The organism is Dickeya dadantii NCPPB 898 (genome assembly GCF_000406145.1).
Classification (GTDB): Bacteria; Pseudomonadota; Gammaproteobacteria; order Enterobacterales; family Enterobacteriaceae; genus Dickeya; species Dickeya dadantii.
In genome coordinates this window covers 1,652,551-1,710,221 of sequence record NZ_CM001976.1, presented here as the reverse complement: position 1 = coordinate 1,710,221, position 57,671 = coordinate 1,652,551, and the positions used below count along the sequence as shown (strand labels likewise).

46 protein-coding genes and 1 pseudogene (1 of these 47 running past the window's edge) are annotated in these 57,671 nt (G+C 60.2%); 16 read left to right on the top strand and 31 right to left on the bottom strand.

The window, feature by feature from the left end:
• The 6 genes from DDA898_RS08015 to DDA898_RS07990 form a co-directional block, all read right to left on the bottom strand.
• Positions 1–751: the 5' portion of an ABC transporter permease gene (locus DDA898_RS08015; RefSeq protein ID WP_038910841.1), read on the bottom strand. Its footprint begins 170 nt before the window's first position; the window shows 751 of its 921 coding nt (coding positions 1–751); the start codon lies at positions 749–751; the stop codon falls past the left edge of the window.
• Positions 748–1,722 carry an ABC transporter permease gene (locus DDA898_RS08010; RefSeq protein ID WP_038900871.1) on the bottom strand — a complete coding sequence of 325 codons (975 nt, stop codon included), beginning with the start codon at positions 1,720–1,722 and terminating at the stop codon, positions 748–750. Before DDA898_RS08010 ends, DDA898_RS08015 begins: the two co-directional genes overlap by 4 nt.
• A 113-nt stretch (positions 1,723–1,835) precedes the next feature.
• On the bottom strand, positions 1,836–2,804 hold the full coding sequence (locus tag DDA898_RS08005; protein ID WP_038910840.1) for a nucleoside hydrolase: 969 nt from the start codon (positions 2,802–2,804) through the stop codon (positions 1,836–1,838).
• Entirely contained in the window at positions 2,801–3,754 is a 954-nt protein-coding gene (locus DDA898_RS08000) for a nucleoside hydrolase (RefSeq protein ID WP_013317360.1), read from the bottom strand. Before DDA898_RS08000 ends, DDA898_RS08005 begins: the two co-directional genes overlap by 4 nt.
• The gene (locus tag DDA898_RS07995) at positions 3,751–4,635 is read right to left on the bottom strand and encodes a dihydrodipicolinate synthase family protein (RefSeq protein WP_038910839.1); all 885 of its coding nucleotides are present in this window, start codon (positions 4,633–4,635) and stop codon (positions 3,751–3,753) included. Before DDA898_RS07995 ends, DDA898_RS08000 begins: the two co-directional genes overlap by 4 nt.
• Positions 4,636–4,856: 221 nt before the next feature.
• Positions 4,857–6,395 carry an ABC transporter substrate-binding protein gene (locus tag DDA898_RS07990; protein WP_038900867.1) on the bottom strand — a complete coding sequence of 513 codons (1,539 nt, stop codon included), beginning with the start codon at positions 6,393–6,395 and terminating at the stop codon, positions 4,857–4,859.
• 166 nt (positions 6,396–6,561) lie between these two features.
• Here DDA898_RS07990 and DDA898_RS07985 point away from each other — a divergent pair, with 166 nt between their 5' ends.
• The 3 genes from DDA898_RS07985 (at position 6,562) to DDA898_RS07975 (ending at position 9,739) form a co-directional block, all read left to right on the top strand.
• Positions 6,562–7,461, top strand: a complete 900-nt coding sequence (locus DDA898_RS07985) for a LysR substrate-binding domain-containing protein (protein WP_013317357.1) — start codon at positions 6,562–6,564, stop codon at positions 7,459–7,461.
• A 186-nt stretch (positions 7,462–7,647) separates the two neighbouring features.
• On the top strand, positions 7,648–8,415 hold the full coding sequence (locus DDA898_RS07980; protein ID WP_038910837.1) for a CDP-diacylglycerol diphosphatase: 768 nt from the start codon (positions 7,648–7,650) through the stop codon (positions 8,413–8,415).
• Positions 8,416–8,812: 397 nt separating this feature from the next.
• Positions 8,813–9,739 carry a LysR family transcriptional regulator gene (locus tag DDA898_RS07975; RefSeq protein ID WP_038910836.1) on the top strand — a complete coding sequence of 309 codons (927 nt, stop codon included), beginning with the start codon at positions 8,813–8,815 and terminating at the stop codon, positions 9,737–9,739.
• Positions 9,740–9,799: 60 nt separating this feature from the next.
• Here the strand turns inward: DDA898_RS07975 and DDA898_RS07970 are convergent, their stop codons facing one another.
• Positions 9,800–10,897, bottom strand: a complete 1,098-nt coding sequence (locus tag DDA898_RS07970; protein ID WP_038910835.1) for an ABC transporter substrate-binding protein — start codon at positions 10,895–10,897, stop codon at positions 9,800–9,802.
• 276 nt (positions 10,898–11,173) lie between these two features.
• Between DDA898_RS07970 and DDA898_RS07965 the strand changes: the two genes are divergently transcribed.
• The 4 genes from DDA898_RS07965 (at position 11,174) to DDA898_RS07950 (ending at position 16,665) form a co-directional block, all read left to right on the top strand.
• On the top strand, positions 11,174–12,742 hold the full coding sequence (locus DDA898_RS07965; protein ID WP_498371145.1) for an ABC transporter permease: 1,569 nt from the start codon (positions 11,174–11,176) through the stop codon (positions 12,740–12,742).
• Entirely contained in the window at positions 12,739–13,542 is an 804-nt protein-coding gene (locus DDA898_RS07960) for an ABC transporter ATP-binding protein (protein WP_038910832.1), read from the top strand. The genes DDA898_RS07965 and DDA898_RS07960 overlap by 4 nt, the downstream gene beginning before the upstream one ends.
• A gap of 31 nt (positions 13,543–13,573) precedes the next feature.
• A complete protein-coding gene (locus tag DDA898_RS07955) occupies positions 13,574–15,367 on the top strand; it encodes an aryl-sulfate sulfotransferase (RefSeq protein ID WP_038910830.1) in 1,794 nt (597 codons plus the stop codon).
• A gap of 212 nt (positions 15,368–15,579) precedes the next feature.
• Positions 15,580–16,665, top strand: a complete 1,086-nt coding sequence (locus tag DDA898_RS07950) for a hypothetical protein (RefSeq protein WP_038910829.1) — start codon at positions 15,580–15,582, stop codon at positions 16,663–16,665.
• Positions 16,666–16,867: 202 nt separating this feature from the next.
• Here DDA898_RS07950 and DDA898_RS07945 read toward each other — a convergent pair whose 3' ends face one another.
• From DDA898_RS07945 to DDA898_RS07915, 8 genes and pseudogenes are all read right to left on the bottom strand, one after another.
• Positions 16,868–17,296 (bottom strand): hypothetical protein, encoded by a 429-nt coding sequence (locus DDA898_RS07945; RefSeq protein WP_038910828.1) that lies wholly within the window; start codon positions 17,294–17,296, stop codon positions 16,868–16,870.
• A 324-nt stretch (positions 17,297–17,620) separates the two neighbouring features.
• Positions 17,621–17,758, bottom strand: a pseudogene (locus DDA898_RS23110) (metal ABC transporter permease); the annotation flags it as partial.
• 19 nt (positions 17,759–17,777) lie between these two features.
• Positions 17,778–18,497, bottom strand: coding sequence for a substrate-binding domain-containing protein (locus tag DDA898_RS07940; RefSeq protein WP_038910826.1), 720 nt, complete (start codon positions 18,495–18,497; stop codon positions 17,778–17,780).
• Positions 18,497–19,528, bottom strand: a complete 1,032-nt coding sequence (locus DDA898_RS07935) for an ABC transporter substrate-binding protein (protein ID WP_107768451.1) — start codon at positions 19,526–19,528, stop codon at positions 18,497–18,499. The genes DDA898_RS07940 and DDA898_RS07935 overlap by 1 nt, the downstream gene beginning before the upstream one ends.
• A gap of 289 nt (positions 19,529–19,817) precedes the next feature.
• Positions 19,818–20,477 carry a methionine ABC transporter permease gene (locus DDA898_RS07930; protein ID WP_161624735.1) on the bottom strand — a complete coding sequence of 220 codons (660 nt, stop codon included), beginning with the start codon at positions 20,475–20,477 and terminating at the stop codon, positions 19,818–19,820.
• Positions 20,474–21,265, bottom strand: a complete 792-nt coding sequence (locus DDA898_RS07925) for a methionine ABC transporter ATP-binding protein (RefSeq protein WP_081639231.1) — start codon at positions 21,263–21,265, stop codon at positions 20,474–20,476. Before DDA898_RS07925 ends, DDA898_RS07930 begins: the two co-directional genes overlap by 4 nt.
• Before the next feature lie 3 nt (positions 21,266–21,268).
• A complete protein-coding gene (locus DDA898_RS07920; RefSeq protein ID WP_038910822.1) occupies positions 21,269–22,075 on the bottom strand; it encodes a MetQ/NlpA family ABC transporter substrate-binding protein in 807 nt (268 codons plus the stop codon).
• A 43-nt stretch (positions 22,076–22,118) separates the two neighbouring features.
• On the bottom strand, positions 22,119–23,153 hold the full coding sequence (locus DDA898_RS07915) for an isopenicillin N synthase family dioxygenase (RefSeq protein ID WP_236616718.1): 1,035 nt from the start codon (positions 23,151–23,153) through the stop codon (positions 22,119–22,121).
• 485 nt (positions 23,154–23,638) lie between these two features.
• Here DDA898_RS07915 and DDA898_RS07910 point away from each other — a divergent pair, with 485 nt between their 5' ends.
• The gene (locus DDA898_RS07910; RefSeq protein ID WP_038910820.1) at positions 23,639–24,406 is read left to right on the top strand and encodes a DUF2076 domain-containing protein; all 768 of its coding nucleotides are present in this window, start codon (positions 23,639–23,641) and stop codon (positions 24,404–24,406) included.
• Positions 24,407–24,578: 172 nt separating this feature from the next.
• Positions 24,579–25,520 (top strand): LysR family transcriptional regulator, encoded by a 942-nt coding sequence (locus DDA898_RS07905; RefSeq protein ID WP_038910818.1) that lies wholly within the window; start codon positions 24,579–24,581, stop codon positions 25,518–25,520.
• Here the strand turns inward: DDA898_RS07905 and DDA898_RS07900 are convergent.
• From DDA898_RS07900 to DDA898_RS07885, 4 genes are all read right to left on the bottom strand, one after another.
• Complete coding sequence (locus DDA898_RS07900) at positions 25,507–26,223, bottom strand: DUF6250 domain-containing protein (protein WP_038910817.1); 717 nt, start codon at positions 26,221–26,223, stop codon at positions 25,507–25,509. The two genes, DDA898_RS07905 and DDA898_RS07900, sit on opposite strands and share 14 nt — an antisense overlap.
• 159 nt (positions 26,224–26,382) lie before the next feature.
• Positions 26,383–29,151, bottom strand: coding sequence for an exo-rhamnogalacturonan lyase family protein (locus tag DDA898_RS07895; protein WP_038910816.1), 2,769 nt, complete (start codon positions 29,149–29,151; stop codon positions 26,383–26,385).
• Between the two features lie 10 nt (positions 29,152–29,161).
• Entirely contained in the window at positions 29,162–31,468 is a 2,307-nt protein-coding gene (locus tag DDA898_RS07890) for a TonB-dependent receptor (RefSeq protein ID WP_038910815.1), read from the bottom strand.
• A gap of 91 nt (positions 31,469–31,559) precedes the next feature.
• Positions 31,560–32,573: an ABC transporter substrate-binding protein gene (locus DDA898_RS07885; protein WP_038910813.1), complete on the bottom strand. Its 1,014-nt coding sequence runs from the start codon at positions 32,571–32,573 to the stop codon at positions 31,560–31,562.
• 508 nt (positions 32,574–33,081) lie between these two features.
• On the opposite strand from DDA898_RS07885, the gene DDA898_RS07880 reads away from it, so the two are divergent.
• From DDA898_RS07880 to DDA898_RS07855, 6 genes are all read left to right on the top strand, one after another.
• Positions 33,082–33,954 (top strand): energy transducer TonB, encoded by an 873-nt coding sequence (locus tag DDA898_RS07880; protein WP_038910812.1) that lies wholly within the window; start codon positions 33,082–33,084, stop codon positions 33,952–33,954.
• Between the two features lie 13 nt (positions 33,955–33,967).
• Positions 33,968–34,666: a MotA/TolQ/ExbB proton channel family protein gene (locus DDA898_RS07875; protein ID WP_038910811.1), complete on the top strand. Its 699-nt coding sequence runs from the start codon at positions 33,968–33,970 to the stop codon at positions 34,664–34,666.
• 2 nt (positions 34,667–34,668) lie between these two features.
• Entirely contained in the window at positions 34,669–35,070 is a 402-nt protein-coding gene (locus DDA898_RS07870) for an ExbD/TolR family protein (RefSeq protein WP_038910809.1), read from the top strand.
• A 12-nt stretch (positions 35,071–35,082) separates the two neighbouring features.
• Entirely contained in the window at positions 35,083–36,669 is a 1,587-nt protein-coding gene (locus DDA898_RS07865) for an ABC transporter permease (protein WP_038910807.1), read from the top strand.
• A gap of 739 nt (positions 36,670–37,408) precedes the next feature.
• Complete coding sequence (locus DDA898_RS07860; RefSeq protein WP_038910806.1) at positions 37,409–38,821, top strand: GGDEF domain-containing protein; 1,413 nt, start codon at positions 37,409–37,411, stop codon at positions 38,819–38,821.
• Positions 38,822–38,945: 124 nt separating this feature from the next.
• A complete protein-coding gene (locus DDA898_RS07855) occupies positions 38,946–39,467 on the top strand; it encodes an EVE domain-containing protein (RefSeq protein ID WP_050570228.1) in 522 nt (173 codons plus the stop codon).
• 292 nt (positions 39,468–39,759) lie between these two features.
• On the opposite strand, the gene DDA898_RS07850 is transcribed toward DDA898_RS07855, so the two are convergent.
• The 4 genes from DDA898_RS07850 to DDA898_RS23350 all read right to left on the bottom strand — a co-directional run bounded on the left by DDA898_RS07850 (position 39,760) and on the right by DDA898_RS23350 (position 43,287).
• Entirely contained in the window at positions 39,760–40,686 is a 927-nt protein-coding gene (locus DDA898_RS07850) for a 2-hydroxyacid dehydrogenase (protein WP_038910805.1), read from the bottom strand.
• Complete coding sequence (locus DDA898_RS07845; RefSeq protein WP_038910804.1) at positions 40,686–41,534, bottom strand: GNAT family N-acetyltransferase; 849 nt, start codon at positions 41,532–41,534, stop codon at positions 40,686–40,688. The genes DDA898_RS07850 and DDA898_RS07845 overlap by 1 nt, the downstream gene beginning before the upstream one ends.
• Before the next feature lie 9 nt (positions 41,535–41,543).
• On the bottom strand, positions 41,544–42,875 hold the full coding sequence (locus DDA898_RS07840; protein ID WP_038910802.1) for an NAD(P)/FAD-dependent oxidoreductase: 1,332 nt from the start codon (positions 42,873–42,875) through the stop codon (positions 41,544–41,546).
• 274 nt (positions 42,876–43,149) lie between these two features.
• Positions 43,150–43,287: a hypothetical protein gene (locus DDA898_RS23350; RefSeq protein WP_158305119.1), complete on the bottom strand. Its 138-nt coding sequence runs from the start codon at positions 43,285–43,287 to the stop codon at positions 43,150–43,152.
• A gap of 95 nt (positions 43,288–43,382) precedes the next feature.
• Here DDA898_RS23350 and DDA898_RS07835 point away from each other — a divergent pair, with 95 nt between their 5' ends.
• A complete protein-coding gene (locus tag DDA898_RS07835) occupies positions 43,383–44,189 on the top strand; it encodes a C1 family peptidase (protein ID WP_081639230.1) in 807 nt (268 codons plus the stop codon).
• A gap of 152 nt (positions 44,190–44,341) precedes the next feature.
• On the opposite strand, the gene DDA898_RS07830 is transcribed toward DDA898_RS07835, so the two are convergent.
• The 8 genes from DDA898_RS07830 to DDA898_RS23625 all read right to left on the bottom strand — a co-directional run.
• Positions 44,342–45,622, bottom strand: coding sequence for an MFS transporter (locus DDA898_RS07830; RefSeq protein WP_038910801.1), 1,281 nt, complete (start codon positions 45,620–45,622; stop codon positions 44,342–44,344).
• A 53-nt stretch (positions 45,623–45,675) separates the two neighbouring features.
• A complete protein-coding gene (locus DDA898_RS07825) occupies positions 45,676–47,805 on the bottom strand; it encodes an alpha-galactosidase (protein ID WP_038910800.1) in 2,130 nt (709 codons plus the stop codon).
• A gap of 119 nt (positions 47,806–47,924) precedes the next feature.
• Entirely contained in the window at positions 47,925–48,971 is a 1,047-nt protein-coding gene (locus DDA898_RS07820) for a LacI family DNA-binding transcriptional regulator (protein ID WP_013317325.1), read from the bottom strand.
• A 115-nt stretch (positions 48,972–49,086) separates the two neighbouring features.
• On the bottom strand, positions 49,087–49,728 hold the full coding sequence (fdnI, locus tag DDA898_RS07815) for a formate dehydrogenase-N subunit gamma (protein WP_013317322.1): 642 nt from the start codon (positions 49,726–49,728) through the stop codon (positions 49,087–49,089).
• Complete coding sequence (gene fdxH / locus DDA898_RS07810; protein ID WP_013317321.1) at positions 49,721–50,629, bottom strand: formate dehydrogenase subunit beta; 909 nt, start codon at positions 50,627–50,629, stop codon at positions 49,721–49,723. The genes fdnI and fdxH overlap by 8 nt, the downstream gene beginning before the upstream one ends.
• Before the next feature lie 12 nt (positions 50,630–50,641).
• Complete coding sequence (gene fdnG, locus DDA898_RS07805) at positions 50,642–53,689, bottom strand: formate dehydrogenase-N subunit alpha (protein ID WP_071604515.1); 3,048 nt, start codon at positions 53,687–53,689, stop codon at positions 50,642–50,644.
• A gap of 489 nt (positions 53,690–54,178) precedes the next feature.
• The gene (locus DDA898_RS07800; RefSeq protein ID WP_038910799.1) at positions 54,179–56,779 is read right to left on the bottom strand and encodes a bifunctional aconitate hydratase 2/2-methylisocitrate dehydratase; all 2,601 of its coding nucleotides are present in this window, start codon (positions 56,777–56,779) and stop codon (positions 54,179–54,181) included.
• Between the two features lie 286 nt (positions 56,780–57,065).
• Positions 57,066–57,671: citrate lyase subunit alpha (locus DDA898_RS23625; RefSeq protein WP_038910798.1), on the bottom strand; the 606-nt coding region annotated here is incomplete at its 5' end.

Below are 57,671 nucleotides of genomic sequence, written 5' to 3'. Positions count from 1 at the left end.
TCGGCAGGCCGATGCCGAGAAACGACAGCGTCGCTTCCAGCATGATGGCGTAAGCGATACGCATGGTGGCGACCACGATCAACGGCGGCAGGCAGTTGGGCAGCATATGGCGAAACAGGATGCGCGGAGCGGAAAACGCCATGCCGCGCGCCGCATCCACATAGTTGCGGCGGCTCTCCAGCAGGGCGGAGGCGCGAATGGTACGGGCGTAATACGCCCACTGGGTGATCACCAGCGCCAGAATAATTTTGTCCACCCCCTGCCCCAGCACCGCCAGCAGAATCAGGGCGATAAGAATCGGCGGAAAGCTGAGCTGGATATCGACGATGCGCATCAGCAGCGCGTCGGTTCTGCCGCCCAGCCAGGCGCTCAACATGCCGACGGTCATGCCGATGACCAGCGCCGCCAGCGCGCTGCTGACCCCGACGAGCAGACTGGTGCGGGTGCCGTAGAGAATGGCGCTCAGCAAATCACGGCCCTGATCGTCGCTGCCAAGCCAGTAAGTCAGCCCGCCCATGCCGGCTGACCCCGGCGGCAGGCGGTTATCCATGATCATCAGTTGGGTCAGGTCATACGGATTCTGCGGCGCAATCCAGGGTGCCAGCAGCGCCAGCCCGACAATCAACGCCAGCGTAAACAGCCCCAGCCGCGCCAGCCGGTCATGCAACAACATCGACAGCGTACGCGCCCACGCCGAACGCGCCGCCGGTGCGGCGGACGGGGTATGCACCGAGCGTCCCGACAGGCTCATTGCCCTTCTCCCAACCGAATGCGCGGATCCACCACCGCGTATAGCACATCCACCAGCAGATTGATCAGGCTGAACATCACCACCGTCATCATCAGGTAGGCCAGAATCACCGGGCGATCCAGCACCGCGATGGAGTCGATAATCAGTTTGCCCATCCCCGGCCAGGCGTAAATGGTTTCGGTCACCACCGCAAAGGCGATCAGCGCCCCCAGTTCCAGGCCAATCACCGTAATCAGCGGGATCAGCGTGTTTTTCAGCACGTGCACGAACAGAATACGGCGCTCCGACAACCCTTTGGCGCGGGCAAAACGCACGTAGTCCTGTTGCAGGCACTCCCGCACGCCGGCACGGGTCAGGCGGATAATCAGCGAAATCTTGAACAGCGCCAGATTGAGCGCCGGCAGCAACAGGTGCTGCCAGCCGTCCGCCGTCAGCAGACTCAGCGGCACGCCCGCCACCGTCACGGTATCGCCGCGTCCCGACGACGGCAGCCACCCCAGCTTCACGCTGAACAGCATGATCATCATCATGCCGATCCAGAAGGTCGGCAGGCTAAAGCCCAGAATCGATACCGTCATCACCGACTTCGCCGCCAGACTGTCCGGCCGCAGACCGGCGAACACGCCCAGCGGAATGCCGATCAACAGCGACAACAGAAACGCCACCAGCGCCAGTTCCAGCGTGGCGGGCATACGTTGCAAAATCAGGTGTAGCGCCGGTTGGTTAAAAATGAAGGAGTTGCCCAAATCGCCCTGCAGCGCGTGGGTAAGAAACAGCAGGTACTGTTGCCACAGGGTTTTATCCAGCCCGAACGCGCGGATCACCGCCTCGCGCTCGGCCGGGGTGGCGTTGCTGCCCAACAGCAAGTCCACCGGGTTGCCGACCAGATAAACGCCGGCGAAAACCAGCACCGACATGACCGCCAGCGTTATCAGGGTTTGCAGAAAACGACTGAATAAAAAGCGGGCCATGACGTGTCCTTGTTGATTAGCAAAGGGTTATGCCGTTCAACATGCGCTGCATGTTGTCTCCGCGCTGTCCGTGTCCAAACTGACTGCGCCAATGACGCCTATTGAGATAGGTTCTAAGCGTGGCGCTCCGGGACATTCGCCCGACCATAGCGACTAAGCACCTGGACCAGCAACGACAGAAAGCCGGGTTCATCCACCGACAGCATCACCAGCGCATTGGGCACCTGCGACAGCTTGCCATAAAAATCCGCCCAGGTATGCCCGGCGGTTTCACCGGCGACGGTCACCCCGACCCGCGCCTCCCGTCCGGCAAACAGCGACGGCTGCAATAGCCAGGCGATGGTGGTGGCGTCGTGCACCGGGCCGCCTTCGCGCCCGAAACGCGCCATGTCGCCGCGGTCAAACGCATCCAGCAGACGGGCGATGGCCTGACCGGGCCGCCCCGCGTCGCGCTGCAACACGTCGATTTCCTGTTGGGTAATCAGCGCCTGAAACGTCATGTCCAGCGGCATGATCACCAGCGGAATGCCACTGCCGAAGACCCGGCTGGCGGCGTGCGGATCGGCATAAATATTAAATTCGGCCCACGGCGTCCGGTGGCCGAGCGCGGTAAAAGCACAGCTCATGCTCACCACCTGACGGATGCCGCGCGCGACATCCGGGTGCTGAATCAACGCCAGCGCCAGATTAGTCATCGGCCCGATGGCGCAAAAGGTTATCGGGTTCTGCTCTTCGGCCGCCCGACGCGCGGTGCGGACGATAAAATCCACCGCGTGCTCCTGCGCGACCCGGCTCTCGGTCGTCGGCACCAGCTCATCGCTGAACGCGCCGATATGGGCGTACTTGCCATAGCGCTGCGGGCCGATGAGCGGTTTTTTCGCTCCGGCGAACACCGGCACGTCATCACGGCCGGACAGCGCCACAATTCGCCGGGCGTTCGCCAGCGTATTTTCCAGCGCCACGTTGCCGGCTACCACTGTAATGCCCAACACCTCCAGTTCCGGCGAGGCCAGCGCCAGCCACAGCGCGATGGCGTCGTCTACGCCGGGATCGGTGTCAATAATGATTCGCTGACGTGTCATTTCGCGGTTCCATAGGCTGAAAACAGCTGACAGAACAACTGAATCACCTCGTCTACGTTAACGCCGGTGACCACGTCGACATTCGCCGGCAGGCCGGATTTACCGTAGATATCCATCACACTCTGCCCCATACACAGTTCGCTCTGATGCTCCACCAGCACCCGCGCACGCTCCGTCTGGAACAGATCGGGGCGCAGCACCCAGGCGATCACCAGCGGATCATGCAACGGTCCGCCACGGGAACCGTAACGTTTGACGTCGTTGCGATCCCAGAACGCCATCAGTTGACTCAGCGGGCCGCGCAACCGCCCGGCATGGGCTATCAATTCGCTCACCCGCTCCGGCGTCAGAATCACCTGATGGGTAGCGTCCAGCGGCAACAACGTCATCGGCACATCCTGCGAGAAGACGATGTGCGCCGCGTGCGGGTCGGCCAGCAGGTTGAATTCCGACGTCATGGTGCGGTTGCCCAACTCCCGGCAGGCGCCGCCCATCGACACAATTCGCTCAATGCCGGCCACAATATCGGGTGCGATGCAAAACGCACTGGCCAGATTGGTCAGCGGCCCCAGCGAACACAGCGTGATGCGCTCGCCGCTCTGCGCCGCTTCCCGGCAGCGTGCGATTAGAAAATTGACCGCGTGCTGCATCTCCGCCGCTTTACGCGGCGCGGGAAAATCGCTGTCGCCCAGCCCATTCTTGCCATGAAACTGACCGTGGATCGGCTCGCGCAGCATCGGTTGCCAGCAACCGGCGAAGACGGGAATATCGGTACGTTGGCCCAGTTCGACGACCTGCAACGCATTGCGCAACGTGGTGGGCAACGGCTGATTACCGTTCACCACGGTAATGCCCTGAATCGCCAGCTGTGGGGCGACGAACGCGCTCAGCAATGCCAGCGCGTCGTCAATACCGGGATCGCAATCAATGATAACGGGAATAGACTTCACAACGCGCCCACCCCTTTCAGCACGCTGGCGATTTCTTCCCGGGCATGATGATTCAGCGGCTGTTGCGGGGCGATCGGGTTGCCGACCGCGAATCCCTGCATCTCCAGCGCGGCTTTGATGCAGGCGGCCACCGAGTATTTGGCAAAAATTTCGTTCACCCGCCACAACGGACGTTGCAGTTCCATCGCCAGTTGCCAGTCGCCGCGTTTGGCGGCGTCATACAGCGCCAGACTCTGACGCGGCACGATACAGGCCGGGCCGGCCATCCAGCCGACGCCGCCAATCAGCATCACGCAGGCGGGAATATGGGCCGAGGCGGCGAAGACCTGCATGCGTCCGCCGGTGCGCTCAATAATCGACAACAGCCGACCGGTATTGGTGGAAGCATCCTTGATGTAGCGGATGTTTTCCACGTGGCTTAACCGCTCGATCACCGGCAGGCTAAGGTCGGAACGCTGAAAATGGGGGTTGGTGTACAGCACCACGGGCGTGGGGTGCGCGGCTTCGGCAATCGCCCGAAAGTAGCTCTCCACCCCGGCGTCGGTCAGCGGAAAATAGGCTTCCAGAATCGCCAGAATTCCGTCGACGCCCAAACCGAGGTAGGCGCGCGTCTGCGTCTGCGCATCCTGAATAGTGGTGGCGGCCACGCCGGCGATCACCGGCACCCGACCGCGCGCCGCTTCAACCACGGTGCTGACGACATCAAAACGCTGTTTTTCAGTCAGATAAGCGAATTCACCGGTGCTGCCAAGCGGCGTCAACCCCTGTACGCCGCTGGCGATAAGGTGCTCGACCACTTCGGTGAGGACGACTTTGTCCACATCGCCATTCGCTTTTACAGGTGAAACCAGATAGGGGAATACGCCGGAGAATTCGCTCATGGAGTGACCCTGAAGGTTGCAGGCGGGGTGTCCCGCCGCGGAATACGACGGGACACGGCCTGATGGGAGAACCCTGGTGTTAACGTAAAAATCGCACTACCCCCGTCATACTTCGAGTTGCAGGTGTGTTGTTCAACACGCAAGCGTGTTGTCCTGCACTTCGAATTATTTGGGGTGTACATTTTTCATTCACCACCAGCGCCAGGTGAGAAACTCACCGTTTACTGTTTGTGAACGAAATAGGGCAATGTGTAGCCGTCTGTGCGGCCCACGTAGCTATAGCCTTTTTTCATTGCCCAGGTATTGGAGAGAAACAGCAGCGGGATAACCCCTTGCTCCTTCATCGCCAATTCGGTCGCCTGCTGCAGCAGCGCATCGCGTTGCCGTTCATCCAGCGTGGCGCGAGCCTGATTCAGCAGCTTGTCAAATTCGGCATTGGAATACCGCCCCCGGTTTCCCTGGCCGGCATTCGGGCCAAAGGTTTCCAGCAACGGCCCCAGCACACCGGATGCCTCGCCGGTTTCAATCGCCGCGCCGCCCATCACCAGGCTGAATTCACGCTGCGCCGCCTTGGCGAAGTAGACGTTGCCGGGCATGGTGACCACCTCGGTCTTGATGCCCGCCTGACTGAACATCTGCCCCAGCGCCTGTGCGATTTTGGCGTCGTTGGGATAGCGATCGTTCGAGGCGTGGAACGTCAGGGTAAACCCGTTCGGGTAGCCCGCCGCCGCCAGTTTCTGTTTCGCCTGCGCCAGGTCGTAAACCGGCGCCGGTATGTTGGCGGAATATCCCGGATACCCCTGTGGCACCAACTGCGACGAAGGCAGCCCCTGACCGTCGAGAATCCGTTGCACCAGCGCGTCGCGGTTGATCGCCAGCGACATCGCCTGACGCACCTCCGCTTTTTTCAGCGGATTCTTGCCGTCATCACCTTTAGCGAACGGCGACACGTCGCGGTCCTGATCCGGATGCAGATACAGGATGCGGTTACCCGGCACCGACTCCGTGGCGAAGGCCTGCTGGCGAGCGATAGTGGCGCGGTCCGCCGTCGGCACGCTTTCGATCATGTCCACATCGCCGGAAAGCAAGGCGGCAATGCGGGCGCTGCTGTTCTTGATGACGCGCAACGTCACCGTGTCCCATTCGGCTTTACCGCCCCAGTAGTGGTCGTTACGACTCAGCACCACCTTGTCATCCGGGGTATAGGAGACAAATTTGAACGGGCCGGTGCCAATTACGTCTTTACCGCCGTTCAGCACGTCAGTCGGCTGGTCGGCCAGCCGCGCCGGCAGTATCGCGATGCGGCTCAGGTTGTTGAGCAGCAGTGCCGCCGGTCCTTTGGTCTTGATTTCCACCGTCAGCGGGTCGATTTCACGAATCTCGCTGATGTCCGCCACGTAGGGCGTGTAAGCGCTGGGGCTGTTTTTTGCCGCCAACGCGACGCGTTTCACACTGGCCACCACATCCCGGGCGCTAAAATCGGTGCCGTCATGAAACTTAACGTTCGGTCGCAATGTAAATTGCCAGGTGGTGTCGTTAACCGCTTTCCACGACACCGCCAAAGCTGGGGTAATTTGTTGTTTTTCGTTTTGGTTAACCAGCCCGTCGAACAGATTGCGGGCCATGGCGCTATTAGCGCCGCCGACATAGAACTGCGGATCCATCGATGTGGTGGATGACGCCAGTCCAATCGTCAAATCTGCTGCCTGCGCGATGGGCATTAACGTCATCAGGCCGGCAACAAACAACATTCCTTTCATGGTTACTCCTTTAAATTCGGATCCATCCCGCATTCGGGTTCATCACGCTTTGTTCAAATCTATGACAAACTGTAACCTTCGTGATGGAGTCTACGTGTTGGTTAAAATAATTAAAAATCGTATTTTGTACCGAATTCATAAATAAACATTATGGTTGGTAACATCTATGAGCCGTATCAACTTAAGACAGGTTGAAGCATTCCATAAGGTGATTCTGACCGGCGGCATCACACAGGCCGCCAATATCATGAATATCACCCAACCGGCGGTCAGCCGGCTGATCAAGGATTTTGAGTACGCGGTTAAACTAAAACTGTTTGATCGGGATGGCCGGGGGCTGGAACCCCGTGAAGAAGCACTTAAGCTTTTTCGGGAAATCGAACGGCTGTATCTGGGGCTGGATCACATTCTGCGGGTGGCGGACGACATCCGGCACGCCAAAGGCAGCGTGCTGCGCATCGGCGCGGTGTCCGCGCTCGCCAACCTCTGCACCGAGCGCATTTTCCCCTCGCTGCTGAAAAAATACCCCGATGTGGCGCTATCTATGGATGTGGAAAGCACGCTGGCGATCACCGAGATGGTGCTCAGCAACCAATACGACATCGGTTTTATCAACAGTACGCCGGCGATCAAGGGATTGCAGGCCGACCTGCTGGGCGTCGCCCAGGCTGTCGCGGTTGTCGCGCCGACCCACCCACTGGCGGACCGCGCCGGCATCACCCTTGACGACCTGAACCACTACCGTTCTATCCTTCCGGGGCGCAAAACCGTGCTGCGGGAACAGCTGGCGCAGGCGATCACCGCGCAAGACGTGGTGCTGCAAAGCCCGATCGAAACCTCGCTGCGCCATTGCTGCGTCATGGCGGGCGCTGGATTAGGGGTAGGGATTGTCGATGCCATTACCGCACGCACCAGCGAAGCCAGGCTGCTGATCAAACCCTTTGAACCGAAGATTGACGTCGCCTATCTGGCGATATTTCCGCCCCAGCACGCACGCAGCCTGCTGGTGGAAGAGGTCGTGCGGATTATCCGCAGGTTGATCGGCGAAAGCGCGTCGGCCGGCTAACCGGCCTGCGCCGACTGTCATCATGTCGCCATCTGCGCGCGGCACTATGCTGCGCGTAGTCACACCCATGCGGCGTGCCGTCATACGACGAATCACCTTGCAACGAATCACCTTGCAACAAATAACCTTGCGACAATTGGGTCGCAATCGATAACCATGCGGCAACCCCCTCTACGGAACCCAGCCATGATACGCAAGAAATACCTTATCGGTTTGATCGTGACGCTGTTGCTGGTCGCCCTGCTGCTCTATTTTTGGCAGCCTTTCGCCCGTCGCGGCAACGGTAACGCACTGTGGGAGTTTGTCGGTCAGCAGTGCGTTCCCAACCAGCAGAAAAATAACTCGCCCGCCCCCTGTCTGGAGGTCAATCTGCAAGGTCATTACGCCCTGTTCAAAGACCGCCGCGGCCCGTACCACGACCTGCTAATCCCGACCGACCGCATCAGCGGCATTGAAAGCCCATTGTTGTTGCAACCCGGCGCTCCCGCCTATTTCGCCGCCGCCTGGGCCTACCGCGACCGCTTGTCGCGCCAAATGGGCAAACCGATCGGCGACGATAAGCTCGGGCTGGCGATCAACTCGCTGTATGGCCGCACGCAGGGGCAGTTGCATATCCATATTTCCTGCCTGAAACCCGAGGTCTACCAGACGCTGCGCGCCCGAAACGCCAATATCGGTTACGACTGGGTGTCGCTCGGCCAGCCGCTGCTGGGCCACGATTATCTGGCAATCAAGCTGAACGGCAGCGATTTGACGCGAACCGATCCGTTCAAACTGCTCAATCAGTATGTGCAAACGCGCGAAGATCGGATGGAAAACTACGGTCTGGCGTTGACCGCCAACGCACAGGGCGAGCTGATTCTGCTGGCGGTGCGACGTGATTTTATCGGCCTGTTCAACCGCGGCTCGGCGGAAGAAATTCTGGATGTAAACTGCGCGCTGGCACAGCCCTAAAACGCCGCGCTCAACAGGGCTGCCGGGGAATAGCATCCCCTGAAAACAAGGCGGGCATAGCGTGATGCGATTTACTGATGATGGGCTGACATGTTGTGATGACCTCGTCTGGCAATGTCTGCATCGTCTATGTCGATGGTATCGAGGTAGGGCGTAATGAAGAATTTACGCTAGCGCCTTATCAGCCTGACGTGGCTGAGTCGCCTATCTTGGTCGCTCGCAGTACGCGCGGGATAGCCCAGGCTATGTCCCTCCTTACCTGGCCACTGGAGAAAATGCCGGACGCTGTCCGGCATGACCAACCGGTAACACGTTATAAGTTATGCATTTTTGTTCATTGCGTTACCCGAGTCCACCGGCCCAAGCTGCCCGGAATATTCCCCCGAGCGAGGACATCATGCACCTGGATTTACGGCAACTGCGCAATTTTCTGGCGCTGGCGGAACACCGCAGTTTCGTGCAGGCGGCTGAAGCGGTTTGCCTGTCGCAATCCGCGTTCAGCCGCAGTATTCAAACGCTGGAGCAAACCCTCGGCCACCCGCTGGTGGATCGGCACAGCAAGCAGTTTGCCCTCACCTGGCAGGGCAAAAAGCTGCTGCCTTTCGCCCAGCGCATGCAGGCGCTATCGTGGGAGTTGATTCAGGACATGCGGCAACTCGGCGAGGATGACGCCGGCGAGCTGGCGTTCGGTTGCGGCCCGGCACCGGCGGCGGCGCTGATCCCGCGGGCGGTGTCCGCCTTTCACTCGCTGCGGCCGCGGGCGCGCGTCACCTACTGCGTCGACAACTGGCATGCGCTGCACCAGCGGTTGCAGGCCGAAGAGTGGCCGTTTTTCGTGGCCGACACCTGGCAAGCCGAGCTTGACCCGCAGTTACGGGTGCAGCCGCTCAACCCACGCCGCTGTTTCTTCATTTGCCACCGCGATCACCCGCTGGCGCTGCAGGCGCAGGTCACCCCCGACGACCTGCTGCGCTTCCCGCTCGCGTCGCCCTATTTGCCGGTCGGCATGCGCAAAGTGCTGGCGGCGCTGACCGGTCAGCCGGATTACCGTCCGCAGATTCAGTGCGACCACATCTATTCGGTGTTCAGCGTACTGCGCCATACCCAGGCGATCAGTTTTTCCAGCGAGGATGGGTTTGCGCTCGGCCGCGACAGCCACCAGTTGGTGGAGATCGCCCTCACCGAGCAGCCGGCGGAATGGGCGCAGATGCAGACCCGGTTCGGGATTATCTCCAGCCTGCAAAAACCGCTGTCGCCGCTGGCACAGCTGATGATCGACGCCATTCTGGAACAGGACCGGCTGCGCCCGCCCTGCGCCGGATAATGCGTTACTGCTAATACGTTACGGCTAATGCGTTACGACTAATGTGTTACGACTAATGTGTTACTGGGGCTTGCCGCTGGCGTCATAATTCGGCCACTGACGCTCCAGTTTCAGGTCGGTCAACGCCTGATCGACAACGTGACTATCCAACCATTCCTCCACCGAAAACGCGGAACGAATTAATCCGGCGGCGTGGGCGCGTTGCACGCTGTCCTGCAGGTTGCTGCGCAGGAACGGGTCCAGACGCGGCGAACTTTGCAGGTTGAGCGAATCCGGCCGGAACTGCTCTTCAAACAGCGCGGCCGGAATCTGGCTCTGGTCCGCCATCAGTTGGATATAGTCCGCCAGATGCGCCGGGTCGCTGACCCAGTGCGCTTCCTGTACCAGCACCGCTACCAGTTGTTGAGTGACCTGCGGGTAGCGCTGGATAAAATCCTGCGTCGCCAGCACCACCGCCTGGGTGGTATTGGCCCAGCCCAGGTCGCGGCTGGAGGTAATGATGCGAATCCCCTGCGGGCGCAGCGCCAGCAGCGACACGCCGCCCCACACCGCATCGATGCGCCGGGCCGCCAGCGCCGCTTTACCGGCGGTCCAGTCAAGGTTGATGACCCGGATATCCCGCTCGTTCAGCCCGGCGCTTTTCAGCGCCCGCTCAAACGACAGTTGGTCGGCGGTGCCTTTGTAGACCGCCACCCGTTTGCCGCGCAGGTCCTCAATCCGCGCAATACCGGACTCCGGCGTCGCCGCCAGATACGAACTGGAACCGCGCGACCCCAGCAACACCCGGGTCGGCAGCCCGCCGGAACGGCCGATGATCGCCGCCAGATCGCCGAGGTACGCCACATCCAGTTGCTGGTTGGCCAGCGCCTCGTTCACCGCCGGTCCCGCGCCTTTAAAAAACGACCAATGCACCTTGATGCCCTGTGGCTCAAACGCCTGTTCCAGGCTGTGGCGAATATAGGCCAGCCCCAGCGGCCCGCCGATAAACGGCTTGCTGCCCGCGCTCTGATCCGGCAGCCCGATGCGGATTTCCGCCGGTTTGGCCTCCTGCGCTCGTGCTGAACTCCCCAGCGTCGCGACCGTCAGCAGCACTAGCCCTGCGCCTTTAAACAGGCCGACCCAGCCACGGTAACGATGGCGATCTCGTTGTTGTTGCATGTTTTTCTCCACTCATTGCAGGCGGTTTCAATGGCGAGAAACTAGCGAACGCGACCGTGGCACCGTAAATAACATTTCCATGATTTCTCAGCAAAAAAAAGCATAAATCAGCCCCGATGCCGGATAGCAGGTCATATGCATTTCTTGCACATGAGATATCGGTTTATTGCATTGGCGTATCACCGAAAAATCAGGTTTTTATACCCTATCGATTCATTTTGGCTGAGCTTACAAAGAAAAATGAATAAGCCTTTGGTCATGCATAAATCCTGGTTGATGAAAGGCCCGTCGGTGGCGCGCCCGCTCACACCGCGCCTTACCCGGCGCATCGTCGCGCCGCTGCTGTTGCCGCTGGCGGTGTTGCTGCTGTGGAGCCTCAGCAGCACGCTTGGGTGGATGCCGCCGCAAATTCTGCCCGCGCCGTCACGGGTGGCGGCAACCGCGGTTTCTCTACTACAGGGCGATCTGCTCAGTCAGCTCTTGATCAGCTTGCACCGTCTGGTCAGCGGGCTCGCCGCCGGCGTGCTGGCCGGGACGCTGCTGGGCGCCTTGATGGGGGCGTCGGTTCGGGCAGAACGGTTACTTTATCCCACCGTCTACGCGCTGGCCCAAATCCCCACGCTGGGGTGGATCCCGTTGTTTATGGTGCTGTTCGGCATCGACGACGGCCTCAAGCTGGCGGTGCTGGTCAAAGCGGTGATCGTGCCGGTGACACTGCACAGCCAGCGCGGCGTACGCGATGTTCCGCCAGCGTTGCTCGACGTGGCGCGCACCCTGCGCCTGCCGCGCCTGACTCGTCTGACCCGGTTGATTCTGCCCGCCGCGTTGCCGGTGTGGTTTACCGGCCTGCGGCTGGCGCTGTCACAAGCCTGGGTGTCGCTGATTGTGGTGGAACTGCTCGCCTCGTCGCAGGGCATCGGCTATCTGATGGTGTGGGGACGCCAGCTATTCCAGTTGGATATTGTGTTGGTGTGCATCGCCGTCATCGGGCTGACCGGTCTGCTGATGGAATGGGGCATCACCCAACTGGACCAACGGCTGATCGCCTGGCCGCACCCGCCGGTCGGCCGGCTGCACGCCGCGCCCGCCGGCCAATCCATCGGGCTGGCGGTGCCGCTGTTGTTGCTGGCGCTGTGGCAACTGGCGAGCCATCACGGTTGGGTCGACGCGCTGCTGTTGCCGCCGCCCGGCGAGGTTCTCCGCGCTATCTGGCATGGCGTGAGCGACGGTTCGCTGCCCGACGCCATGCGTCACAGCCTGTGGCGGGCGCTGGTGGGCGGCGCCCTCGGCGTGAGCGCCGGTCTGCTGGCCGGGCTGGCGCTGGGGCTGAGTACGCGCGCCGAGGCGGTGTTTACCCCGACGCTAACGTTGTTGCGTCAGGTGGCGCTGTTCGCCTGGCTGCCGCTGATTACCGCCTGGGTCGGCAATGACGACGGCGGTAAGGTGACCTTTATCGCGCTGGTGGCGTTCTTTCCGATGCTGGTTGCCAGTCATCGCGGCGTGCGCCAGCGCTCCCTCGCCTTGCAGGAGGTGGCGCAGGTGCTGCGCCTGCCGTGGTTCCATCGTCTGCGCCGGCTGATCCTACCCGGCGCGGCGCCCGCGCTGTTCACCGGGCTGCGGCTGGCGATGATTTACGCCTGGCTCGGCGCTATCGGCGCGGAATATTTCATGTCGTCCGGCACCGGCATCGGCAGCCTGATGATCAACGCCCAGCAACTGCTGGATATGCCCATTATCCTCAGCGGCATGCTGCTGATTGGCGTCACCGGCGCGCTGATCGACCACCTCGGTCAGCGGCTGGAACAGCGCATGACCCGCTGGCGCACCACAGGAGATACCCTATGACGCAACCGATCCCCCAACCGGTAGTCGCCTTCGACCGCCTGAAAAAACAGTTTCGCGTCGGCGGCAGCCCGCTGACGGTTATCGACGACCTCTCGCTGGCGATTTATCCCGGCGAGCTGGTGGCGATTGTCGGCAGCAGCGGCTGCGGCAAATCCACGCTGCTGCGCCTGTTGGTCGGGCTGGATAACAATTATCAGGGGCGCATTCTGGTGGACGGCGCGCCGATCAACGGCATCGGCGGCGAGCGCGGCATCGTGTTTCAGGAACCGCGTCTGTTTCCGTGGCTGACGGTGCGCCAGAACATCGAACTGGGGCTGGCGAGCGAAAAGATCGGCCGCGCCGACCTTACCCGCCGGGTCGACCATTTCATTCGGCTGGTGCATCTGGACGAGTTCGCCGACGCCCTCCCCGCCCAGTTGTCCGGCGGCATGGCGCAACGGGTGGCGATCGCCCGCGGGCTGGTGGGCAACCCACGTATTCTGATGCTCGACGAGCCGTTCGGCGCGCTGGACGCGCTAACTCGCCAGCAAATGCAACAGGAACTGCGGCGGATTCATCAAGAGGAAGGCACCACCACCCTGCTGGTCACCCACGACGTGGAAGAAGCAGTGTATCTGGCCGACCGGGTGGTGGTGCTCGCGCCGCGCCCCGGCCGGCTGAAACAGATCGCCGCGGTGACGCTGCCGCACCCGCGCCAGCGCGATAGCCAGGCCTTCCACCAGCAATGCAGCGAACTGCTCGCGCTGCTGACTCACTCCGATGCCCCGGCCTCGCCCGCCGCCACGCTTATCACTGACTAAATACTCATCACCGACTAACTGGAGCACGCACATGGGACACCCTTCCGTTTACCCGACCGGTACCACGATTTATCACCCGGACAAAGCCTGGAGCGGTTACACCGTCTTCCAGGCGCTGGAAACCGGCGCGGTCTTGATCGACATGAACGGGGCGGCGCTGCGGCTGTGGGAAGGCCTGCACGGTTTTCCCAACAAGCTTCTGCCGGGCGGTTATATCCTCGGTCACAGCGGCCAGCGCGACGCCCGCTACGGCATGCAGGACATGGTGGATCTGGTGCAACTGGACTGGGACGGCAACCGGGTCTGGCAATTCAACCGTTACGAACACATCCACGACCCGGACTTGCCGCCGGAATGGATGGCGCGCGCCCATCACGACTATCAACGCAGCGGCAACCCGGTGGGCTACTACGCGCCGGGGCTGGAACCGCAAGCGCTCGGCGGCAATACGCTGATTCTGGCGCACCAGAACCTGCACAACCCGAAAATCAGCGACAAGCTGCTGCTGGACGACACCATCATTGAAGTGGACTGGCAGGGCAACGTGGTGTGGGAATGGCGTTGCAGCGATCATTTTGACGAGCTGGGCTTTGACGACGCCGCCAAAACCGCGCTGTACCACAACCCCAACATGCGCAGCAGCGGCGGCGGCATGGGCGACTGGATGCACATCAACTCGATGTCCGCCCTCGGCCCCAACCCGTGGTTTGATCAGGGTGACGCCCGTTTCCATCCGGACAACATCATCTGGGACGCGCGCGAATCCAACATCATCGCCATCATCGACAAGCAAAGCGGCGACATCGTGTGGCGGCTCGGCCCGGACTACAGCACGCCGGAACTGAAGCATCTGGGCTGGATCATCGGCCAGCATCATGCGCACATGATCCCGGCCGGGTTGCCGGGCGCGGGCAATATTCTGGTGTTCGACAACGGCGGCTGGGCCGGTTACGGCGCACCTAACCCGGCGTCGGCCGACGGGGTGAAGAACGCCTGGCGTGACTACTCGCGGGTGCTGGAAATCAACCCGGTGACGCTGGATATCGTCTGGCGCTATTCGCCGTACGAAGCCGGCATTCCGCACCCGACCGACGCCTTTCGTTTCTACAGCCCGTACATCAGCAATATCCAGCGCCTGCCGAACGGCAATACGCTGATCAACGAAGGCGCCAACGGCCGCCTGTTCGAAGTGACCGTGGACCACGAAATCGTCTGGGAATATATCTCGCCGTTCTGGGGCAAAAGCGTCAACACCAATATGCTGTACCGCGCCTACCGGGTGCCGTACGACTGGGTACCGCAGCTGCCACGTCCGCAGGAAACCCCGGTACAGGCGCCGGACAACACCCGGCTACGCCAGCCCGGCGCCGCGCCAGCCGGTTTCGCCAGCGTCGTTGCCGTCAGCGAAACCCGGCCATATAAACGCGGCGGCGATGCGCTGTGCGTCGCCACCGACAGCGAAGAGCTGAAACGCAGCCCGAAGCTGTTCGCCGTCAACCGTCATCGCTTCACCGCCCTGTCGCTGACGCCGGATGAAGCGCTGTCGCTGCCCGCTGGCGACCAGTTGCTGCTGGTGGGCGCGGAACGCTGCGTGCACTGTAAGAGCCTGTATCGCCAGTTGGAAACGGTCATCGCCGACGCCGCGTTCAGCGGGTTGTCCTGCCACTATCTGGACGCCGACCACCATGTGTCGCACGCCGCACAACTACAGGTACGCTCGTTGCCCACCCTGTTGTGGCTGAAAGACGGTCAGGAACAGGCCCGGCTCACCGGCGCGCAGAGTGCGGACAAGCTGCGTCAGTGGTTACTGGCTGTATTATCGTAATTAATCTTCAAGGCCAGTACATCTGGCCTTTTCTCTTCACTGCATCGGTTGCCATGCTGAGTGGCGGCCTTTGATAAGCACGTGCTTCTTCGTCATTTATTATCTGCACCGTCAGTACATCAGAACACCATAATTTCCCGTGATTGCATCCAATTCATATAACGCGGCAATTCTTATAATCGCCATGCACATCATCGTTATCGGAGGTAATTATGGCTTACAAAAAGGCACAATTCATTTCTTATCAGCTAAATACATTCACCAGTTATAATAACAGTAAAGGTTACGGTTATTTAGGCAATGACAAGAGCGAAACCGATATTAATTATCGCATTAATATCATGAAAGACTGTATTGCCAAATCTCAGGCTTCTCTAACCCTGGACAATACCGATGAAACACTAAAAATATTTATGGCACCAGAGTTCTATTTCCGCGGAAATCAGGGCGCTTACCCGGTAGAAAAAATATCCATCATCATGAGCAAAATGCGGGAGATGACAAAAGACAAAAAATTCAAAGATTGGCTGTTTGTTTTTGGTACAGCGATCGGATATCTCAAGCACGATGATGGTAGTTATGAAATATTCAACGTCGCACTCATTCAAAAAGGTGGTTATGCCGATGCCACCAAAGATAACAGCGTTATCGTTTATAAGGAATATATCTCACATATTGATTTTTTACGGTTATTCTCAACCGGTATGAACTGCAAGTATTGTGGAGGCTTTAACGAGTTCAACTGGAACGTTAACCATGCCCGCATTGGTGTTGTCGGAGAAAATAGTAACACTCAACAGCTCACGCCGGTCAGCGGCTCCAGAGATGTGAATAGCCAACACATCAATCCCGTCGGCACCGGGAAAGAATTATCCCAATCGGGATTGGGTGGACAGGGGATTTTCACTATTGATAATGTGACCTTTGGGCTGGAAATTTGTCTTGACCATCTTAATGGGCGCTTGCATGATTCGCCACCGGCAACAGGTCAGTATATTCCCCAGATACACCTTATCACGTCAGCCGGCGCCAAAATTATCGAAAAAAACGTTATCACCACTAAAGGTGGTTTAGTATTCAACGTCGATGGCTATGCTACAACCGATATCAACAGAAATATTGGCGACCACAAAAATCCATTACTTCAGTATGACTGCACCCCTAAACCCTATCGCGTTCTGGATGCTATAAACATCGACTTAACGACCATCGCAAAATCCTGGAGGGATTATTTCACCGATCAAGGCAACGTTCTTATTTTCGAACCATTAGGTTTCCCTCAGAGTGAAAAAGCCTGACAACCGTAATAATCCATTCATACCCATCAGATGGTACGGAACGCCAAATAACTTCCGGCTGGGCATCCTGCCTGTTCTCTGCATCAGGCAAAAAACAGGCGATGACCAGCCGGAAAATAAGGGCGCCAGCCGATAATACCGCTTCGGTTATTACTGACTCCCTTCAGTGACTGGCATAATTATTAATCGAATTGATAAACAACTATTCTGTTTTAGTCGCCGTTGTCGGCGCTGTTGCTTTTTGTTCTTCTTGCTTATCTACGGTATTTTTCTTTTTCTCCGTCGTTATTTTATGCTCCGCTGTTTTTTCCTTTCCTGTTTTTTCCGTCACTGCGTTTTCTTTTCCCTCAACAACGGCTTTTTTATGCGTAATCTTTTTATCACTGTGCGCTTTCACCGCTGGCTGCTCATGCGTTTTCACCGGTGAATCGGTGCCGGTAGCCGTCGGTTGTGCCGCCGTCAGCGTTTTACCGCTCGCCTCCTGACTCGCTGTGACGTCTGCGACGGCCGTGGTTTTCACTTCCGCGCTGGTGGCCGTTCCGGTTACCGGTTTGGCACTCACTTCAGTCGATGCCGCGTGAGCGTAAGAAGCAGCCAGGATAACGCCTAAAAACAGGGGTTTCATATTCATTATGAATTTCCTTTAACAAGTCATTTGCGATTAACCGGAAATAACGTTTTATATTCTGGTTAATAACTGAAGCGTTCAGGTAACCGCCTCGGGAGTGATTAAAGCAAAGCTGGAAATAAAAAGAATATGGAATATTCCTAGAAATTACCTGACTCATCCGACCTGATTATTTTATATTCTCCTCACTGACAGGATAAATACCGTGTGCTTTTTTTGTTTTATGCGACTCTTGCTCTCATGCAGTGGATAAACCGGCTGCCGAGTTCAGGGTTATTCATAGCCAATCGATTGGATGCCAGCAATATCGTGGATAAGGTAAAAAAATTACCGTCGGTAGGCCAGCCGACGCACCAGCCTGTCGCCCAGCGACTGCACCAGTTGCACCAGCAACTCCAGTACGATCATCGTGCCCGCCATCACCTGTTGATTAAAACACTGATAACCGTAGCGGATAGCCGGGTCCGCCGCCACCCGCAAGACATCAGCCGCCTGAGCCGGGACCGAAACCCCATTCACTGAGGATCCGTTGAGCGACAGTCGAACACAGAAATGCGGCCAGAGACTCTGCCTCTTTATTCATGACCGCCAGGGTGTATTGTGCCTGGACGCTGAACTCAGCAGGAATATCAAATACCGTTAAGCCCGCAATCTTTCTTAAACGCGGTGCATAGCTGGCGTAACCAATAAACATATCCACTATGCCTTGTTGAATAAGCCAGCTTGCCGCCATCTCCCCGGCAGGAACCAAAGCACTCGCTTCGCCCCCGACCAGACACTGCGCTCGTTGCTGGATAGCCAGGCCGACACCGGGCTGGCTCCACTCAATCTGGCGAAATAATTGCCAGGTATAGTCACCTGAAGGGTCACAGACAGGCGTCGATGTCCCCAGGCGCAGGGTGGGACGGGTCAAGAGGGACAACCAGTTATCCTCCGGGCGAATACAACTGCTGGCAACGGTCAAACACAGTCGGTTAGTGGCGAACGGCATCACCTGTCCGGCAATACCCGCAGCCAGCAAGGCCAGGGGATGATCCAGGTTAGCAGAAGCAAACAGGTCGCAGGGCTCACCTTTTTCAATACGCTCACGCAATAACCCGGCCGGGCCGAAAGCCGTCTCCACCCGCAGGCCCCAGATATCATAGAAATTCACCATAAGCGGTTGCCAGACTGCCCGTAAACTGCCTGCCACCAGCGCCTTCATTATTCGGTACCCTGATAGTGAGTGCGATAAAAGCGCTGATACCAACGTTCTGCTTCTTGCTTCATATCGATATCTTGGAAGCGTGATGGATAAAGTTTCTTCGCCATCCACAATTCCCCCAGACCAATGGCTTCCGGCATAGGGTATCCCCAGGCTTTGGCATATTCAGGCATCAACCAGACCCGATGCTGCTTCACTGCGTCAATCACCTGCCATTCCGGCATCTTGGTGATTTCGCTCACCACCTGAGGGTAACGATCCTGAACGAAGATCACCTGAGGATTCCAGGCAATCACCTGTTCCATAGAGACTTGCTTAAAGCCCTGAACCGTTGCCGCCGCCACATTCAGTGCGCCGGCGTGTTGCATCATCAGTCCTGTGTATTTCCCGGAACCATAGGTCGTGAGATCCGGGTTCGCCATATAAGCACGAACACGTTCACTATCCGGAATGCCTTTTAAACGCGCACTGACCCGTTGACGATAGGCAAAAGCCGCATCAATTAATGCTTTCGCTTCAGCCTGCTTATTCACCACCTCGCCAATCAACGCAATGCCTTCGCGCAATCCCTGGTTATAGGCCTCATCCTCATTAGCCGGAGTTGAATTCATCTTCGCCGCCTGAACAGGATCGTTATCATGGCGCAACGAAATTGCAATCACCGGAATCCCCAGACGGGTAATGCTGTCGATCATTTCTTGCGGGGCATAGTTGGTGACAAAAACCACTTGCGGATGCAGCGCAACCAGTTTTTCAGCATCCACATGGGTCAAATCACCCAGAGCGGCTTTATCAGACAAAGCAGGCACCAGGCGCGCATAATTATCGCCCAGTTGCTGCTTCCAGTTGGCCAGGATGCCAACGATTTTATCTGTGGCGTTTAGCTGCACCAAAATATTCAGTGTCTGATGCTGCAATACAACAACCCGTTCGACGTTATCGGCAATGGTTACCTGACGCCCCAGTTGATCCGTCACTGTCCGGGATGCCTTAGCAAGAAATGGCAATAAACATAAGCAGGTAATAGCCATTACCCGTTGAATAAATGGTTTCATCTTTTCCCCTCAATCGTTATACAAAAAATTATACAACGCATACCTGAGGGATGAATAGTCACAAAAACAAACGTGCACTATTTATTCACTATTTCTTCATGTCTTGTCGGGTCGCCTGTTTAATCAAATTCAGTAATGTTTCTACTGCTTCATCTGGTGGAGTAAAATCCTTGCCTTCACGCAGTGGATAAACCGGCTACCGGGCTCAGAGTTGTTCATAGCCAATCGATTGGATGCCAGCAATATCGAGGATAAGATAAAAAGATTACCGTCGGTAGGCCAGCCGACGCACCAGCCTGTCGCCCAGCGACTGTACCAGTTGCACCAGCAGCTCCAGTACGATCATCGTTCCCGCCATCACCTGCTGATTGAAACGTTGATAACCGTAGCGGATAGCCAGATCCCCCAGCCCGCCGCCGCCAATCACCCCCGCCATTGACGAAAAGCCGATCAGCATCACCACCGTCAGGGTGATGCCCGCCAGAATCGACGGCAGCGCTTCCGGCAGCAACGCTTTAGTGATCACATGCCAGACGGTGCCGCCCATCGACACAATCGCCTCTATCCGGCCGCGATCCACCTCGGCCAACGCGTTTTCCACAATACGAGCGAAAAACGGAAACGCACCGACGGTAATCGGCACCACCGCGGCGGTGCTGCCCAACGTCGTGCCGACCACCCAGCGGGTAAACGGGATCAGGGCAATCAATAACACCACGAACGGCAGCGAACGCCCGACATTGATCACCCCGCCCAGCACCGCATTCACTCGCGGCAACGGCATGATGCCCGACTGACGGCTGATAAACAGCAACACGCCGGTCGGCAGCCCCACCAGCACGGTAAACAGCGCCGCCAGCCCCACCATGTACAGGGTTTCCAGCGTCGCGTTCAGCATGATCGGGAAAAAGTCTTCCCAACTCAGGCGACTTTGCACAATTCCCCCTCCTCTACGCCGTGTCGCCGCAAAAACGCACGCTCGGCGTCCAGATTCGGCAACAGCACCTGTCGCAGGCGGGAAGCCGGGTCCGCCAGCAGCGTTCGCAGCGCGCCGCTTTCCGCCACGCGGCCTTGCTCCAGCAACGCCGCGTGATCGCAGATGGCTTTGACCACCTCCAGTTCATGGGTGATCAGCACAATGGTCAGCCCCAGTTGCCGGTTGATGTCGGCCAGCAGCGCCAGTATCGACGCGGTGGTTTCCGGGTCGAGCGCGCTGGTGGCCTCGTCGCACAGCAGATAACGCGGCTGCGCCGCCAGCGCACGGGCGATGCCGACCCGCTGTTTCTGCCCGCCGGACAGCTGTGACGGGTAAGCCAGCGCCTTGTCGCTCAACCCGACTAACGCCAACAATTCCGTCACGCGCGCTTCCCGCTCGCGCCTGCCGACCCCGGCGATTTCCAGCGGCACAGCTACGTTATCCCGCACCGTGCGGGCATGCAGCAGATTGAAATGTTGGAAAACCATGCCGGTGCGCTGACGCTGCTGGCGCAACGCCCGCGGCGACAGGCGGGCGATGTCGCAGTCGTCCATCAGAATACGGCCCGCGGTGGGCCGCTCCAGCAGATTGAGACAACGAATCAGCGTGCTCTTGCCCGCGCCGCTACGCCCGAGAATACCGTACACCGCCCCTGACGGAATGGTCAGCGACACGTTCTCCAGCGCGGGCTGCGCGCACCCCGGATAGCGTTTCCCCAGCCGTTCGATGCGAATCATCCGTTATTGCCCCGCCACCGCAATCACCGACCCTTTATAGCGCTGACTGATGAAGTCGGCCGTGGCTTTGGACTCCAGATCCTTCGCCAGTTGCTTGATACGCGGATCGTTTTGCAGCGCCGGCGTGGTCACCAGAATGTTGGCGTATGGATTATGGCTGGCGCTCTCCAGCCCCAGCGCATCGCGGGACGGCACCAGCCCGGCCTCCAGCGCGTAGTTGCCGTTGATCACCGCCAGGTCGACGTCATCCAGCGAACGGGGGATCTGCGCCGCTTCAATCTCTTTGATCTTCAGTTTTTTCGGGTTGTCGGCGATGTCTTTCGGCGTCGCCTGATCTTTCGACGGGTCGTTATAACCCGCCTTGAGTTTGATCAGCCCCTGCCCCTGCAACAGGTACAGCGCCCGGCTGAGGTTGGTGACGTTGTTCGGCACCGCCACGGTGGCGTTCTCCTTCACCTCGTGGAGCGATTTGTATTTGCGGGAATAAATCCCCAGCGGTTCGATATGCACCGTGGCCGCCACCACGAATTTTTTGCCCAGCGCTTTTTCCTGATCGCGCAGATAAGGCACGTGCTGGAAGTAGTTGGCGTCCACATCGCCGCTGGCCAGCAGTTCGTTGGCGTTCACGTTGCCGCTCAACTCCACCACCTTCAGCTTCAGCGACGGGTCCGCCTTTTGAATCTGCTCCAGAATTTCCGCGTGCGGCACCGGATCCGCCGCCACCCGCAAGGCATCGGCCGCCTGAGCCGATACCGACAGTCCCATTGCCAATGCCATCGCCGTCAGAGCAAAAAAATTATGATTTTTCATTTTGTTATCCCTTGATGATTTTCATTTTGATAGCTAACCGAATTCAGGCGGTAACCGCCTGCTGCTGCGCCTGCACCACATCGCCGTAGTAGCGCTTCGCCACTTCCGGGTGGGAACGCAAGCGCCCTTTCAGGTAATTCCAACCCACTTCACGCAACAGCGGGTTGTTCGGGTCGCTGGCCGGCCCGCGAGCCAGTTTCGCCAGCGCCGGCGACAGCGGAAACACCGGCACCACCGCATCCAACTGCGCGCCGAGGAAAAAAGCCACCGACAGCCGTTCCTGACTGGCCGGCGGCGACACCACCCGGTGCACGGTGGCGCGCAGATAACCGTTTGTCGCCAGCTCCAGCAGTTCGCCGATATTGACCACAAACGACCCCGCCAGCGGGTGCGCGTCCACCCATTGATCCGGTTCGACCTCCACCTGCAAACCAGACTGCTGATCCTGCAACAACAGCGTCAGGAAACCGGAATCCTTGTGCGCGCCGACTCCCTGATGGCTGTCCGCCGTCGCCCGGCCCGGATAGCGAATCAGCTTGATATGCTCGCTGGGTTTATCGCCGTACAGCGCATCAAACGCGGTTATCGGCAGCCCCAGCACTTCAGCGAAGGCACGGAGTAAACGCAGCGAAATGCGGGTCAGGGTTTGCTGCCACTCCAGCAATGCGGTTTTCAGTTCCGGCAGCGACACAGGCCACTGATTCGGCCCCTGTAGCCGTCGCCAGGCGGGATCGCCGGATAACAGGCGCAGCGGCGGGCGCTCGGCCCCGATATCGAACTGCTCGCGCCAGTCCGGTTCGCTGCGGGTACGCTCTGCGCCCGCGACGTTATAGCCACGAAAATAGGGAGAGCGGATCATCGCCACCCGCTGTTTTTCCGCGTCCGGCAAGGCAAAAAAAGCGCGCGACAGCCGTTGAACGCGTTGTTGCAATTCCGGGTCGACGCCGTGGTGGGTCAGATAGAAGAAGCCGGTTTCACGCGCGGCGTGATTCAGGCGTTGCAGAAAATCGGCACGTTGCCGGGCATTGCCGTCAAGCAGGGAAAAGTCGAGTACGGGCAGGGATGCGGGTTGACTCATGGCGGACTCCATCAATGAAATTAACAAATGTCGAAACATTCAGCATGGAGCAGCCGCAACAACACAGACGGGACATGGTGATTCCTCCTGGTCGATAAATGGGAAACCGGTTCGTAAAACGGATAAAAAAATGACGCCTTCCAACCGTGCAGGCCGTCCTGTTTCGCCTGAGCGGCGTATCCCTTCGCTCAGCGTAGCTGCACGGCCCGGAAGCCCGTTCTGGCAGGCTTCCGGCGTGTGAAAGTATTAATCACCATTTCCTCCGGCAGGTAAAATATCAATAGCGGAAAAAGTAAGACGAAAACCGGCAGAACGACCGGCGTCGGTTTGCCGTAATTGGTAACAAATTTGTAAGCAGCTTTACCCGACAATCGTGTATTAGCCCGCAGGAACGCAGTAGGATGGCGGCGAAGGGTGTGACAAAACAGCCGCAGGACCGGCCTGATTAGACGGGTCCGCAATCCAATATCTCTTGAGGTAATCCTATGCAATCTGAAGAACAACGCCTTATTGATGGTCTGTTTAGCCGACTGAAAACAGCCGAGACCAACACGGGCCCTCGGGATCTCAAGGCAGAACAGCAAATCAATGACCACATTCGCCAGCAGCCAGCCGCGCCTTACTACATGGCGCAGGCGATGATTATTCAGGAAGCGGCGCTGAAACAGCTGGATCAGCGGGTGAAAGAGCTGGAAGCCGAGGTCAACCGACTGACGCAGGAAGCCTCTGCCCGTCCACAGCAAAGCAGCGGCGGTTTTCTGGCCGGGCTGTTTGGCGGCGGCAGTCGCAACAGCGCGCCGCAGCCGTCGCAACCGGCGGGTTATGGCCAGCCGGCCGGATACGGTCAGCCGATGGGATATACGCCGCCGGCACCGGGTTACGGCCAGCCTGCGCCGGGCTATGCGCAACCGGCGCCGTCCCGTGCGGGCGGTTTTCTGAGCGGCGCGTTGCAGACCGCCGCCGGCGTGGCGGGCGGCGTGGTGCTGGCCGATATGCTGACCGGCATGTTCCACCGCTCGCAGCCGGAAGAAATCATCAACATCATCAACGAAAATCCGGTGCTCAACGAGAACCCGCTGGGTAACGTCGGCGACAGCTTCCGGGATTTCGGTGCGGACAATCTGGATACGTTCAACGGTGCCGGTGCCGGCAACAACTTTTGGAACAGCAACGCCGACGACGAACCGCAGAACAGCGGCTACGACGATTTCGCGGCTGATGATTCCTACGACGACGACGATTCCTACGTCTAATCCCCGTCCCCTCCCGCGCCGGCGGGAGGGGTGTTGTTCCTGCCCGCTCGCACCGTTTCTGACATATAACAACCTGTCATATCGCCGCCGTATTGGTTATTTGTTGACGGGGTCGTCGGGCTGGTAGCCTGCTCAGTCTGTCTCTCCGCCGCACCACAGTGCCCTGAATACCATGAATATCGACCTGCGTCAGTTACGCCACTTTATTGCGCTGATCGAGCACCGTAATTTCACTTCGGCGGCGCTGGCTATGAACATTTCACAGTCGGCGTTCAGCCGCAGCATCCAGTCGCTGGAACAGAGCGTGGGCGCGCGGCTGATCGACCGTCACCATAATCTGGAACCCACCAAGAAAGGGCTGCTGGTGCTGGAACACGCCCGCCGCCTCACCCGCCACGCGCAGGATTTAATCAACGATATCGAACAGTTCAGCGAAAAAGAGAGCGGCGAGGTGCATTTCGGCTGCGGCCCGGCGCCGGCGGCCTGGCTGATGCCGCAGGTGATCGGCGAGTTCTCCCGCCAGTATCCACGGGTGCGGTTGATGTTCCGGGTCGATAACTGGCAGGCGCTGGGGCAACGCCTGATGGCGGAAGAGTTTGCCTTTATCGTCGCCGATACCCGCCATTTCGAGCTGGACGCCCGCTACAACGTGCAGCCGCTGAGCCAGCACCGCTGGGGCTTCTGCTGTCGTCAGGGGCATCCGCTGGCGGCGTTTGATGAAATCAGCGTCGAGCAACTGTTCAGCTACCCGCTGGCGGCCACGGTGCGCCCACCCAACCTGCGTCAGGCGCTGGTGCGGCTGAGCGGCCAGCAGGATATCCGCACCAGCATTGAGTGCGAGAACGGCTACAGCCTGCTGGATGTGATCCGCCAGTCCGACGCCATCGGCACCACCAATCATCGCCACGGGCCGTTACAACAGCCGCCGGACGGCATCCACATGCTGAAAATCACCGGGCTGGACGACGACACCGACGAGTTTTACACCCATTACGGCATCGTCAGCCGCGCCGACTCCCGCCTGTCGTGGCTGTCGCAGCGGCTGATCGCCATGTTTTTGCAGGTGGATCAGGCGCCGCACCGCATCAGCGCTTCCGACACTACAGCGGCGTGACGCTGAACTGGCTGATTGTCTGCCGCGAAAATACCGTCCGCAGGCCGAAATAGCCGCTGGCCGGCGGTGCGGCATAGTGAGCGCGAAAGTAGAGCTGGTTATCGATCAGGAAACGGGTTTCGGTGCTGTCCACCTCAATGGTCACCCGATAACGCTGCCCGGCGCGCAGCAAATGCGCTTCATCGGTGAACTCCCCCAGCAACTGTCGCTCGCCGAGGCCGTTGTAGTAGCGAAAACGGGTGGTGCTGTTCCAGTTGCCGCCCATGCCAACGTAATACAGCGCCAGATTATCGTATTCACCCAGCACCCCGTGACGGGTGAACAACGACGCGCGAGCCGGGTCCCGCGCCGCCCAAAACTGATTGAGATCGGAAAGCCGATCGTTCGGCTGCCCCTGCACCAAGACTTCGCGCAGATAACTGATGCGATACCTGCCGGATAGCGGCTGGTCGAGCCACACCGTCAGCCCGGCGGCGCTGTCCAGCGTCAACGCGTGTTCGTCAACACCGATGCGGGTGCGCGCCGGATCTTCCTGCTCCACCCGCCAGCACAACGGTTTTCCGTCAGCGGCTTGCGCCCATTGCAGGGTGAATTGATGGGGATTTGATTGCTGGTGAAAATCGCCTTCCGTGGCGGCGGTACACGCCTGACCGGCGTGGCTTTCCATAACCGTGCGCTGTGCGCTATAGCCTGTGTCCGTCATTGATCATGTCCTGATGATGTTCTGTTGTGATGATGTTTTATTGTGATGATGTTTTATTGTGATGATGTACGGTTGCAGCCCGCTGCGGCGGGCGTGATTATCCGGATTGCGCCGTTATCGGGCCTGTGGCTATCTGGCCCGTCGTTGCCTGACGTATCGCTATTTGGGCGGTGCGTCTCCCGCCAGCGCCAGCATGGCGATAGCGGTCAGCCCCCACTGCGCCACCGCATTGGTGGACAGATTGGTGACGACGGTGCTGCCGGAACGCTGATCGATCGACGAATCGATCTCCGCCTCTTTCACCGGATAGAGCACCGCGGGCGGCGTGAGCAGCCGTACCCGCCGGTTGGGGTGGACAATACCGCCCTCGCCGTCCACAAACTCGCGCCAGGCGCGCCGGGTCAGCGCCTTGTCGTGCTGATGCCAGCCGGCAAAGGCGCTCAGCCGGGCATGGCCCTGCACCAGATTGCGCTTTTTCACCGGCTGACCGACAAACGCGCTCAACGCCTTCGGGTCGTTGTACAGGCGGCAATAGTCCAGCCAGGCGCGCTCGAACGCCGGGTCCGGCAGCACCTGCAACAGTTCGGCGCACACCTCCGCCAGCCCGAACACCGCACTCAGATGCGAAATAACGAGTTGGTCGGCCGCTACCGGCCGGAATACGCCGGTGTCGGGGTCCATCTCCGCCAGCCCGGTGAAGAAGCCGTGCGGCTGGGCCGCAATCGACCGCATGCTGTTGAGCAGACGATCGCGTATCGCCGCATCATGCCGCCGCTCCCAGGCGGTCAGCCAGGCTGCCGCCACCGCGCCCCAGTCGGTGCCGAAATAGAGGCTGACCAGCCGTTCGTCGGCCGGCGGTGGCTGGCCGATCTTGCGGCCCGGCATCACCCGTTGCAGGGTGCGCAGCGCCTCCACCTGCTCATCCATCAGCTCGCCGATACGTTCATCCGCGGTCAGGTAATACAGAAAACGCCGGTTCGCCACGGTGGAAATGCGCAACTGCTTGGCGCTGTCGCCCCAGTGACGCACGTTGTGGCGCGACCCAAGCGGCTGGAAGCGGCCGGCATGGTGCACGTCCACCTCGCCGGTGTGGCGAGTCATGGCTTCCGCCATGCGGAACACGTCCGCCCGGCCGCTACGCAGAAAGTAGTACCATAGCCACAGATCGGTGCTCAGCTCCGAGTTATCCCAGGCGTAGCCGCCCACGTCATAACGCCAGACATGGCGATCGCCATCGTAGGTGTGCATCACGTCGCCGAAATCCCAGAAGCCGTACCATTTCCGCTGTTCCACCTCCTGCTGATAGAAGTCGAAATACCACGCCAGTTGCGCATCCAGCGCCGGTTGCGGCTTATGCCCCGTGGGGGCCGGCGACCATACCGGGCCAAACGCGACGGCGCGCTGCAAATCGGCGCCGTCGGCCACCAGCAGCGGCGGTTGCTGATGGCGGCGGGCCATCGCCAGCAGCGTGTCGCTGTCCGGCGTAGCGGGCAGCACATCGAGAAACAGTTCGCTGGTGCGGGCGACGCCTTCCGGGGTGGCGAAGCCCGGCTCGTAATCCTCGTAGGTGATCTCCAGCGCCTCACGCTGCTGTTCGACACTCGCCTGCCCCATGCCGTCGTGGTAGAAGCGCAGATCCATCGGTTCCGCGTACGGCGACCACAGCCACAGCGTGATCGTAGCCAGATCGGTATGTGCCTGCTCAATCTCCAGGCAAGCCGGATAGCTCTGCCAGAAATGGCGGATACCGAACGCTACCCCACCGGTGGGCGACCCCAGATAGCCGGTGCCGGAGGCCCGCTGTCCGGTGGCGGACAGCAGCCAGCCCTGCCCGGCGGCGGTGCGTTTGTGGATCTGGTAGCCGTCGGGGTGATGCTGGGTCAGCCGGTAACTGCCGAACGCCGGAACATAGTCCAGCCGCTTGCCCACCGCCGGGGGAAACTGCGTGACCGGCGGCGTGGCCTTGCCGGCCAGTTGCGCGGCGACAACCGCCTCGCCCGGATCGCGTCGCAGGCCGGTCAGGCCGCGTACCGCTTCCCGAAACAGCCCGCCCTGCGCCGAAGTAAAGCGCACGTGGCGGTCGTGCAGCTCGCCCTGCTGCGGCGCATCAAACGCTACCCCCAGCCCTTTGATGAAGGTCTGCCGCTCGTCGCCATCATAAATAATGGTGTGCAGCAGGCGCAGCGACGCCGAACCGGCGTAGAAATAGAGCCGCACCACAAACGGCAGACGCGTGACGCCATCCGACGCGGCATGGCGATGCACGCCGCGCAGCGCGATGACCGCGCGCTGCGGCCCGTTCTGCTCCAGCGTGACCTGCGTGGCCCGCCCCTGAAACGCCTCCACCGTCAGTGTCCCGTCCGTCCCTTCGCCGGACTGGATCTGCAACACCAGACGACCGTTGCCGAGCGCCAGCCTGCCGTCCTGCCACAGTTCACCGATCAATCGTTCGCCGTTTTTCGGCACCTGACAGCGCAGCCGGCCGGTATCCACTACCCAGTGTTGCGCCGTTTCGGTGACGATGGCGTCACCCATTGCAGCCGCCGCCGGCACGGGTCGCAGCGACAGCCCGTGACCGGGCGTGCGCTCAGCGCCGAGCGCGTGGGCCGACCACTTCAGCGAGCCGTCCGGCCAGTAGGCCAGCGGCCAGCTCTGCAACGCGCGATCCGCCTGGCCGTCTTCGCCCAGTACGAACCCGCTGTCGGCGGGCACCCGCCCCGGCGGCCAGGGCACGCCCCAGGTCACGCCGCCGAAGCTGGCGGGCGGTTGCCGTTCCAGCCAGTCCAGCCGGACCGTCGGCGTCGCATCGGCAGGCACGCCGGCACCCGGCATACGCGCCGCCAGCGCCCGGTTCCACAGCGGCGCCGACAGCGCCAGCAAGGCGCCGTTACGGATGAAACGACGGCGCGAGGTATCATGCAGTGGCATCGGCGTATCCTTAGAAGTCATAACCCAGCGTGATCCCCAGCGTGCGCGGTTCACCCAGCACGCCGTACGCCGACCCGTAATCGCCCGACTTGACGGTGCGGTAGTAAGTTTTATCCAGCGCGTTATTCAGCCACAGGGTGGCGCGCCAGGCGTGTCCGTCCTGTTTGCCGCTCACCCCGGTGGACAGGTTGAGCACGCCGTAAGCCGGAATGCGGGTAAAGTCGGAGTTATCCACCGTGCCGTAGGCCCAGCTGCGCCAGGCCCAGCGACCGGCCACAAACGCCTGGAGGTTATTGAAGGCTTGCCACTCATAGCGGATGCGGGCGTTGTAGGTCAGCTTCGGCGAACTGAATACCCGCTCGCCGCTGAGATCGCAGGAGGCGGGCGGGTTAGCCGCCAGCGTCACTTCCGGCGGGCACCTGGCGTTCTTGAAATCCAGATAGCTGGCATCCAGCAAGGTGCCGTTAAGGCTCACCGTCAGCCCATCGACCGGACGCAGCGCCAGTTGCGACTCCACGCCGCGCGAGCGGAATTTACCGGCGTTCACCAGATAGCTGCTCAGCGTTTCTTCATCGTAGGCGGTGGTCTGGAACTCGCTGACTTCATTCCAGAACAGCGCGGTGTTCCACTCCACCCGGCGTTGCAGCCAGTGGGTTTTCACCCCCAGCTCCGCGGCGCGGGTTTTCTCCGGCTTGATGTACAGGCTATCGACGCCCGCCTGCTTCGCCGCCCCGGACGAGATGTTGAGGCCGCCGGCCTTTTCGCCGTAGGCCAGCGTCAGGTACGGCGTCACATTGGGCGTGGCGTACCAGTTCAGGCTGACGGTGGCGGACGGCAGGTGATGACTCTGCGACAGGTCGCCGGAGTCGAAATCGTTTTTGTTGATGCGGCGGAAGGTGCCGGTTTTCTTCTCGTAGGTTTCCCGCACGCCGGTGGTCAGGTCGAACCGGTCGCCCAGATGCCAGGTGCTGCGGGCAAAAGCCGAATACACCGTATCTTCCAGCGAGCCGAAGCGTTGTACGAATTTACCGGTGTTGCTGGTGTTGCCATACCAGCGGGTGACGCGCGCGTTGTTGTAGTAATGGTCATGCGCGAAGGTATCCAGATTCTCGCCCCAATAATCCACCCCGAACGAATAATCCGCCAGGCCGCCTTTGGGCGAATCCACCCAGAAGCGCTGCCCCCAGGTGCGGTCGCGGGCGTCCGCGCCGCTGTCCTGATACAGCGGAATACTCAGGCCGTCGGCGGTACTGGGCAGAAAGCGGAAATAACGCAGCGATGACAATGAATTGAGGGTATAGCCGTTGCGCAGCCGCCAGTTGGCTTCCACCGAGCCGCCGCCCTGCGCGACGCGGTTTTTGGTTTCGTCGTCCAGCGCCACCTGACGGCCGTCCACCACCCGCGCCCCGACCGCCGCCGCGCGGCTCCGGAACTGATCCACGCCGCCGACCGGGTGGCTGTCCACCAGCGACATCACCGGGTAGCTGGTCGCCTCGCTGTAATCGCCGATGATGCGCAGGCTGAAGCCATCATCCGGCTGGTACAGCAACTGACCGCGTACGCCGTTGCTGTTGCTGCCGCCCAGTTGGTGGCCGTTTTGTACGTTGTAGACGTAGCCGCCCTTTTCGGTGTGCGACAGGTTGATGCGCCCGGCCCAGTTGTCGCTGAGCGCGCCGGACGCCATCAGTTTGGACTGAACGTAGCCGCGCTGGCCGAACGACTGTTCCAGCGACACTTCCGGTTTGAACGTCGGCCTGCGGCTACGAATATCCACCGCGCCGCCGGTGGTGTTAAAGCCGTACAGCGTGCCCTGCGGCCCCTTCAGCACGCTGACCGAGTCAATATCCAGCAGGTCGTTGGACAACATGCCGGGGCGGGACAGGTACACCCCATCCAGAAACAGCCCGACGCTGCTTGGCATGCCGATGTTGATTTCGCTGCCGCCGCCGTCGCCGATGCCGCGAATGGTCACCCGGGTATCCAGCGCATCCGCGGCGGCGATATCCACGCCGGTGACCGCCTGCGACAGATCTTCAAAGCGGTAGAGCCGATCCTGCTCCAGTTCCTTGCCGTCCACCACCGACGCCAGGCTGGTTTGCTGCTGCGCCTGTCGACGCTGCGCGTTAACCTGTACCCGTTTGAGCCGTACCGCCTGCGCGGGGGCCGCCGTGGCCTCGGCGCTTGTCGCAGCATCCGGCGTCGCCGCAGCGTTGGCCGCGGTCGTCGGCGTATCGGCCGCCTGCGCCAGCCCTTGCATCGCCAGCACGCTGCCAAGCACGACCGGGTATCGCCAGAAAATCGTTTTTTTATTACCCATATCCACCCCAGTTTTTAAATAAAGCCGCCCTTGCCGCGCCAGCGCGACAATAAATAAGGCGGAGAGAAGAAAATAATAAATGAAAGATAAATCAGCGCTGACGTTTTAAAAATGCGCTATCAAGCCATTCCTCCACCGAAAAGGATTTACGGATTAATTTCGCCTCATACGCCAGCGCAACGGATTGTTTGAGAATAGCGACAAACGCGGGGTCCAACTCCGGCGATAATAATTGGGATAACGGCGGCATATCGTCCAAATCTTCGCGCAGTAATTTTTCCGGATAACCGGATTGCGTCGCCAGCAGCTGAATATAATTATCCCGATTGGCAGGTTGACTGGCCCACGTGGAGGCTTCTTTCTGTACCTTAATAATACGCGCCAGCAGATCCTGATTCTGGCGGGCAAAATTGCCGTCGACCAGAATCAACCCGGTCAACTGCCCCGCGCCCTGCAAATCACGGGTTGATACCGCGATATCCGCCAACCCTTTATCGCGCAGCGCCAGCGCGTTGCTGCCGCCCCAGGTGGCGTCAATCTGGCCGGCGGCCAGCGCGGCGCTGGCGGCGGCGAAGTCCAGATTAATGATTTTCATGTCCGACTCGCTCAGCCCGCGGGAGTGCAGCGCGGTAACGAACGACAGTTCCGCCGCGGTGCCGCGAAACAACCCCACCCGCTTGCCTTTCAGATCCTCCAGCCGGTGGATCGGCGAACCGCGGGACACCGCCAGATAGTGGTTGACCCCGCGCGCCGCCGCGCCAATCACCACCGAGTCCAGCCCGCGCGAACGGCCGATAATACTGGCCAGATCGCCCAGATACGCCATATCGATCTGATGGTTGGCGAAGCCTTCGTTGATCACCGGCCCGGCGCCTTTGATAAACAACCAGCGAACGCTAATGCCGTCGCGGGCGAACTCCCGCTCCAGCCGTTTCTGACTGAAAATCAGATCCACCAGCCCGCCGCCGCTCGGTTGAGAACCAGCGCCGATATCCGACACCGCAATGCGGATCTCGGTGGCGCTCGCCGCCTGCGCTCCCACGTGCCAGAACGTCGTTAAGGCCAGCAGGCCGGACAGTAACCAGTGTTTTCCCGTTTGCTTCATATTTCCCCCAGAGTGAAACGTCATCAGCGGATTGGATTGCGCTGATCTATTGCTGCGCTGATCTATCGTTGTGTTTGCTTCGGCAACATTTAAAGGGTGGGGAATAAACTGGCTAATATAAAAATGGCATTTGTATTTTTATGAATTAACTAAAACAGGAAATATCGGCGTTGCCCGCCTCATGCAGCAAACGCAAAAAAACTATACCGATGATGCATTAGCCTTTTTTTCCCGCCGACGATTAGGGTAAATGCCATCTAACCGGGAAACTAAATAACGGCTGACGCTACAGAAACCCCAGCCGACTCAATTGATAAAAGACGGCATATTGATAGCGAGATATGGCATTTGACATCAAAAGCAAATGATTAAGAATCGACAAAACCGTTATTTATCTTTTCTGGTTAATCGTTATTTATGGTCCGGTATTTTCGCTAAAACCCGATCCAACCGATGCTCAGCCACGCGGATATTCGCGGCGCCAGCTTTCTTGAGGAGTAACGCCATCATGACTCATCCCCTGTACGCCGGGGCTGCCAGCGTCAACTGGCCGGACACATCGGGCAGCGGCGCATCCCCCCGACCGGCTGCCGCCCGCGCTATTGCGCCGGCCTGGCCGGCCGCCTTGTCCGGGCGACGGTCGGAAAGGTGGCTCACCCTGACGCTGGCGCTGGCGCTGCACGCCGCGGTGCTGGTGCCGCTGGCGTTGCGACCGTCGGCGCCGACGCTGGTGCCGCCGCGCCCGCTGCCGGTCACCATCGAATTCGCCGCCGCACCGGCTGAGGCTACGCCGGCTGAAGCAATACCGTCCCAAGCAATATTGTCCCAAACCATGCCGCCGGAACCGACGCCGGTGGCCGAGAGCACGCCGGACGAACCGCCGCCTGCTGTCGAACCGCCGGTGGATGAACAGGCGCTAACGCCGCCGCAACCCACGCGCGTCCATGAAACCGCGCAGGTGAAGACGCCCAAACCGGTCAAACCGATAGCGAAAAAACCGGCGACGCCGCGCCAGCCGGCAGCGCCTGCGCCGCAGAGCGCGCCCGTCAATACCGCTTCGACCACTCCCGCCGCAACGCCAACGGCGACTGCACCGGTGACGCCGCCTTCCGCCAGCGCCGCCTATCTGCGCAACCCGCCGCCCGCTTACCCGGACGTAGCGATTAACCGTGGCTGGGAAGGCACGGTGTTGCTCAATGTCCAGGTGCGGCCGGACGGCAAAGTGCAAACCATTCGTCTGCAACGCTCCAGCGGATACCCGACGTTGGACGCCGCCGCCCGCGAGGCGGTGCAGCACTGGTCGTTCGTACCGGCCCGCCGGGGCGACCAGCCGGAAAGCGGCTGGGTCGTGGTTCCTGTCGATTTCACCCTGAACTCATAGAGGCATCCCTATTATGACGCTCGAACATATCGCTCTGCTGTCCCCGGAAGGGGGCGTGATCCTGTTGCTGCTGTTTTTCTCGCTCGTCACCTGGTCCATCGGGCTGCTCAAACTGGCGCAGTACGCCCGCCAGCGGCGGCGTAATCAACAGTTCCGCCAGCTGTTCTGGCAGCGGGAAAACATCGACGCCGCGCTGCGCGATGTCGCCCATCCCGGCGCGCTGGCGAACCTGGCGCGCGCCACACAGCTGACGCTGGAACGGGTGAAAGACCGCATCACGCCGATCGCGCATCTGCAAGACCGGGTCGAGCGGGCGTTGCAGCAGCAAATCCAGCGCGAGCGTCGCGCGCTGGAAAACGGCCTGGCGTTGCTGGCCAGCATCGGCACCACCTCGCCGTTCATCGGCCTGTTCGGCACCGTGTGGGGCATCATGGCGGCGTTGCAGACCATTGGTCAGTCTGGCTCCGCCAGTCTGGACACCGTCGCCGGTCCTATCGGCAATGCGTTGATCGCCACCGGTATCGGCATCGCGGTGGCTGTGCCCGCGGTGCTGATTTACAACTATTTTCTGCGCCGGCTGAAGCTGGAAGTGGCCGACATGGACGACTTTGCCCATGACATTTATAGCGTGGCGCAGGCGCAGGAGTTCCGCCTCGCCCCGGAGCAACCGGCCGCGCCGTATGCGGTGCAGACGATCCGGGAGGTGGTGTAATCATGGCGTTTGCTTCCCGCGACAATGACGAGGTGATGAGCGAAATGAACATCACCCCGCTGGTGGACGTGATGCTGGTGCTGCTGGTGGTGTTTATCGTCACCGCGCCGATGCTGACCAACAGCATCCCGATTCGCCTGCCCAAAACGGCGGCGGTGGCGCCGGCCGATTCGCCGCGTCCGCTGGTGGTAAGCCTTGATGCGTCGCAGCAGCTGTTTATCGACAAGGAAGCGCTGCCCCGCGAAGCGTTGACGGCGCGCCTGCAACAGGCCAAAGCCGCCAATCCGGAGCTGGTGGTGCAGGTGCAGGCGGAAGACGCCGCCAACTATGGCGCGGTGGCCGCGCTGCTGGCCGATCTGGAAAAAGCGGGCATCACCCGTTTGTCGTTACTAACCCGCAAGTAAACACCGCACGCCATGACGATGTCGACGATGCCCAAACTGACGCTTAACCCGCCGCGCCCGTGGTCGTTCGCCCCGCTGTCGGCGGCGTGCGGCGCACTGCTGATGCCGCTGCTGCTGGTGTGCGGCTGGTGGCTCGCCAGCCATTACGACTGGATGTCGGAACAAATTCTGCCTTCCCCCGCCACTGTGGCGGACAGCGCGCGCGACTTCATTCCGCAGGAGCTGGCACCCCAGTTACTGGTTAGCCTTGCCCGGCTGGCGTTCGGGCTGGCGGGCGGCATCGCGCTCGGCCTGACGCTCGGCGTGCTGTTTGGCCTTAGCCGCACGCTGGACCGGCTCGGCATGCCGCTGTTCAACGTGCTGGCGCAAATCCCGACGCTGGCCTGGATCCCGCTGTTGATGCTGGCGCTGGGTATCGGCGAAGCGCTGAAACTGGTGGTGCTGATCAAGGCGGTGACGGTGCCGGTCACGCTGTGCACCTGCGCCGGCATCCGCCAGACGCCGCAGACACTCTACGAGATGGCGCGCACGCTGCGCCTGCCCCGGTTGACCCGGCTGCGCCGGTTGGTGATCCCCGCCATGCTGCCGTACGTGATGACCGGCGCGCGGCTGGCGTTCTCGCAAGGCTGGGTGTCGTTGATCGCGGTGGAGTTGCTGGCATCCAGCGAAGGGCTGGGTTACCTGATGGTGCAAAGTCGTCAGCTGTTTATGCTGGATCTGGTGTTCGTCTGCATACTGGCGATCGGCGCGTTCGGTCTGGCGGGCGAGCAGGCGCTGCAACGGCTGGAACGGCGCTGGATTTTCTGGCCTGCGCCGGTGCTGAGCCACGAAAGCCCGACGCCGCACGCCGCCTGGCACGCGCTGGCCGGCTGGATCCTGCCCGCGCTATTGTGCCTGCTCTGGCAACTTGCCACGGATCGGCAATGGGTGCATGCCGCGTTTCTGCCCGCGCCTCGTGAGGTGGTGACCGCCTTGCTGGCCGGGTTGAGCAGCGGGGAATTGACCTCCGCGCTGAGCGCCAGCCTGTCCCGCACGCTGGCGGGGTTCGCGCTGGGAGCCGGCCTGGGCTGCCTGTTGGGCGGTCTGCTGGGTCGCCACCGCGTGGCCGATCGTCTGCTGACGCCGCTGCTCTCCGCGCTGCGCAGCGTCGCGCTGTTCGCCTGGCTGCCGCTGCTCACCGCCTGGTTCGGGATGGAAGAGAGCGCCAAAGTGGTGTTCATCGCGCTGGCAGCGTTTTTCCCCGCGCTGCTGGCAAGCTATCAGGGCGTTCGCCATCTGCCGCCGTCGCTGCTGGAAACCGCGCGCGTGTTGCGCCTCAGCGCGCGGCAGCGGCTGCGGTGGCTGACGTTGCCGGCGATGCTGCCGGCGCTGTTCTCCGGGCTACGCTTGTCGCTGATGCACGCCTGGGTCGGCACCATCGGCGCGGAATACTTCATCGCTTCCGGCAACGGTATTGGCAGCATGATGATCCGCGCCCAGCAACTGTTCCAGTCGGAACGGGTGATCGCCGGCGTGGTGCTGATAGCACTGGTCAGCACACTATTTTATCGGCTCATCACGCTGGCGGAACGGCGTCTGACTGCCTGGCGCTTCCGCTGATACGGCGCCATGCCTCCCGACACCTCTCACCGCATATATTCAGCCGTGGGGCGGTCTATTCGCTGGTTGGGTATGGCTCAAAGGTTGTGCTGCAGACGCGCCCCAGGGCGGCGCAAATCGTCAGCCGGATCTCCGGCGGCCTGATAATTCTCATTGCGCTGTTTTTATCGACGGAACAGATATTGACGGAACAGATATTGACGGAACAATTATTGACGGGAAAATTAATGTGAGAAAAAGTTAATGCCCGATATCACTGTGACACGATTAAAAAGCATAAAACCGTACGGCGCTCATAACGAAACGCCATGCGACCGGATGCCAGCTAACGCGATAACCCACGCCGACTACCCCGCCACCCTCTCCTCTTTTATCTCTCGTACCGTCGAGCACGTCGATGCGACCGGAAACAGGCCAATGCCGCGGCAGGTTTAGCCGGTTCCGGCATGATCTTCCCGCCCCGACAACCATGTCCCATTCCGCGCCGGCAATCTCGATCACAAAGGGACACACTACCCCATATTCGTTTTATTGCTCATAACGAATTGTCAGAAATAAAATAGAAGAGAAACAGCGCCAAACAGGCTTTTTTTCATACCTTTTACCTATAATCATGCCCTTTACCTTTAGCAAGGTATCATACCGGCTCTACGCATGACCCGCCGCTGCCAGCACGCAGCAAAGGCCGACAGCGACCTAGCGCCAGGGGAAGGCTATAAACTGACAGTGGATTGACGGCATGCATCTGAATTTGGCTTTATTTAAAAACGACAGCACCGGGTTAAACAGCCTGAACGTCTTCATGGTAACGCTGATTGGCTGCAGCATCGGCGCGCACACCCGGCTTTCCGACCTTGACCTGTCCGTATTCTGGCCGGTGAACATCATCGTCGCCGCGCTGTTTTACCGCTGCCGGTATCTGAATAATCCCTGGTATTACGCCGTATCTTACGCGGCGATGATCCTGCAGGACTCCCTGTTTTACGGCTGGGGACTGACCGCGTTTACCATCAATTCCGCTAATATCGCGTTTATCTTCGTCCTCACCCAGTTGCTCAACTGGCCCGGTTTCCTGGCCCGCCGGGAAACCGACATGATCAGCTCGCTGTATGTCTTCGTCGCCTGCATGATAGCGGCGCTGGCCTGCGGCATCGTCGGCGCGCTGGCGCAACAGCCCTGGCCCCGTTTTCCGGCCGCGGTGTTTCGCAGTAACTTTCTCAACTGGTTCAGCGATCAGTTCTACACCGCGGTGCTGTTCCTGCCGCTACTGTTGACCCTGCGCAGCCAAATCCCGCTGCGTTTGCCGGCGCTGCGGCTGTCGGACGCGCTGCCGCTGTTGTTGTTGCTGCTGTCGATCTGCGTGGCCCCGCTGCTCGGCCCGGTCGCCATTCTGGCGTTTCCGTTACCGGCGCTGACCTGGTGCGCCATCGTCTATCCGCTGTGGCTGGTTCGCTTGATTACGTTGTGTATCGGATCCGCCGAGCTGATTCTGACGGCAGAACATGTTTACGCGCTGTATGGTTCGCAAGATCCGCTGTTTATGCATCAGGTCACCATCGCCCGCATCGGCATCGCCGCCACTATCTTCAGCCCGCTGATGATGGCCACCAACGCCCGCACCATTCGCCAGTTGAACGCCCGCCTGCTGCAACAGGCCAGCCATGATTTTCTCACCGAGACCCTGTCGCGCTACGGCTTTAGCGAAGCGCTGACGGCACAAGACCGGAGCATCAAAGCGCTGCAAAACGCGGTCAACATCATGCTGATCGACATCGACCATTTCAAAAACATCAACGACAGCTTCGGGCACGACTGCGGTGATGAAATCCTGCGTCAGGTGGCGGGCGTGATCAAACAGGCCGTTCCCTCGCAGGGGCTGGTCAGCCGCATCGGTGGAGAAGAGTTCGCCGTGGTCTGCTTCAATTACAGCCCGTCGGCGTTTTATCGACTGGCCGACGGGCTACGCCAGACCATCCAGCAGACCCCGTTTATGTTCAATCAGCAGCCGGTGCCGGTCACCGTCAGCATCGGCATCGCGCATGCGCCGACGTCGGGAAAATACCTGGTGGACACGGTGCATGAGCTGTTTCCGCTGGCGGATAAAAACCTCTACACCGCTAAGCGCGAAGGGCGTAACCGCACCATTCAATAGCGACCACACAAGAAATGGTGCGAGCCGAAATCACGGCAGGAAAGACCCGATGGCAACGACTGCTGACACAATCTGTCAGTTGCCGCGCGTACCTTTTCGGGTACCCAACCGAGAAGGAAACGCCATGCTATCCCCTACCCCATTCACGTTATCGCCCCATGACCAGCCCCAGCCGCGCCGTTACTGGGTCGGCGTGGTTTCCGCCGAACACGTCCGGCACGCGCTCGACGGGGGATACATTCAGGTCTGCCACGGCAAGCTCAGCGCCCTGAAACGCGCCCGGCCCGGCGACGGATTCGCCTATTACTCCCCCAACCAGACGTTCAAAGGGAAGGAACGCCACCAGCGCTTCACGGCTATCGGCATCATTAACTGCGGCGAGCCCTACCGGTTCGACATGGGGGACGGCTTCGAGCCGCATCGCCGCGACGTCGACTGGGTGGATAGCGTGGAAACAGCCATCCGGCCACTGCTGAACCAGCTTGAATTCACCGCCGGCCGGACGAACTGGGGCTACGCGTTGCGCGTTGGTCTGTTCTCCATCAGCGAACACGATTTTCGATTGATCGCCGCAGCCATGCACGCGGATCTGTCCCGGCTGTTCTCATCAACGGCACCGGCGGCCACGCCGCTAAACCAGACCTAATCTTATATTTCGCCGCCTTGTCATTCCGGTAGACCATTCGATCATTGGCGCATGTTATCAAGCGGGATAACCACGCAACATCGCCAGTTCGTCGGAACGCTTTTTGGGGTGTTTGGCTGCCTGATCATGCTGACTGGCCTGATCCCACAGGTCGCCTGTCTGCACGTGCTACTGGCGCGCACGCTTCCGATGTCGGTATCGGCCGGCGCAGGTCAGGGTAATTAACCACCCGGCAAGACGTTCGCCGGGCAACGCACATCAGCCTCTCGACCGGTGCGGTTTCCGTCATATTTCAATAGCCCCGTTGCCGGTCGATGACGCCGACCATCGGCTCGCCCCGCTCGAAACGGGCAATGTTGTCCATCAACGCGCTTACCGCGCTGTCCGCCTGGGTCTGGCTGGCGATGTGCGGCGTCAGCCACAGCGCCGGATGCGACCAGAACGGATGCGCCGGCGGTAGTGGTTCCGGATCGACGACATCCACCACCGCGCCACGCAGGCGGCCGTTATTCAGCGCCGTCAGCAAGTCATCGTGATTGAGCTGCGCGCCGCGCCCAACCTGCACCAACGCCGCGCCGGTCGGCAACTGGCCGAACAGTTGCGCATTGAGTATGCCGTGGGTGGCAGGCGTCAGCGGCAGCAGGCACACCAGAATGTCGGTATCGGCCAAAAACGCCGCCCGTTGCTCATCACCGGCAAAACAGACCGCGCCCGGCAGTGATTTCGGCGTGCGGCTCCAGCCGCGACAGGCAAAACCCAGCGTTTGCAGTTGCATCAGCACCGCCCGGCCAAGTTCACCCAGCCCCATCACCCCGACGCGCCGCTGAGACGCCGGCACCAGCGGATGCCCTTGCCAGCGCCGTTCGCGCTGCTGTTGCAGATACAACGGCATGTCGCGGTGCAGCCCCAGCACCGCAAAGGTGACGTACTCCACCATGCCGTTGACGATACCCGGCTCCACCATGCGCACCACCGGCAGCGACGGCGGCAACGCCGCATAGTTGAACTGGTCGGCGCCGGCACCCACCGAAAACAGCGCTTTCAGATTGGGCAGACCGGCGATCAGCTCCGCCGATGCCTCCCACGCCACCAGATACTCCACCGCCGCCGGGTCCGGCACCTCGGGCCATTGCCAGAAACGGGCGTGCGGATAACGGCGGGCGATAATTTCCGCCCACTGCCGCCCACGCTCCGCCACCGACTTATACAGAATATGCATTACGCCATCGCCTGCGTCATCAACGCCCAGGCACGCATACCGCCCGCCTCCGGTTGCCACGGTACGCCGCGGATCATGGTGACCGGCGCGTCCACCTGTTGCAGCCCGCAGTCGGCCAGCCAGCTTCCCAGCCCAAGCGCGGCGTCGCTGTCGATACGCACGAATTCGCCGCCGACCTCGGCCATCAACGCGCCGATCAACAAACGGGCGTTGTCCGCGCTGTCGGCAATCACCGGGCCGATGACGTAACCGCGCCCGAAGCGGCGCAGCGCGGCAAACCCGGCGATGTGGCCGTGTTGTTCCAACACCCGCACCGGCTCCGGCTGACGCAGCAGCCAGGCGATCAACGCCGGACGCGCCAGCCCGTGCGCCTGCTGGTCCAGCGCAGTCAGCTGCGGCGCGTCATCCCGCGTAGCGGCGCGCAGCCGTTGATCGGCACTCAGTTGAGGAGCGAGGTTCGACGGCAACTGCGGACTCTGGTACTGATGGATTTCACCCACCGGCGTAAACCCAAGCCGGGCATACAGCCCCTGCCCGGCCGCCGTGGCGTGCAGCCGCACCTGATAGCCGTCAAGACCGGCCAGCAGCCCCTCCATCAGCGACCGGCCGATGCCGCGCCCCTGTTGCCGACCGTCTACCACCACCAGACCGATGGTGGCCCGGCGCTCGCCCCAGCGCCAGCACAGCGCGGTGCCTGCCGGTTGTCCCTGCACTTCCGCCACCAGCCCCTCGCCCAGCAGCAAGGCGTCCTGCCAGTCTTCCAGCCGATGCGGCCAGTTCATCTGTTGGGTCAGCGACCAGCCGTAGCCGGCATCCGCCGCCGTCATGGCGCGTAATGTTATCGTCATGTCCTGTCCTCACATCATGCCCGGCGCTTTCAGCCCGGAGCCGTCCACCAGCCGGGCATAGCGGTACGGCGTCGGGTCCACCACCGGTACATCACCGGTCACCAGATCCGCCGCCAGCCGCCCGGCGCCCGGCCCGATGCCGAAACCGTGGCCGCTATACCCGGCGGACACCACCAGCCCCGGCAGGCTCTCCACCGGCGAAATCACCGGAATGGCGTCCGGGGTACTGTCGATCATGCCGCCCCACGCCTGCACCGCGCGTACATGGGCCAGCGCCGGGTATTCGCGCCGCATCGCCGCCAGCCCTTCGCTCACCATCGCCATGTCCGCCGCCGGGTCGAGAATGCGGGTTTTCTCGAACGGCGACAGGTCGTCAAACGCCCAGCTCGCCCGCGCTTCCGGTCCGCACAGGAACGGTTTGATGCCCGGCCGGAACGACAGGTTTTTACGCCGGGCGCGAAACGTGGGGTAAAACTGGCGGGCGTAACGCAGGCTCTGGAACCCCGGCTCCAGCCGACCGCGTCCGGACACCGACACCGTATAGCTGCCGTCCAACTGCGGGCGACAGGCAAACGCAGCGGTGTAAAACGGCAGGCCGATCGCCTGTTCGATCGGCGCGGTACGAAACGCAGTGCCGATCACGTTGCCCAACGGCAGTTCAATGCCGTGGCGACGGCAAAACAGCGAGCTCCAGACGCCGCCGGCGCAAATCACCATGGAGGTTTTCACCCGTCCGCGCTCGGTCCATACCCCGCTGACCCGCCCGCCGCTGATGTCCAGCCCGCGCACCGCGCATTGCTGGATCACGCTGGCGCCGAGGCGCTGGGCGGCGATCGCCAGTCCGGCGCAGGCCAGCGCCGGTTCGGCATGACCGTCGGTCGGCGACGACACCCCGCCCAGCCACGCCGTGGTGCTGCCCGGCGTCATCGCTTTGGCCTGTTCGGCGTTGAGAATGTCGCTGCGCACGCCGTAGGCTTTCGCCATCTTGCCCCAGTTATCCCAGGCGTCGATTTCCGCCTGATCCTGCGTAGCGTACAGCAGACCGCTGCGGCGGAACCCCAGCTCTTCGCCGGTTTCCTGTTGCAGTTCCTCCCAGCGACGCAGCGCATAGATAATCAACGGCAGTTCGCGCTCATCGCGGTTCTGCTGCCGGCACCATCCCCAGTTGCGGCTGGACTGTTCACCGCCGACCAGCCCTTTTTCCAGCAACAGCACGCTGACGCCTTTTTTCGCCAGCTCATACGCCGCCGCCGCGCCGGCAATCCCGGCGCCAATCACCACCACGTCCGCCTGATCCGGCAACGGGTTGCTGTCCTGCACATATCTGATGGGTGCTGGCATGTTTGTTCCTCTGTACTCCCCTAACGTTCTGTCTTCCCTAAAGAATAGAAAATTCGCCTCCGGCGCCGCGGCGACTCACAAATAGCCCGTTGCGCTGACTACCCACTGAGCAATACCGCCCGCCCGACAACGGCTTATCGTAATCGGCGCAGGCCCCCGGCGTCACCTTCCGTGCGCCGTTTATCCCGAGAATCTTATCGCGCCGCGCTCACCACCGCCCAATCCAGCGCCGGAGTTGCTTTGTCGCCCAGGCGCCGAGGCTGCCGAGACGCACTCAACAGGATGTAACGAAACACGCCACGGTGTTACCGGCGCAGGCCGCATTTTGTGCCGCCGGCGGCAGGCGAACGGCGCTGGCGGCCGATGCCGGATTTTCCGGAGTCATATCCTGCAACAGACGGTTATCGGCCATTCATCATCTCTCAACCCATTCCGATAGCTGAATCAACCGCATCGCCAACAATGGACGGGAACCTTGCAAACCTTACAATCAAGAGGCTGATAACTATGCTGACTAAAAGACGTAAATCCCGGCTGGGCTACATTCCTGATACCCTGGATATCCGCGATCACCACTACACGCCAGACCCAAGCGTACTGAAAGTGTTGCCGGCCAAAGTGGATCTGACCCCGACCTTTGAGGTCTACGATCAGGGCCCCATCGGCTCCTGCACCGCCAACGCGCTGGCGGGTGCCGTACAGTTTGATCGTCTGAAAGCCGGGGAACGACCGAACTTCATACCCTCAAGGCTATTTATCTACTACTGCGAGCGCACCATTGAAGGCGATGTCAAATACGACGCCGGTGCAATGCTGCGTGACGGGATCAAAGCCTTGCATAAACTCGGGGTATGCCCGGAAGATGAATGGCCCTACGTGGCGACCCCGCCTAAGGAAGAAGGCGGCGAATTTCCCCCCGGCGCGCCGGCGGCCACCAAACCACCGGCGCGGTGCTATCAGGATGCGTTGAAATACACCATTACCAACTACCAGCGGTTACATCAGGATCTGGCGCATCTGCAAGGCTGCCTGGCCTGCGGCTTTCCGTTTGTGTTCGGCTTTACGGTGTATTCCAGTTGGATCGATCTGCAAAACCTGCCGGTTGTGGTGCCGCTGCCCTCCGGCAAGGATAAACCGGAAGGCGGCCATGCCGTGCTGTGCGTGGGGTATGACAACGCCACCCAGCTATTCAAATTCCGTAACTCGTGGGGGAAAGCTGTGGGTGAAAACGGCTATTTCTACATGCCGTACGCCTACCTGCTCGATCGCCGGCTGGCGCAGGATATCTGGACCATCAATACGGTTAAAAATTAGGTGCGCTGGCGTGACCGCCAAACGCCGCGATGAGAGCCAGGGCAAGGCTGGTCTGCGCATTGTGCGTCAGACCGGCCTTGTTCTGTCGTTTTCAGATCTTAGGTTTTCAGGTACTGGTTTTCAGGCCCCAGCTTTCAGGATAGCCCCGGTTTTCAGGACAGCGTGGTGCGATATGCCGGCTGTGAGTTGGCGCGCGAGCCGGATAGCGTAAACGCGGAGATAACCGTCACCGTCAGGGCGATGGCACCGAGGATCAGATAGGTGTGCTGAAAACCGATGCGGTCATACAGATTCCCCGCCATCGCCGACAGAAAGATTGCCGCCGACTGTTTGGCGAACTGAAAGCCAATCAGGTAGATGGTGGCGGACAGCCGGGTGTCAAAGGTAGTGGTGATGTACTTGAACGCGCCCACCAGCAGGAACGGCACCTCCAGCGCATGCAACATTTTCAGCGCCACCACTTCCACCACCGTGGTGGCAAACGCCGACCCGACAATCCGCACCGTCATGATCGTCCCCGCCACCAGTAGCGTGTTTTTGGCGCCGATACGATTGATGATCCACGGCGAACAAAACATGATGACGGCATTAGCCAGTTCACCCAGCGTGGTGGCAAAGCCAAACACCTGATTGCCCTGCTGCGGCGTGGCGAAAAACGATTTGAAGAAGTTGGCGAACTGCTGGTCGAACACGTCATACACGCAGGCCACGCCCACCACGTACAACACAAACATCCACAATTTGCGATCGCCGAATACCCGGGTCGCCATTTTCAACGTCACCTGCGGCTGATTGGCGCCCAGCGCGTCCATCACCTGCGCCGTCGGGTGATGCTCGGGACGGGCTATCAGCAGCAACACCAGCAGGATCACCGCCGCGCCGGACCCCATCCAGAACACCAGCGCCGGATTGACGTTAAACAGGATGCCCGCCGTTGACGCGCATAGCCCCCAGCCAAGGCAGCCGAACATCCGCGCCTTGCCATACTCGAAACCGCTCTGGCGGCTGACGCGTTCAATATAGGCTTCCACCGCGCCGGAACCGGCGGAAAACACCAAACCAATGTAAACACCGCCCGCCATCGCCCCCAGCAGGCTATTGACCCGGAGCAGCGGCGCAAACACATACAGAAAGAACGGCGCGAACAAAAACAGCAAGACGGCGATCACCCACAGCAGGTGTTTTTTCAACCCCAGCCGGTCCGACACGACCCCCATCAGCGGCTGAAACAGAATGGCGAACAGCGAAATAGCGGAAAACACCACCCCGGTCTGGGTTTTGTTCAGGCCGATCACCTCCGCCAGCCAGACCGGCAGAAATGGAAAACAGGTCGCCATGATGAAGAAATACAGAAAAAAGAACAGGCCGAAAATCCAGAAATTACGGTTGTATCGGTGAGTACTGGTGCGAGGGGTCGCAGAGCTGATGTCCATATTATTATCCTCAGAGGATCCAGACTGGGGAGAGGTCGCCCTCTCCCACCGTATTACAGACGTTCTAACGCCAGCAACAGCGCCGTTTCCGGGTTGAGAATGGGCAGACGCAGCCCGGCTTTCATCAGCCATTCGCCGCTGTATTCAGCCGGTGCCGCCATCCATGCCGGCAACTGGCGCATGGTGCTGCCGCCGTCGACAACCGGCTTCAGGTCGGGATGATCCACCACGGTCAACCGGTAACGGGCCTGCGGGTCCAGACCGGGGAAGCGCAGCACCCCGGCCAGCGCGTAATCCGGCATCGCCAGCTGCGCCACCAGAAACAGCGCCTGCCCCCGATCGGCGCTGATCACCCCCTGCACCTGGGTGGTGGCGTCCGGCATGTCGACCCGCCACAGGCAACCGGTGTGCAACAGCGCGCGGTAACGCCGATGCAACGCCACATAATGGCGAAAACCGGCCTGTTCCTGCGCATCGGCGCGCACCGGATCCAGCTCGATGCCCATATGGCCGAACAGCGCCGTCAACCCGCGAAAGGCAATACTGTGCTGGCGTCCGGTAGCGTGACAGCGGTGATGGCCGATGTGCGCCCCCATCACTTCGGGCGGGAAGAAGTAGCTCATGCCGCGCTGAATCGTTTGCCGCTCCAGCGCGTCGTTATTGTCGGACGCCCAGAAGCGGTGGCAACGCCGCAACACTTCATAATCAATGCGCCCGCCGCCGGATGCGCAGGACTCAAACTCCACCTGCGGGAAACGCTCGCCCAGCACATCGAGCAGGCGGTAAAACGCCTGCGTCTGGCGGTCGGCCGCCGCCCGCCCCTGATGGGCCGGCTGCACCAGTTCCCGGTTCATGTCCCATTTCACGTAATCGATGGGGTGCTCGCCCAACAGCCAGCTCAGACGCGCCAGCAGATAATCGAACACCTCGGGATTAGACAGGTCGAGCACGTACTGGTAGCGGCCGGTCGGCTGGTCGTAGCCGGGCAGCGCCAGCAGCCAGTCCGGGTGCGCGCGACAGAGGTCGGAGTCCGGGTTGATCATTTCCGGTTCTACCCAAATGCCGAATTCCATGCCCAGTTCCCGCACATGGTTTATCACCGGCATCAGCCCTTGCGGGTACTTGCGCGGGTCCACATACCAGTCACCCAGCGCGGCGCGGTCATGGTCGCGCCCGCGAAACCAGCCATCGTCGATAATAAAGCGCTCGACGCCCAGCGCCGCCGCCTGGCTCGCCATCTGCATGATGTAGTCCGGGTCATGCTTAAAGTAGATGCCTTCCCAGGTATTGAGGTGAACCGGGCGCGCCTTGGCACGCGGAAAACGGATAATCTCCTGACGCAGAAACCGGTGAAACTGCTGGCTCATGCCATTCAGCCCCTGTTCAGAACAGGCGGCGTACAGCCACGGCGTGGTCAGCGACTCCCCCTGCGCCAGCGCGATTTCGCCGGGCAGGTAGAGCGCCTCCGCCTGCAACAGCCGCCGGCCGTCGGTTTTCACCTCCGTGCGCAACCGATGGTTGCCGCTCCAGCCGAGGTGCGCGCCCCACACCCGACCGTGCTGTTCGGCAAATCCCGGTTCCCCGCTGATCATCGCCGGAAAATATTCGTGAGACGTGCGCCCGCGGCGGTTTTCCTGCACCAGACTGCCGTGCGATAGCAGCGTGCGATGCGGCTGAAATTCCCGCACCCAGCGGCCGTGAAACGCCATTACCTCCGCCGCCGACTCCGGTAACGGTAACGTGACCGCCAGCCGCTGCACCTGCCAGTCACCCGGATGCAGATTGGTCAGGCAGTGGCGCAGTTGCAGCACCCCGCTGTCGGCGTGCAGCCGTAATTCGGTGGTCAGGCGCAGGCCAGCCTGACGGTCTTCCGCCTCGATGACCAGTTGCTGCGGGTCCGGCTGACGCACCGCGACGGTGGTCAGCACGGCAAAGGCATCGAGACCGTTGCGATGCCCCTCAATGCCCGGCGAGCCGAACAGCCCGCGTCCGGTTTCCGCTGCCAGCGTCACCGGCACGTCCACATCCAGCCGGCCGTTCGCCACCGGCCGCGACAGGCTGTCCGCATCCTGCGGCGAAAACGCCGCCAGATGCGGCCCCCAGTACAGTATTTCCGCTGCCGGCCAGCAGCGCACAATGACATCCGTCGCCGGGCTGGCGAGACGAATCAGCGTCGTTTCCATCCTCATCCTCCTGAATGATGGGTGATGAGGTTATTTTGTATTCCTAAACGTTTCGGATTAGAACCGAAACGTTTCGGTTTTGTGATCGGGTTAAAAAACGAACGGCGAGAGCGATAGCATCACGATGTCGGCGGGAGCAGTGCTCCGGCCTGTGCTGGCGGCGGGTTATCGGTCTGTCCGGCACGCAGTTGCGGCTGCCACAACGCCTGCAACGACGCCGGCGCGTCTCCCGCCAGCAGGCGAAACACCATATCGGCGATCTGCCGCCCCACCTGCACGCGCGTAGCCTGCGTAATGGCGGTGACCGGTATCTCCAGTAGCGAGTCGGCCGGCAAGCCGTCATAGACGATCAGCGATACGGCCTGCTCGCCCTGCAGGCGTCCGCTGTCGCGCAACGCCAGCGCCGCCCCTTCCCCCTGCGTACTGCCGTCGACGACGATGGCGGTGGGCGGCTGCGGCAGTGCCAGCCACTGCAAAGTGGTTTGGTATCCTTCCCGGCGCGATGGCGCTATCTGGCGCAACAGCTCATCACGCCGGGCGATACCGGCGGCGGCCAGTGCATCCAGATAACCGGCGCGGCGCTGGGCGATAAATGATTGAGGATGGTGTTCGCCAAGGAAGGCGATGTGACGGTGGCCGAGCGCGATCAGGTGACGGGTGGCGAGCGCGGCGCCGGCCTGATTGTCGAAATCAAACCAGGCATAGGGCATCGGCAGGTCGCTACGCCCGAGCGCCAGAAACGGAAAACCGATCGATTGCAGATATTGCAGACGAGAGTCCTGTTGCAGGGTGTGAGCGACAATCAGCGCATCCACCCGGCGGCTTTCAATCATGCGCAAAAACGCCGGATGGTCAGCCTGCTCCTCGTCGGCGATCAGCAGCAGATCGATCTCCTGCTTCGACAATTCATGGCTAATTTCCGCCACCATTTCCATAAAGGTAGTATTGCTGAGCGGCGCAGGCTGCAACGGGAACACCAGCCCAACCGCGTCAATACGGCCCATTTTCAGGCGGCGGGCAAAGGTGTTAGGGCGATAGCCAAGGCGTCGCGCCTCATCTTCCACCCGCAGGCGCGTCTCGGCGGCCACGTCATCGTAGCCGTTCAGCGCCCGGCTAACGGTAGTAACCGACAGCCCCAGCGTTTTTGCAATCTGTTTCAGTGACATGGCGCATCACCCACCCTGAATTCCGTTACGCGCCAGACTACCACAAATCACCGTAAGGGGTTTAGTCACCCGCCTGACGATTCCCGCACAGAGCGAGAATCATCAGCAGGAAAGGTTACTTCTTATCTTTACTGGCCTTGTCGATAACATCACGCGCCCAGCGCGGGTGGTGTTTCAGCGCCCATTTCTCGGACACCTTGCCTTCGATCATCCCCTTGATCGAGCCGCGAACCCAGAACGCCATGTACATGTGAATCAGGATGGCGTGGATCAGCACGATGGCCGCCGTAGCGTGCAACAGAATGGCGTAACGCACCACGTCGATCGGGAACAGATGCGCGAAGTACGGGCGCCACATGATGATGCCGGTAATCAGCAGCACCAGCGTCAGGCCCATGATGCTCCAGAACATCATTTTCTGACCGGGGTTATATTTACCCACATCGGCCACTTCGTGCTCGTTGCCCTTCAGCACCTCGATAATGTTGAGGAACCACGGCAGATCGCGCCGTTTCGGGATGTTGTGACCGACGAAACGGATAAACATCGGCACCAGACAAATGACGATCAGAATGCCGAAGAACGGGTGCATGATGCGCCCCATCTGCGGCGTACCGAAGGTTTGCGTCAGCCATTGCAGCGTCGGGAAAAACAGCGCGATGCCGGACAGCGCCACCATAAAGAAGCTGATCACCACAATCCAGTGGCAAACACGGTCAATAAATTTGGTGCGCACAATCATTTTCGGGTTACTCATGCTTATCTTCTCCTTCGTGCGGTTGCCCTTCATGCGGGTGCGCGGTCTCTTCCGTGTTCGGCCCGATGCCGATGTAGTGGAACATCAACCCGGCGAAGGTGGCGACGAAGCCCAGCGTCGAAAGCGGTTTGAGAATGCCTTTCCACAGGTTGACCGGCGTCGAGATTTTCGGGTCGTCAGGCAGGTTGTGGTACAGCGATGGTTTGTCCGCATGATGCAGCACATACATCACGTGGGTGCCGCCGACGCCCTGTGGGTCGTACAGGCCGGCCTTGTCGTAGCCGCGTTTTTGCAGATGCGCGACACGTTCGGCGGCGAGCTGTTTCATCTCTTCCTTGGTACCGAAATGAATCGCACCGGTCGGGCAGGTCTTCACGCAGGCCGGTTCCTGACCGGTGCTGACGCGATCCACACACAGCGTGCATTTGTAGACGCGGTTATCCTGCTTATTTAAACGCGGAATGTTGAACGGACAGCCGGCGATGCAGTAACCGCAGCCGATACAGTGCTCGGACTGAAAATCGACGATGCCGTTGGCGTACTGAATGATGGCACCCGCCGACGGGCAGGCTTTCAGGCAGCCCGGTTCGGCGCAGTGCATACAGCCGTCCTTGCGGATCAGCCACTCCAGACGGTCTTCGCTCTCGACTTCAGAGAAACGCATCACCGTCCAGGATTTGGCGCTCAGGTCGGCCGGGTTGTCGTACACCCCGACGTTGTGACCGACTTCGTCACGGATGTCGTTCCACTCGGAACAGGCCGCCTGACAGGCTTTACAGCCGATACAGGTGGTGACGTCGATCAGTTTGGCGACTTCGCTTTTATCATCCCGAACCTGTGGCGGCGGCGTCAGGCTGCTGGTAGCGGAACGTTGGATAATATCCTGTGATTGCATTGACATAACGTTCTCCCCTTACACCTTTTCCACATTGACCAGAAACGCCTTGTACTCCGGCGTTTGCGAGTTGGCATCGCCGACGCTGGGCGTCAGGGTATTCGCCAGGAATCCCTTGCGCGTCGTCCCCTCGAATCCCCAGTGACAGGGAATGCCGACGGTTTCGATCGCTTTTCCGGCCACGGTCAGCGTCTTGATGCGCTTGGTCACCACCGCTTTCGCTTTGATGTAACCGCGCTGGCAGGACACTTTCACCATATCGCCCGCCTGAATCCCTTTGCTTTTCGCCAGGTTTTCGCCGATTTCGACAAACTGCTCAGGCTGGACGATAGCGTTCATGCGCGCGTGTTTGGTCCAGTGACGGAACAGCTCGGTAATGGAATAGGTGGTGGCGACGTACGGGAAATCGCTCGCCTTGCCCATGGTTTTGGCATCGCGCGCAAACAGACGCGCCGCCGGGTTAGATACCACCGCCGGGTGCAGCGGGTTGGTGCCGATCGGGCTTTCTATCGGCTCGTAGTGTTCCGGGAATGGGCCATCCGTCAGTTTGTCCAGCGAGAACAGACGCGCCACCCCTTCCGGCAGCATGATGAACGGCATGGTGTCTTTGCCCGGCGGCACCGTGGCGGCGAAGTCCGGCACGTCGATGCCTTTCCACTTCTGGCCGGTCCATTCCAGCAGCTTACGTTTGCTGTCCCAGGGTTTGCCCTGCAAATCCGCCGAGGCGCGGTTGTACAGGATGCGGCGGTTTTGCGGCCAGCACCAGGCCCAACCCGGCGTGGCGCCAAGGCCGACGTCGGTGTTGTCGCGATTCGCCATCTGGTTGCCGGCTTCGGTCCAGCTACCGGCGTAAATCCAGCAGAAGCTGGCGGTGGTGCCGTCGTCGCGCAGTTGCGAGAAGTCCGCCAACTGCTGGCCTTTTTTCAGCACCAGATTGCCTTTGTCGTCGAACACGTCCGCCAGCGCCATGCCATTGGATTCACGGGCGATCTCTTCCGGCGTCGGGTCTTCCGGGTCCTGATAGTTCCAGTTGATGTTCATCACCGGTTCCGGGCAGACGCCGCCCTCTTCACGGTACAGCTCACGCAGACGCATCATCAGGCGGCCGAGGATCTTACCGTCGTGCAGCGCCTCTCCCGGCGGCTCGGCCGCGGCCCAGTGCCATTGCAGCCAGCGGCCGGAGTTGGCGATAGAGCCGTTTTCTTCGGCAAAGCAACTGGACGGCAGGCGGAACACCTCGGTCTGGATCTCGGCCGGGTTCACATCGTTGAACTCGCCGTGATTCTGCCAGAAGGTGGAGGTTTCGGTGGCCAGCGGGTCGATCACCACCATGTATTTCAGTTTCGACAGTGCGGCGGTGGCCTTGTTCTTGTTGGAGAACGCCGCCAGCGGGTTAAAGCCCTGAACGATATAGCCGTTCATTTTGCCGTCCAGCATCAGCTCGGTCTGGGCCATCACGTCATAGCTGCGGTCCCATTTCGGCAACCAGTCGTAACCCCAGTTGTTGGACGCCTGCGCGTTATCGCCCCAGAAGCTCTTCATCATGCTGATAAAAAACTTCGGCGTATTCTTCCAGTAGTTGACCTGATCCGGCAGCAGCGCATCCGGCGTGATCTGACTGAGATAGGTTTTCAGGTCGCCCTGTTTTTCGGACGGCAGCGGCATATAGCCCGGCAGGTTGAGGCTCAACAGCCCCAGGTCGGTATAGCCCTGAATGTTGGAGTGGCCGCGCAGCGCGTTGATGCCGCCGCCCGCCATACCGATGTTGCCCAGCAGCAGCTGGATCATCGCCGCCGCGCGGATAATCTGCGCGCCGTTGGTGTGGTGGGTCCAGCCCAGCGCGTACATGAAAGTCGCGGTTTTGTTGGGTACGCAGGTATCCGCCAGCGACTGACAGATCTCTTCGTACGCCTTCGCCGGCGTGCCGCACAGCGAGGTCACCATCTCCGGCGTGTAGCGGGAAACGTGTTTTTTCAGCAGGTTCCACACGCAACGCGGGTGAGTCAGCGTCATGTCGCGTTTGGCGAAACCGTCCGCCCCCAGTTCGTACTGCCAACTGCTCTTGTCATACTGGTGGGTCTGGGCGTTATAGCCGCTGAACAAGCCCTCGTCGAAGCTGAAATCCTCACGCACGATCAGGCTGGCGCTGGTGTAAGACTTCACGTAGTCGTGGTGAATTTTGTCGTGGGTGATCAGATAGTTGACGACCCCCAGCAGGAACGCGGCGTCGGAGCCGGCGCGGATCGGCGCGTACAAATCGGCCACCGCGGCGGAGCGGTTAAAGCGCGGATCGACCACGATCAGTTTAGCGTCGTTGTGGGTTTGAGCTTCCACCGCCCATTTGAAGCCGACCGGGTGCGCTTCCGCCGCGTTGCCGCCCATCACGATAATCACGTTGGCGTTTTTGATATCCACCCAGTTGTTGGTCATCGCTCCACGGCCGAAGGTCGGCGCCAGCGCGGCCACGGTCGGGCCGTGGCACAAGCGCGCCTGACAATCGATGGCGACCATACCCAGCGAACGGGCGAACTTCTGGTCAAGAATGCCGGTTTCATTACTGGCGGCGGAAGAGCACAGCATCCCGGTGGTCAGCCAGCGGTTGACCAGCGCGCCTTTGGCGTTGAGGCGCTCGAAATTGGCGTCACGGTCTTTTTTCATCAGACGGGCGATGCGGTCAATGGCGTCATCCCAGCTGATGCGCTGCCATTTATCCGAACCGGGCGCGCGGTATTGCGGGTATTTCAGGCGGCCTTCGCTGTGGATGTAGTCCACCAGACCGGCGCCTTTCGGGCATAAAGAGCCGCGACTGACCGGGTGATCCGGGTCCCCTTCGATGTGAAAGATGGCGGGTTTGGCGTTTTTCGCCCCGTCGCCCAGGCTGTACATCAGCAGCCCGCAACCGACGGAACAGTAAGTGCAGTTATTGCGCGTTTCTTTCGCCCGCAGCAGCTTGTACTGACGGACTGAGGCCATGGCTTCCGTTGGTGTAAATCCTAAAACAGCGAGTGTAGTCCCAGCCATTCCCCCGGCACAGACTTTAAAAAAGCCCCTTCGATTAACTTGCATGCTTTTCCCTATAGAATTTATGTATTTTTTTTGTTGCGGGAAATCTAACAACACGCCACGAGGAGATTTTGAGCAAAATCAAAAATTACGGTTTTAATAGTACATTCACCCCCTTTATGGGTATTGGCAGGTGGATTTTCGATATATAATTAAATACATAACGATAAATATGCTTATTTAATCGACATATTGGCGCTGTTCCACCCTGGGTGTTTCGACCGCAAAACCTCTTCTCTCATCACGGCCCACCATCATTTACTCATACCGGTAACCTATCGCCACGAATGCGTAACAATCCGTCGGCTCAGAAAGAAAGTGAATAAACCTGCCTGACGCGATTTTGCAACATACCGTCAACAGTCGACGGGTCAGTCATAAATACGAGATTGTCATAACAATGCGAATGGGCGTGGCGAGGTCGTCTGCGTTGATGCAAGCGGGAATGTTCGGTCGTCGTTGGCCCGCATCAGCACATGCGGGCCAACGATCTTAGACAGCCTGTATCGGAATGCGTTTTTCTGCCACCGGATCTGCGGACGAGGCGAAATTCAAATAGCGGTAAATCTCCGACGCCGACTGGGACAGAACCGCCACCTGTTGCAGATATTCCGCCGCCGAGGGCAACCGACCCAGTATCGCCGCTACCGTACTCAACTCGGCCGATGCCAGATAAACGCTGGCATCAGTGCCAAGACGGTGCGGGAAATTGCGGGTAGAGGTGGAAACGACATGACTGCCGGCTTTCACTCTGGCCTGATTCCCCATACATAGCGAACATCCGGCCGGTTCAATACGCACACCTGACTTGATAAACTGGCTGAAATAGCCCTCGTCGCTGAGCTGATGGGCATCCATACGTGTGGGCGGCGCCAGCCATAGCCGGGCGACGATATCCCCCTGATGTTGCGACATCAGTTTACCCGCCGCCCGGAAGTGCCCAATATTGGTCATACATGAGCCGATAAACACCTCATCAATGCGGTTTCCTGCCACCTCAGAGAGCGTTTTCACGTCATCCGGGTCATTGGGGACGCACAAAATCGGCTCGCGGATAGCCGCCAGGTCTATCTCGATGACGGCGGCATACTCTGCATCCGCATCGGCTGTCAGCAACCTCGGATCGTCCAGCCACTGCTCCATACGTTCAATACGCCGCGCCAGCGTCGGCGCATCCTGATACCCCTCGGCGATCATGGTGCGCAGCAGCGCCACATTCGAGCGCAGATAGGTTTCTACGTCGGCTTGTTCAAGTTTAATGGTGCAGGCCGCCGCCGAGCGCTCTGCCGAAGCATCCGCCAGTTCAAACGCCTGCTCGACGCTCAAGCCACTCAGGCCTTCAATTTCCAGAATGCGGCCGGAGAAAATGTTTTTCTTCCCCTGCTTCGCCACCGTCAACAGCCCTTGCTGAATGGCAAAATAAGGGATGGCATGAACCAGATCGCGCAACGTGATGCCTGGCTGCATTTGTCCCTTGAAGCGCACCAGCACCGACTCCGGCATATCCAGCGGCATGATGCCGGTTGCCGCCGCGAACGCCACCAGACCGGAACCGCCGGGGAACGACAGACCAATCGGGAAACGGGTGTGGGAATCAGCGCCGGTGCCAACGGTATCGGGCACCAGCATCCGGTTGAGCCAGGAATGGATGATGCCATCGCCCGGACGCAGCGAGACCCCATTACGCCGGGTGATAAAATCCGGCAAGGTTTTATGCAGGTTAACATCGACCGGTTTCGGGTAGGCCGATGTATGGCAGAACGATTGCATCACTAAATCGGCGGAGAATTGCAGACACGCCAAATCTTTCAGTTCGTCACGCGTCATGCCGCCGGTGGTATCCTGCGAGCCCACGGTGGTCATGCGCGGCTCGCAGTACTGCCCCGGCCGCACACCGGCAACGCCACACGCCTTACCCACGATTTTCTGCGCCAGCGTATACCCGTGTGACGATGCAGTTGGAGCCTTAGGCAGACGAAATACCGTGCTTTGCGCCAGCCCCAGCGCCTGACGGGCACGCGCGGTCAGGCTACGGCCAATGATCAACGCAATACGCCCTCCGGCACGCACTTCATCAAGCAGCACATCGGTTTTCAGCGTAAAACGGGTAAGTACCGTCTGACCATCGTGACGGCGCACCTCGCCCTGATAGGGATAAATATCAATCACATCACCGGTTGCCAGAGCAGCCACATCCATCTCAATCGGCAGCGCGCCGGAGTCTTCCAGGGTATTAAAGAAAATCGGCGCGATTTTACCGGCCAGCACCACCCCACCGGCACGTTTATTGGGCACAAACGGAATATCCTGCCCGAGGTGCCATAAAATCGAATTGGTGGCAGATTTGCGCGATGAGCCGGTGCCCACCACATCGCCAACATACACCAACGGATAACCCTGCGCTTTCAATGCCAGCATCTGCGCCACCGGGCCGATACTCCCCGGTTTATCCGGCGTAACGCCGTCGCGGGGAACACTCAACATGCACAGTGCATGCAGCGGAATATCCGGGCGCGACCAGGCTTCCGGTGCAGGTGACAGGTCATCGGTGTTGGTTTCCCCCGACACCTTGAAAACCGTCAGCGTGATTTTTTCTGCCAGTGCCGGACGTGCGGTAAACCACTCTGCATCGGCCCAGGACTGTAATACCCGCAATGCATAGACATTCCCCTGCCGGGCTTTCTCTTCTATCTCGTTAAAATAATCAAATATCAGCAGGGTATGACTCAGGGCCTTTACCGCTTCGTCTGCCAACGCATAATTATCCAGCGCATCAATTAATGGCTGAATATTATAGCCGCCTTGCATGGTCGCTAATAAACGCACCGCGGCAATCGGAGAAAGTGCCGCAACGGTGATCTCGCCACGGACAATTTTCCCTAAAAAGGCCGCCTTAACCTGCGCGGCATCATCAACGCCGGGGGAAATATGATAAGTCAGTAAATCGAGCCATGCGGGAATATCAGTGGATGACTGATTTTCTGCAGCACTCAACTGCGCCACCAGCTCTGTAGCCTGTTGGGTATTTAGGGGCCTGGGAGGAATACCCATTTCACGTCGTTCGGCAATATGGGCATGATAATGTTCTAACATGACAGCTCCTTACCATGACAATGGTAATCAATGCGTAATTCACACTAAAAATAGAAACAGACTTATACTCAGCGAATTAAATACCTATCAGCGACGTTATTCCTTGTCAGCAAAATACTATTCCGGCGCAGGTAACCTCCGGCGCCGGGAAATAAGATTAAAACAGAAAAATAACGTAGCGATGCTAACTTGATCGGCCTTGAGTCGATCAACGGACACCGGTTCGATCAACAAACACATGACGACGCCGGATACCCGACATATGGGGGTTCTGGCGTCACGGCGCTCACTCGTTGTCCTCTTTAACCTGACGCACCACGTCAATCACACTGCCGTCACGGTAGCGGATCACCCCGACGATGCGGTCGTGGAATTCGATGGCCTTCGGTTCGCCCACCAGCTGGATCGCCCGCTGGTACAATTCTTCAATCGACATCACGCGCAGACCGGCGCTGACCAGCCGCTCCGCCACCTCCGGACGCGCCGGGTTGACGGCGATGCCGTGGTCGGTCACCAGCACGTCGATGGCGCTGCCCGGCGTCACGCAGGTCGTCACCTGACGCACCACCGTCGGAATACGGCTGCGGATCAACGGCGCCACCACGATGGTCAGGTTGGCCGCCGTCGCCACGTCGCAATGGCCGCCGGACGCGCCGCGCATCACCCCGTCGGAGCCGGTGATCACGTTGACGTTAAACTGGGTGTCGATTTCCAGCGCGCTCAGGATCACCACGTCCAGCTGGTCGCAGCAGGCGGCCTTGGCACTGGGGTTGGCGTAGACGTTGGTGGAGATTTCCACATGGTTGGGGTTTTTCGCCAGCGATGCCGCCGCGTTGGCGTCAAAGCACTGGGTATCCAGCAGCTTCTCAATCAGCCCTTTTTCATGCAGGTC

Bases quoted from the DNA above. Each gene is read 5' to 3' on its own strand.
- DDA898_RS08010 (WP_038900871.1), bottom strand. From the start codon at position 1,722: ATGGCCCGCTTTTTATTCAGTCGTTTTCTGCAAACCCTGATAACGCTG.
- DDA898_RS08005 (WP_038910840.1), bottom strand. From the start codon at position 2,804: ATGACACGTCAGCGAATCATTATTGACACCGATCCCGGCGTAGACGAC.
- DDA898_RS07995 (WP_038910839.1), bottom strand. From the start codon at position 4,635: ATGAGCGAATTCTCCGGCGTATTCCCCTATCTGGTTTCACCTGTAAAA.
- DDA898_RS07990 (WP_038900867.1), bottom strand. From the start codon at position 6,395: ATGAAAGGAATGTTGTTTGTTGCCGGCCTGATGACGTTAATGCCCATC.
- DDA898_RS07985 (WP_013317357.1), top strand. From the start codon at position 6,562: ATGAGCCGTATCAACTTAAGACAGGTTGAAGCATTCCATAAGGTGATT.
- DDA898_RS07980 (WP_038910837.1), top strand. From the start codon at position 7,648: ATGATACGCAAGAAATACCTTATCGGTTTGATCGTGACGCTGTTGCTG.
- DDA898_RS07975 (WP_038910836.1), top strand. From the start codon at position 8,813: ATGCACCTGGATTTACGGCAACTGCGCAATTTTCTGGCGCTGGCGGAA.
- DDA898_RS07970 (WP_038910835.1), bottom strand. From the start codon at position 10,897: ATGCAACAACAACGAGATCGCCATCGTTACCGTGGCTGGGTCGGCCTG.
- DDA898_RS07965 (WP_498371145.1), top strand. From the start codon at position 11,174: ATGAAAGGCCCGTCGGTGGCGCGCCCGCTCACACCGCGCCTTACCCGG.
- DDA898_RS07960 (WP_038910832.1), top strand. From the start codon at position 12,739: ATGACGCAACCGATCCCCCAACCGGTAGTCGCCTTCGACCGCCTGAAA.
- DDA898_RS07955 (WP_038910830.1), top strand. From the start codon at position 13,574: ATGGGACACCCTTCCGTTTACCCGACCGGTACCACGATTTATCACCCG.
- DDA898_RS07950 (WP_038910829.1), top strand. From the start codon at position 15,580: ATGGCTTACAAAAAGGCACAATTCATTTCTTATCAGCTAAATACATTC.
- DDA898_RS07945 (WP_038910828.1), bottom strand. From the start codon at position 17,296: ATGAATATGAAACCCCTGTTTTTAGGCGTTATCCTGGCTGCTTCTTAC.
- DDA898_RS07940 (WP_038910826.1), bottom strand. From the start codon at position 18,497: ATGAAGGCGCTGGTGGCAGGCAGTTTACGGGCAGTCTGGCAACCGCTT.
- DDA898_RS07935 (WP_107768451.1), bottom strand. From the start codon at position 19,528: ATGGCTATTACCTGCTTATGTTTATTGCCATTTCTTGCTAAGGCATCC.
- DDA898_RS07925 (WP_081639231.1), bottom strand. From the start codon at position 21,265: ATGATTCGCATCGAACGGCTGGGGAAACGCTATCCGGGGTGCGCGCAG.
- DDA898_RS07920 (WP_038910822.1), bottom strand. From the start codon at position 22,075: ATGAAAAATCATAATTTTTTTGCTCTGACGGCGATGGCATTGGCAATG.
- DDA898_RS07915 (WP_236616718.1), bottom strand. From the start codon at position 23,153: ATGAGTCAACCCGCATCCCTGCCCGTACTCGACTTTTCCCTGCTTGAC.
- DDA898_RS07910 (WP_038910820.1), top strand. From the start codon at position 23,639: ATGCAATCTGAAGAACAACGCCTTATTGATGGTCTGTTTAGCCGACTG.
- DDA898_RS07905 (WP_038910818.1), top strand. From the start codon at position 24,579: ATGAATATCGACCTGCGTCAGTTACGCCACTTTATTGCGCTGATCGAG.
- DDA898_RS07900 (WP_038910817.1), bottom strand. From the start codon at position 26,223: ATGACGGACACAGGCTATAGCGCACAGCGCACGGTTATGGAAAGCCAC.
- DDA898_RS07895 (WP_038910816.1), bottom strand. From the start codon at position 29,151: ATGCCACTGCATGATACCTCGCGCCGTCGTTTCATCCGTAACGGCGCC.
- DDA898_RS07890 (WP_038910815.1), bottom strand. From the start codon at position 31,468: ATGGGTAATAAAAAAACGATTTTCTGGCGATACCCGGTCGTGCTTGGC.
- DDA898_RS07885 (WP_038910813.1), bottom strand. From the start codon at position 32,573: ATGAAGCAAACGGGAAAACACTGGTTACTGTCCGGCCTGCTGGCCTTA.
- DDA898_RS07880 (WP_038910812.1), top strand. From the start codon at position 33,082: ATGACTCATCCCCTGTACGCCGGGGCTGCCAGCGTCAACTGGCCGGAC.
- DDA898_RS07875 (WP_038910811.1), top strand. From the start codon at position 33,968: ATGACGCTCGAACATATCGCTCTGCTGTCCCCGGAAGGGGGCGTGATC.
- DDA898_RS07870 (WP_038910809.1), top strand. From the start codon at position 34,669: ATGGCGTTTGCTTCCCGCGACAATGACGAGGTGATGAGCGAAATGAAC.
- DDA898_RS07865 (WP_038910807.1), top strand. From the start codon at position 35,083: ATGACGATGTCGACGATGCCCAAACTGACGCTTAACCCGCCGCGCCCG.
- DDA898_RS07860 (WP_038910806.1), top strand. From the start codon at position 37,409: ATGCATCTGAATTTGGCTTTATTTAAAAACGACAGCACCGGGTTAAAC.
- DDA898_RS07855 (WP_050570228.1), top strand. From the start codon at position 38,946: ATGCTATCCCCTACCCCATTCACGTTATCGCCCCATGACCAGCCCCAG.
- DDA898_RS07850 (WP_038910805.1), bottom strand. From the start codon at position 40,686: ATGCATATTCTGTATAAGTCGGTGGCGGAGCGTGGGCGGCAGTGGGCG.
- DDA898_RS07845 (WP_038910804.1), bottom strand. From the start codon at position 41,534: ATGACGATAACATTACGCGCCATGACGGCGGCGGATGCCGGCTACGGC.
- DDA898_RS07840 (WP_038910802.1), bottom strand. From the start codon at position 42,875: ATGCCAGCACCCATCAGATATGTGCAGGACAGCAACCCGTTGCCGGAT.
- DDA898_RS23350 (WP_158305119.1), bottom strand. From the start codon at position 43,287: ATGGCCGATAACCGTCTGTTGCAGGATATGACTCCGGAAAATCCGGCA.
- DDA898_RS07835 (WP_081639230.1), top strand. From the start codon at position 43,383: ATGCTGACTAAAAGACGTAAATCCCGGCTGGGCTACATTCCTGATACC.
- DDA898_RS07830 (WP_038910801.1), bottom strand. From the start codon at position 45,622: ATGGACATCAGCTCTGCGACCCCTCGCACCAGTACTCACCGATACAAC.
- DDA898_RS07825 (WP_038910800.1), bottom strand. From the start codon at position 47,805: ATGGAAACGACGCTGATTCGTCTCGCCAGCCCGGCGACGGATGTCATT.
- DDA898_RS07820 (WP_013317325.1), bottom strand. From the start codon at position 48,971: ATGTCACTGAAACAGATTGCAAAAACGCTGGGGCTGTCGGTTACTACC.
- fdnI (WP_013317322.1), bottom strand. From the start codon at position 49,728: ATGAGTAACCCGAAAATGATTGTGCGCACCAAATTTATTGACCGTGTT.
- fdxH (WP_013317321.1), bottom strand. From the start codon at position 50,629: ATGTCAATGCAATCACAGGATATTATCCAACGTTCCGCTACCAGCAGC.
- fdnG (WP_071604515.1), bottom strand. From the start codon at position 53,689: ATGCAAGTTAATCGAAGGGGCTTTTTTAAAGTCTGTGCCGGGGGAATG.
- DDA898_RS07800 (WP_038910799.1), bottom strand. From the start codon at position 56,779: ATGTTAGAACATTATCATGCCCATATTGCCGAACGACGTGAAATGGGT.